Raw genomic sequence first — 56,356 nt, 5'->3', positions numbered from 1 at the left:
CGCTCGACCAGTACCTGGCCGAAGGCGGCCAGCCAGCCCGCGGCGCGCGCTATGCGGAGAACTGCCGGACCTTGATCGAATCGATGCGCGCGCTCGGCTTCACGCCGTTCCTCGACGCCAGCGTGCAGGCGCCGGTGATCGTCACGTTCCATGCGCCCGACCATCCGGCCTATGATTTCCGCCGCTTCTACGACGCGGTGCGCGACGCGGGCTTCATCCTGTATCCGGGCAAACTGACGCAACGCGAGACGTTCCGCGTCGGCTGCATCGGCGCGATCGATGCCGGCGACATCCGGCGTGCGGTCGCGGCGATCGCGCTCGCGGTCGAATCGCTCGGGATTGCCGCGCAGCGCGCGTGAGCGCTGACGCATGCCCGGGCCCGCAAGCGGGGAACGCAGAAACAAAAAAGCCCGGCGACCCACAGGTCGCCGGGCGAACGCACCGAGAGTGCGTGGAGCCGGTACTTACAGTTCGATCCGCTTGATGTCGCCGACGACGAAGATGTACGACAGCGCACCGATCAGCGCGATCACGCCGATGAACACGAGCGCGCCGACGAACGATCCGGTCGTTGCGACGATGAAGCCGACGACGAGCGGCGTGATGATGCCCGCGAGGTTCGCCGCGAAGTTGAAGATGCCGCCGGTCACGCCGAGCAGGCCGTCCGGCGCGATGTCGGACACGAGCGTCCAGCCGAGCGCGGCCATCCCCTGCGCGAAGAATGCGACCGACATGATCGCGATCACGGCTTCGTTGCTTTGCACGTAGTTCGCGAGAATGATCGTCGACGCGAGCAGCAGGCCGGCGATGATCGGCAGCTTGCGCGCGAGGTTCGCGGACTTGCCGCGGCGCAGCAGCCAGTCGGAGAAGATCCCGCCGAACATCACGCCGACCGACGCGGCGATGAACGGCATGATCGCGAAGAAGCCGATCTTCAGCCAGCCCATATGGCGCTCGGTCGCGAGATAGGTCGGGAACCAGGTCAGGAAGAACACGAGCGTCGAGTTGCCGGCGAACTGGCCGAGGCAGATACCCGCGAGCTGGCGCTTCTTCAGCAGCCGGCCGGCCATCGACCAGCTGAACTTGGCCTGCGCGGGCTTGCCGCCCTTGTCGCCGTCCTTGCGCGCGCCGTGCACGAGACCGCCGCCCGCTTCGATGTACGCGAGTTCTTCCGAATTAGCGGCCGGATGGTTGCGCGGCTCGTGATAGAACTTCCACCAGACCAGACCGAACACGATGCCGACCGCGCCGACGACCCAGAACAGCGAGCGCCAGCCGAACGCACCCATCAGCGCGAACAGCACGGGGCTGAAGAACGCGAGGCCGATGTACTCGCCGACGGTGTAGGTGCCGGTCGCCATCGCGCGCTCGTTCTGCGGGAACCACGTCGCGACGACCCGGCTGTTGGTCGGGAAACACGGCGCTTCCGTCACGCCGAGGCCGAGCCGGCATGCGAGCAGCGTCCCGACACCGGGCACGAAGCCCTGCAGCAGCGTGCACAGCGACCACAGCGTCATCGACCAGTAATAAGTGATCTTGCTGCCGAAGCGGTCGAGGAACAGACCGCCGGGCACCTGCATCGCGACGTACGTCCACGAGAACGCGGAGAACATGATGCCCATCACCGCCGCGTTGATGCCGAGCTCCTTGGTGAGCTGCGGCGCAGCCACCCCCAGCACGGTACGGTCGAGATAGTTGATCATCGTGCCGATCGCGAGCAGCGCGAGGATCTTGTAGCGCGCCGAGGTCCGCCGGACCGTGCCGGCCGCCGCGGGCGCGGCGTTCGTGTGGGTGGTGTGCTGCATGGTTGTCTCCTGGTCTATTTTTCAGCTAGTCGGTAGAAGGGTCAGCGTGCGACGAGCGACTGAAAGTGTTCGAACATCCGCTCGTCGTCCGGCGTTCGTCCGGTGAAGATCTCGAACGCATCGACGGCCTGGTACACGGCCATCCCGCCGCCCGGCAGCGTCGCGCAGCCGGCCGCGCGCGCGGCGCGGATCAGTTCGGTTTCGAGCGGGAAATACACGATGTCGGCGACCCACATTCCCGCGCGGAGCAGCTCGGCCGGCAGCGGCAGGCCCGGATGCTTGGCCATGCCGGTCGGCGTGCAATGAATCAGGCCGGTCGCGGCCTGCATCGCGGCCGCGAGATCGCTGCCCGGCGTGACCCGGGCGGCCGGGAAGCGCTGCTGCAGCTCACCCGCGAGCGCGACGGCACGCGTGCCGTCGACGTCGAAGATCGTCAGTTCGGCGGCGCCCATCTGCAGCGCGGCATGCGCGACGGCCGCACCCGCGCCGCCCGCGCCCAGCTGCACGACACGCTCGAGCGACGCGTCGGGCAACCCGCGACGGAACGACTTCGCGAAACCCGACCAGTCGGTATTGTGGCCGATCCGCTTGCCGTCCTTGAACAGCACCGTGTTCACCGCGCCGAGCGCGCGCGCGTCGTCCGACAGCACGTCGAGGTGCTCGATCACGCGCTGCTTGCACGGATGCGTGATGTTGAGCCCGTTGTAGCCCATCCGCTGCGCGGCATCGAGCAGCTCCGGCAGCGCGTCGGCGGTCACGCCGAGCACGTCGAGATCGATGCGCCGGTACACGTAGCCGAATCCCTGGCGGAAACCTTCTTCCTCATGCATCGCGGGCGACAGCGAACCGCCGATGCCCTGGCCGATCAGGCCGATCAGAAAAGACGGGCGGCTCATCGTGCGGCTCCCTGCGCAAAAAGGGTCGACAGGCGCTGCAGCGCGAATACGTAGCCTTCGGTGCCGCAGCCGCAGATCACGGCTTCGGCCACCGCCGACACATACGAGTGGTGACGGAATGCCTCGCGACGATGCACGTTCGAGATATGCACCTCGATCACGGGTTTCGCGATCGCGGACAGCGCGTCGGCCAGCGCGACCGACGTGTGCGTATACGCGGCCGGGTTGATCACGATGCCGTGCGTATCGTGACGCGCGGCGTGCAGCCAGTCGATCAGCTGGTGCTCGGCGTTCGACTGGCGGAAGTCGATCTCCAGTCCGAGCCCCTCGGCCGCCGTGCGGCAGCGCTGCTCGACGTCGGCAAGGGTTTCCGCGCCGTAGATGTGGGGCTCGCGGGTTCCCAACAGATTCAGGTTCGGGCCGTTCAGCACCAGCACCTTGTGCTTGCTCATGGTGTTTCTGCTCCTAAAACGGGGGCGCATCGCTAGCCGACTTCGCCCCTTGACGTCAAGATTTGGCGCTAGTGTGCGCTTGCGCAAGCGCAATGTCTTTTCGGGTTTTCGCTAATTTGTACCATCTAGTTAGTTTGTATAATTCGCCATACTCCCCTAGTAAATTCGGGATGTGGCGCCCGCAGGTCGTTCAACGACTGGTTCATTCCGACCCGATCCGGCCGACGCCACGCCCCGCTCACCCGCAGGATTCGCCCATGCAGCGCTCGATCGCCACCGTGTCACTGTCCGGCACGCTCGCCGAGAAGCTCACCGCCATCCAGGCCGCCGGCTTCGACGGCGTCGAAATCTTCGAGAACGACCTCGTCTACTTCGATGGATCGCCCGCCGACGTGCGGCGCATGGCCGCCGATCTCGGCCTCGACATCGTGCTGTTCCAGCCGTTTCGCGACTTCGAGGGCGTGAGCCCGGCCCAGCTCGCCCGCAATCTCGACCGCATCCGCCGCAAGTTCGACGTGATGCACGCGCTCGGCACCGACCGCATCCTGGTGTGCAGCAGCGTGGCGCCCGACACGATCGCGGACGACGCGCTGCTGGTCGACCAGCTCGGCACGCTCGCCGAAGCCGCGCGCCAGGCCGGCGTGGTCGCCGCGTACGAGGCGCTCGCGTGGGGGCGCGTCGTGAACCGGTACAGCCACGCATGGCAGCTCGTGAACGCGGTGAACAGCCCGCATCTCGGCCTCGCGCTCGACAGCTTCCATACGCTGTCGCTCGACGATTCTCCGGACGCGATCGCCGACATCCCGGGCGACCGGATCGCGTTCGTGCAGATCGCCGACGCGCCGAAGCTCGCGATGGACGTGATCGAATGGAGCCGCCACTTCCGCTCGTTTCCCGGTCAGGGCGACTTCGACCTCGCGCGCTTCACGGCCCGCGTGATCGAGTCCGGTTATACGGGGCCGCTGTCGCTCGAGATCTTCAACGACGGCTTCCGCGCCGCGCCGACCGCGATCACGGCCGCCGACGGCCACCGCTCGCTGCTCTATCTGGAAGAACTCACGCGCGCGCGGCTCGCGCAGGACGGCCGCGCGCCCGCCGCCGGCCAGCCGCTGTTCGCGCCGCCGGCGCCGCCCGCGCACGTCGGGTTCCAGTTCATCGAATTCGCGGTCGACGCGCAGGCGGCCGCCACCGTCGGCGAATGGCTCGGCCGGATGCGATTCCGGCTCGCGGGCCGTCATCGATCGAAGGACGTGACGCTGTTCCAGCACGGCGCCGCGTCGATCGTGCTGAACGCCGAGCGCGACTCGTTCGCCGACGCGTTCTTCCAGCAGCACGGGTTGTCGCTGTGCGCGTCGGCGTTCCGCGTCGACGATGCGAAAGTGGCATTCGAACGCGCGGCCGGCTTCGGCTACGCGCCGTTTTCAGGGCGCGTCGGCCCGAACGAGCGCGTGCTGCCGGGCGTGCAGGCGCCGGACGGCAGCCTCGAATACTTCGTCGACGAGACGCCGAACGCGCCAACGCTGTATGAATCGGACTTCGTGCTGACCGACATCGACGGCCCCAGCGAGGTCGGCCCGCTGACGGGCATCGATCACGTCTGCCTCGCGCTGCCGGCCGACGCGCTCGATACGTGGATCCTGTTCTTCAAGACCGCCTTCGGCTTCGAGGCCGAGCGCAGCTGGCTCGTGCCCGATCCGTACGGCCTGATGCGCAGCCGCGCGGTGCGCAGCGCCGACGGCTCGGTGCGGATCGCGCTGAATGCGTCGGTCGACCGCCATACGGCCGTCGCCGAATCGCTCGACCGCTATCACGGCACGGGGCTGAACCACGTCGCGTTCCGGACCGACGACATCGTGAAGACGGTCGCCGCGTTCGCGGCCGACGGCGTGCCGTTCCTGCGGATTCCGCCGAACTATTACGACGATCTCGCCGCGCGCTACGCGCTGCCGGACGAACTGATCGAGACTCTGAGCGCCCACCATCTGCTGTACGACCGCGACGACGACGGCGGCGAATTCCTGCATGCGTATACGGAACTGGTCGACAACCGCTTCTCGCTCGAAATCGTCGAGCGGCGCGGCGGCTACGACGGCTACGGCGCGGCCAACGCGGCCGTGCGCCTCGCCGCGCAGGCCCAGCGCAGGAAATAAGGGAGCAAGCGAATGTCGCGCAGGGGCGAATCGAATGAGAAAACTACGTCGACCCTGCGACGTGCGACGCGCGGACGCACCGTCGTGGTGAATACCGCGGCGGCGCCCCGCCCGGCAAGGCCGGCCGCTCGGCACCGGAGACCATCGCCGGGCGGAGGTTACATCCGGTAACGCACGCCGCACTGCAGCATCGGCTTGGCCACCGCGGTTTTAAGAATCGCTTAAGTCTTCGACGGCACCATCCGCAACCAGTACCCGATGGATATCTCGAAAAAGGAGGACAGCGATGAGCGCCGTAGATGCACCCGCGGGCCGCCCGGCCGCCCCCCCTGTGAAAAAGACGATGCTGCGCCGTTTGCTCAGCCATCATGAAATCGCGACGCTGCTCGTGCTGCTGCACGCACCGATCGGCGCGAACGCCAAACCCGAATTGCCCGCACTGCAGGAAGCCGGCCTCGTCGAGATGATCAAGCTCGACGCCGACACGGCACCGAGCTTCCGGCTGACCGAGGACGGTACGGCCGTCCTGAAAGGCCTCGGCTACCGCTGAGCCGCCGCTTTCCCGCTTCCTTTCCCCGCTTCGTACTCTCGCACCGCCCCGATCCTTCAGACCCGCCGGCCCGCCCGGCGCGTCACTTCACCCTGCCCGGTCCTGCAGCATCAGCCGGTATTCCGTCGGCGTCATGCCGACCGTCGCCTTGAACTGGCGCGTGAACGCGCTGTGATCCGTATAACCGCATAGCGCCGCGACGTCGGTCACCTTGTCGTGCGTGACGAGCAGCGCCGTGGCCGCGTCGAGCCGCGTTTTCAGCAGCACCTGGCGCGGCGTCAGGTGAAACACCTTGTGGAAGTAGCGTTCGAGCTGCGCGACCGACATCCCGGCCATCTGCGCAAGCTGCTTCAGGTTCAACGGCTGAACGTAGTGATCCTGGATGTGCTGCACCACGTCGGCGAGCTTGCTGTAGGCCGGATGCGATCCCTCGTGCGCCTTGAGGTCGCGCGAGATGCCCGCGAGACCGACCACCTTGCCGGCCGCGTCGCGCAGCGGCTCCTTGCAGGTCAGGCACCAGCCCGGCTGGCGGCCCGGATACAGATGCAGCTCGAGCTGGTCCATCAGCTGCTGGCCGGCGGTGATCGTCGCCATGTCCTGTTCGAAGTAGGTCCGGCCGAAGCGGCGCGGAAACACCTCGTCGGTCGTCTTGCCGAGCAGGTCGCGCTTGTCCTTGTAGCCGCAGCGCATCGCCAGCGTGCGGTTGACGAGCGCGTAGCGGCCGTTCGCGTCCTTCACGAAGAACGCGACGTCGGGCAGTGCGTCGAACACCGGCTCGAGCAGGCGGAAGTGCGCGAGCATCGCGCCGAGATCGGCGTTGTCGGGCTGGTAGCGCAGCGTATCGGACAGGCTCATGGGCGGTGCGGCAAGAAAGGTCGTCATCCCGGCATTGGCGAAGGGAGTGGCTGATGGCGTCGATTATAGGAGCGCGCTCGAGAACACGTCGTGGCGATCTCGGACAAGCGATCGGGCGGCGCGATGAACGGCGGTCCAAGCAACGCGCCGCCGATCGGCGACGATCAGCGACGATCAGCGACGATCGGGGGGCCGCATACGTCGGCGCATCGTACGCCGTGCGGTTGTGCGCGCAACCACTGCGGCGCGCTTGTCGGGCGGCGCCGATTTCGCATCGGCCCGCTGCATGGCGCCGGGCCTCGGTCGGCAACATCGGCGATATCGATGCACCCCCGCCGGCGCCGCGACAACCCGCGCCCGGACCCGCCATCCTAGAAATGCCGGCGTGTCGCGTCTTGGCGCGATTGCGCATTCCACATGACGATTTCGGCATATATCAGGGTTATCGACGATATGCCGAAATCGTCGCCGGCCGCGCATCGAACGCGCAAGACGCGTGCATTTTCGCTACCTAGACTTCGATCAACGGTTACGAGACGACATCCCGCCGACGCCGCGCACGCCGATTCCGGCACAACCCGCGCGGCGCATGGCACACACCGCAAGGCTGTCGCAACGGCCTGCGGACCGATACGTCTCGCCCGGTTTACCGCACCGGCCCGCTGGCCGGCGGCGGCCCAACCACGCCATCAAGGGGAAGTGAAAGTGAAGCTGAAGGTATCGCACGTCGCGCTGGCCGCTGCCTGCGCACTGTCGGGCGCACACGCCATCGCCGCCGACGTCGTCAAGATCGGTTTCGCCGCACCGCTGACGGGGCCGCAGTCGAACTACGGCACGGACATGCAGAAGGGCGTGCAGCTCGCGATCGCCGATTTCAACGCGACGCATCCGACGATCGGCGGTCAGCCGGTCACGTTCCAGCTCGACTCGCAGGACGACCAGGCCGACCCGCGCACCGGCACGACGGTCGCGCAGCGGCTGATCGACGACAACGTCCGCGGCGTCATCGGCCACTTCAACTCGGGCACGAGCATTCCGGCGTCCGACCTGTACGATCGCGCGGGGCTGCCGCAAATCTCGATGGCGACGTCGCCGCAATACACGGCGCGCGGCTACAAGACGACCTACCGGCTGCTGACGAGCGACGCGCAAGCGGGCCGCATCGTCGGCACGTACGCGGTGAAGACGCTGCGCTTCAAGCGCATCGCGATCATCGACGACCGCACGGCCTACGGCCAGGGCATCGCCGACGAATTCGCGAAGGCCGTGCAGGCCGCCGGCGGCACCATCGTCAAGCGTGATTTCACGAACGACAAGGCGCTCGACTTCTCTGCAATCCTGACCAACCTGAAGGGCATCAACCCCGACGCGATCTTCTACGGCGGCGGCGACGCGCAGTCTTCGCCGATGATCCGCAAGATGCGCCAGCTCGGGATGAAGGCCGCCTTCGTGACCGGCGAGATGTCGCGCTCGCCGACGTTCCTGAAGGTCGGCGGCGAAGCGGCCGAAGGCGCGATCGTCTACATGGGCGGCCTGCCGAAGGAAAAGATGCCTGGCTTCGCCGGCTACGCATCGCGCTACAAGGCACGCTTCAATGAAGACGTGATCACTTATTCACCCTACTCGTACGACGGCACGATCGCGCTGCTCACCGCGATGAAGGATGCAAACTCGACCGACCCGAAGGTTTACACGCCGTATCTCGGCAAGGTGTCGATCAAGGGCGTGTCGGCGCCGAGCATCGCGTACGACGCGAAGGGCGACCTGAAGGATGCGCCGGTGACGATCTACAAGGTCGAGCACGGCGCGTTCAAGCCGGTCGACACGATCGCCGGCAACTGATCGAGCAGCCCCTGTCACGCGCGCGGCGCGGCAAGCGGTTCACCCGCCTGCCGCGCCGCGCGCGTTTCGTCCCGACGAAGTCCGAAGCATTCCTCGGCGCGGCCCCGCGCGCACGCATTTCGCGCTCCTGTAGAATCCCCCCACCCGCTTTGTGACGCTTCGTCTGCGTCGTGCCCCATCCCGGTGCGACGGTGCGTGTCGCGTGCCCATCCGGCGCTCGGCACACGCTCGACGACGCAAGCCGCGCCTTGCCAGTCCATGCCGATAGCGGGTTCTGGAGACGCAGCACCGACAACAACATTCGAAAACCGATCGTCCTGACCATGCAAGCTTCCGAATTGAGCGGCGTGCCTCGCGCCGCCGAACGCGCGCTCACGCGCAGCGACTATAAAACTCTTGGCCTTGCCGCACTCGGCGGCGCTCTCGAGTTCTACGACTTCATCATCTTCGTGTTCTTCGCACCCGCGATCGGACAGCTGTTCTTCCCGCACGACATTCCCGACTGGCTGCGCCAGCTGCAGACGTTCGGCATCTTCGCGGCCGGCTATCTCGCGCGCCCGCTCGGCGGCGTGATCATGGCGCACTTCGGCGACCTGTTCGGCCGCAAGCGGATGTTCACGCTGAGCGTGCTGATGATGTCGGTGCCGACGCTGCTGATGGGCCTGCTGCCGACCTACGACTCGATCGGCATCCTCGCGCCGGTGTTGCTGCTGCTGTTCCGCGTGCTGCAGGGCGCGGCGGTCGGCGGCGAAGTGCCGGGCGCATGGGTGTTCGTGTCGGAGCACGTGCCGTCGCGCCACATCGGCTATGCGTGCGGCACGCTGACCGCCGGCCTCACGGCCGGCATCCTGCTCGGCTCGCTGGTCGCCGCCGGCATCAACAGCCGTTACTCGGGCGCCGAAGTCACCGCGTTCGCGTGGCGCATTCCGTTCCTGCTCGGCGGCGTGTTCGGCCTGTTCTCCGTGTACCTGCGCCGCTGGCTGCACGAGACGCCTGTGTTCGCCGAGATGAAGGCGAAGAAGGCGCTCGCGGCCGAGATTCCGCTGAAGGCCGTGCTGCGCGACCACGGCCGCGCGGTAATCGTGTCGATGCTGCTCACGTGGATGTTGTCGGCGGCGATCGTCGTCGTGATCCTGATGACGCCCGCGTTGCTGCAGAAGCAGTTTCACCTGACGCCCGCCACCACGCTGTTCGCGAACAGCATCGCGACGCTGTGCCTGACGGCCGGCTGCATCACCGCCGGCTCGCTCGCGGGCTGGATCGGCGCGAAGCGCGTGCTCGGCATCGGCGGCCTCGTGCTGGCCGCGTGCTACTACCTGCTGTTCGCGCAGGTCGCGGCCGACGCGTCGACGCTGCCGCTGTATTACGGGATCGCCGGCTTCGCGGTCGGCACGATCGGCGCGGTGCCGTTCGTGATGGTGAAAAGCTTCCCGGCCGTCGTGCGCTTTTCGGGCATCTCGTTCTCGTACAACGTCGCGTATGCGATCTTCGGCGGCCTGACGCCGGTGATCGTGTCGCTGATGATGAAGTCGAACCCGCTCGCGCCGGTCGTGTATGTCGCGACGATCTGCGTGCTCGGCGCGATCGCCGTGCAGTTCTCGAAGGATGCGAAGGACCTGAAGGACGCGCGCTGAACCCCGGCGCGCATGCGCCCGCTGGATGAACAAAGGGCCGAATCCCGCGATGTGCGGGATTCGGCCCTTTTGATTTGGTTCAGCGCGGCGCGCGACGTGCGAGCGTCGCGCCGTTCTGCCCGGTTCGACTCAGCGCAGCGCGCCGTACGACGAACTCGGCCGGCGCAGCGCGTCGATGCTCGCGCCGCCCGCGCCGGTCACGAACAGCAGCAGGAAGCCGCCGGCGATCGCGATGTTCTTCCAGAAGTGGATCACCATGTCGTGCTGGACCGCGGCGTCGGTCGCGTCCCAGAAATTGTGTCCGACCATCGCGGTCGCGACCGTATAGAACGCCATCAGCAACGCGAGCGGCTTCACCTTGTAGCCGACGATCAGCAGCAGGCCGCCGAGCGCTTCGATCGTGACGACGACCGGGCCCGTCACCTGCGGATAGGGCACGTTCAGCCCATGCAGATAGCCGATGAAATCGCTGTAGCCGAGCAGCTTCATCACACCGCCCCACAAGAACAACGCCGCCAGCGCCAGGCGTGCGAAAAAAATGACGCCGGAATCGACGGAACGCGTCATGCCACTCTCCTCGTATGCAATTCGGCCGTCCGCGCGGGGCGTGCCCGCGCGGTTCGGAGCCGCGCGGCCCTGTCGGGCCCGCGGCAAATGGGCCAGCATAGAGGGTCTTTTCGCGGTGTCCAAGAAAAAGGTTGTAGCAAATCTTTACACCGCAGCGGCGACGCAGGCATGACGGCACCACGAAGAACGACGCCCGGCCGCCGCCGCGAATAAAGGGAACGAGCCTTAACCGGCGTCGCTCAGCAGCACGCCTTTCTTGAACAGGAAGCAGCCGTAGCCGCGCAGCTCGCCGGTGACGATCACCGCATACGCCTGTTGCGCGCGTTCGTAGAACGCGAATCGATCGACGCCCACGAGCGGCACGGCGCGCCCTTCCGCGCGATCGATTTCGGCCTGCACCTCGCGCTGCACGGGCGGCACCGCGGCCGGATCGCCGACCACTTCCATCCGCCACGCCGGCGTCTCGACGAACGTGTCGAGCGGCAACACGGACAGCACCGCGCGCGCGACGCGCGCCGAGTCGGCGCCGTCGATGCGCAGCGCGCGACCGACCACCGTGTGCTCGGCGACGGATTCCGCCGGAAAATTCGCATCGCAAATCGCCACTTCATCTCCGTGGCCCATCGCGCGCAGCGTGTGCAGGATGTCGGCGTGCAGCAGAGGATCGAGATTCTTCAGCATGTGGGCAAGTCTCCGGGATCGGGAACGAATGGCATAAGTTACCCGATCCCGGCGGCCGCGGGGCAGGCATCGCTCACGTCACGACGCCGCGCCCGGCATTTCGTCGATGAAACCCGTGACCGACTTCAGGCGTCCCGACGCATCGACGATGCCGAAATCCGAACCCTTCACGATCGCCGCGCCGTCGGGCGACACGAGCGCCCACGAGAAGCGCAGATGCTGGCCGAACCCGTCGACGTCGGTCGTGCGGCGGAATCGGAACGCGGGGAAGCGCGCCTGCACCGCGGCGATCATCGTGTCGATGCCCGCGTGGCCGTCGCCGGCCATCAGCGGATCGCGATAGGCCGCGTCGCTCGCGTAGGTCGCATCGATCAGCGCGCGCCGGCGTGCGACGTCGGGCTCGTTCCACGCGTCGAAATAGCGGTCGATCAGATCGGCGTGTGCGGACTGGACGGTTTGGGCGGTGTTCATGCGAGGCTCCTGGTCTGGATAAAGGAAGGACAGCGCCGCGGACGTTTCGTGTTCGCGTGCCGCCATCGTCGCCGGCCTCGCATGGGCGGTCGATTACGTTCGAGGTAAGGAAATCGCGTCGCCGCAAGCAAAAACGGGCGCCCGAAGGCGCCCGCATCGTCTGCCGTTTCGATCGCGCGCGTCAGGTCACCGGCGCCGGATTGAACAGCGTCAGCGCATTCGCGAGCTTCCATTGCTCGGCCCACGTGCGGCGCTTGCCGCTCGCGACGTCGAGCATCAGCCGGAACAGCTCCCAGCCCACGTCCTCGATCGACGCCGCGCCGGTCGCGATCTGCCCCGCGTCGAGATCCATCAGGTCGTGCCAGCGGCGCGCGAGATCGCTGCGCGTCGCGACCTTGATCACCGGCACCTGCGCGAGGCCGTACGGCGTGCCGCGGCCGGTCGTGAAAACGTGCAGGTTCATCCCCGCCGCGAGCTGCAGCGTGCCGCAGATGAAATCGCTCGCGGGCGTCGCCGCGTACAGCAGCCCCTTCTGCCGCGCCCGATCGCCGGGACGCACGACGCCGGCGATCGGCGCGCTGCCCGACTTCACGATCGAACCCATCGCCTTCTCGACGATGTTCGACAGGCCGCCCTTCTTGTTGCCGGGCGTCGTGTTCGCGCTGCGATCGACGCGGCCGCGCTGCAGGTAGCGGTCGTACCAGTCCATCTCGCGGATGATCTCGCGGGCGACGTCCTCGTTCGCCGCGCGCGACGTGAGCTGCGCGACGCCGTCGCGCACTTCGGTCACTTCCGAGAACATGATCGTCGCGCCCGCGCGCACGAGCAGGTCGGCCGCGAAGCCGACCGCCGGGTTCGCGGTCAGCCCCGAGAACGCATCGCTGCCGCCGCACTGCACGCCGACGACGAGATCCGACGCCGGACAGGTTTCGCGACGGCGGCGGTTCAGCCGCTCGAGATGCGATTCGGCCATCGTCATGATCGAGTCGATCATCGAGTTGAAGCCGACGTGCGCGGCGTCCTGCAGGCACACGACGCCGCCGTTGTCCGTCGCGCCGTCGGCCGCCAGCGGAATCGCGCCGGGCGGCAGCAGGCGCTCCGGCTGCAGCTTCTCGCAGCCGAGGCTCACCGTCATCACCTCGCCGCCGAAGTTCGGGTTCAGGCTGATGTTGCGCAGCGTGCGGATCGGGATGTCGGCATCGGGCGCATCGATCGCGACGCCGCAGCCATACGTGTGCTCGAGCCCGACCACGTCGTCGACATTCGGGTAACGCGGCAGCAGTTCGTCCTTGATCCGCTTCACCGCATGCTCGACGACGCCCGACACGCACTGCACGGTCGTCGTGATCGCGAGGATGTTGCGCGTGCCGACCGAACCGTCGGGATTGCGAAAGCCCTCGAACGTATAGCCTTCGAGCGGCGCCAGCGGCGGCGCGGCACGCGTGGCGAGCGGCAGGTCGTCGAGCCCCGGCGGCTCGGGCATGCGCATCGTGCGCTCGTTGACCCAGCTGCCGCGGCGCAGCTCGGTGAGCGCGTAGCCGATCACGACGTTGTAGCGGACGATCGGGTCGCCGGCCGCGAGGTCGACCAGCGCGACCTTGTGCCCTTGCGGCACGCCTTCGCGCAGCGTCAGGCCGTCGGCGAACGTCGCGCCCTCGGGCAAGCCGCCGTCGTTGACGACGATCGCGACGTTGTCGTCCGGGTGCACGCGGATATAAAGGGGGGAAGCAGTCATTGGAATTCCTGGAAGGCTACCAGCCAAATCGTTAGTCATCATATGACATTCGACGTCAACCCGCGATGCTGCGTAAACCCTTATCCGGAAAGACCCTACCCTTTACCCGCCGGCAAACCGCTTGCGCTGCGCTTTCCTGCGTTGTACGATGACATACAACGACATCGCCAATATGGCTCGGATGGCGTACCCGACGAACCCAGCCCTCGCGCTAGACGGACGACCCAACCATGACCTCACCGCAAGAACTCAAACAGATCATCTCCCACGGCCTGCTGTCGTTTCCGCTGACGGACTTCGACGCGGACGGCAGCTTCCGCCCGACCACCTATGCCGAGCGTCTGGAATGGCTCGCGCCGTATGGCGCGACCGCGCTGTTCGCGGCCGGCGGCACCGGTGAATTCTTCTCGCTCACGCAGCGCGAGTATTCGGACGTGATCCGCGTCGCGACGGAAACCTGCAAGGGCAAGGTGCCGATCCTGGCCGGCGCCGGCGGCGGCACGCGCGTCGCGATCGAATATGCGCAGGAGGCCGAGCGCCTCGGCGCGAGCGGCGTGCTGCTGATGCCGCACTACCTGACCGAAGCCAGCCAGGAAGGCATCGCCGAACACGTCGAGCAGGTGTGCCGCGCGCTGAAGATCGGCGTCGTGGTGTACAACCGCGCGAATTCGAAGCTGAACGCCGACATGCTCGAGCGCCTCGCCGACCGCTGCCCGAACCTGATCGGCTTCAAGGACGGCGTCGGCGAAATCGAGAGCATGGTCACGATCCGCCGCCGCCTCGGCGACCGCTTCGCGTACCTCGGCGGCCTGCCGACGGCCGAAGTCTATGCGGCCGCGTACAAGGCGCTCGGCGTGCCGGTGTACTCGTCGGCCGTATTCAACTTCATCCCGAAGACGGCGATGGCGTTCTACGAAGCGATCGCGAAGGACGACCACGCAACGGTCGGCCGCCTGATCGACGAATTCTTCCTGCCGTACCTGAAGATCCGCAACCGTCGTGCGGGCTACGCGGTCAGCATCGTGAAGGCGGGCGCGAAGCTCGTCGGCCACGACGCGGGCCCGGTGCGCGCGCCGCTCGTCGACCTCACCGACGCCGAAATGGCCGAACTCGACGTGCTGATCAGGAAGATGGGCCCGCAGTAAGCGGATACGGCCGGCGCGGCGCCTTCGACGACACCGCGGCCGGCTCGTTGCCTGTGTTGCATCGCGGCCGGCGCCTGCCGGCCGCGGTCGTTTGCAGCGGCGGTCATGCCACGCATCCCGCCGCGATGCGCGCGGTCACATCTGCGCGATGACGCCGATGATCCGGTGACGCACGTTGCCGAGCTTGATCCGGGTCGCTTCGATCTGCCCTTGCGCACCCGCACGCACGCGTGCGTTCGACCCGTCGCCGAGAATCTGCCCCAGCACGTCGCGATCGACGACCGCGTCGAAGAACCGGCCGACCGTGATCGTCGCCGACTGCTTCGCGGTCAGAAGCGCGCTGTTGGCCTGCATCAGCGCTTCGGTGCGCAGGCTCTGGTCGCGGTCGTCGATGTTGCGGCGATGCTCGAGCGCGAACACCAGCGCTTCCATGTCCTGCCGGAAACGTCGCACGGCGAGGCCGAACATGAGCGAATGCGCATCGGAGCCCGTGACGGGCCGCCCCTGGTTGATGGTCACGTCGAATTCGCTGCCGCCCAGGTCGCGCTGGAATTCCAGCAGCGCATTCGCGAGCACGCGCCCTTCGCTGTACTGGCCGATCCGGCTGCGCACCGAATGCGCGACGTCGCCGATCGCCTTCCACAATCCGGCGGCGAACAGGTGGTCGCCGCGCTTGCTGATGTTCATCGGATGGTTCCCTCTTGGAATTTTGTGGTCTCTCAGGCTCGCCTGCGGGCCGGGCGGCCCGAGGCCCCGCTACTGTAGGAGAAATTCCGGCGACGCGGAAGCCATCGTGAAAAAAGCGGGGGCAACCCGCCGGCCGCCCCCGCTTTCAGTCGTTCAGCAAGCGGCCCGGCTTCGCGCCGCGCCGCTGCACCGTCACTCCGCCTTTCCGTCCCGCAGCCGCGGAACGCCGAGCGGATTGCTTTCCTGCAGCCCCTCGGGCAGCAGGTCGTCCGGGAAGTCCTGATAGCACACCGGCCGCAGGAAACGATCGATCGCGGTCGCGCCGACCGACGTGACCGCCGGGTTCGACGTCGCCGGGAACGGCCCGCCGTGCACCATCGCGTCGCACACTTCGACGCCGGTCGGGTAGCCGTTGACGAGCAGGCGCCCGGCCTTGCGTTCGAGGATCGGCAGCAGGCGGCGCGCGAGCAGCTTGTCGTCGGCGTCCATCTGGAGCGTGGCCGTCAGCTGGCCCTCGAGTGCCTCGAGCACGCGTGCGACTTCGTCGAGATCACGGCAACGCACGATCAGCGATGCCGGCCCGAACACTTCGTGGCCGAACGCCGGCTCGGCCAGGAACGCCGGCGCGGCGACTTCGTACAGCGCGCCGCCTGCCTGGCATTCGGTCTGCGCCGCCTCGCCCGCGCCGACTTCGCGCACGCCCGGCAGTTCGGCCAGCTTGCCGCGGCCATTGCGATACGCATTGGCAATGCCGCTCGTCAGCATCACGCCGGCCGGTTTCTTCGCGAGCGCCTGTGCCGCGACGGACTCGAAGCGGTCGAGATCGGGGCCATCGACCGCCAGCACGAGGCCCGGATTCGTGCAGAACTGGCCGGTGCCGAGCGTCAGCGAATCGACGAAGCCGGTCGCGATCGCGTCGCCGCGCGCGGCCAGCGCGGCCGGGAACAGCACGACCGGGTTGATGCTGCTCATTTCCGCATAGACGGGAATCGGCTGCGGGCGGGCGTTCGCGAGCTGCACGAGCGCCATGCCGCCCTGCCGCGAGCCGGTGAAGCCGACGGCCTGCACCGCCGGATGGCTGACGAGCGCCGCGCCGGTCACGCGGCCGGGGCCGATCAGCAGCGAGAACACGCCGGCCGGCATCCCGCATTTCGCGACCGCGGCGCGGATCGCGCGGCCGACCAGCTCGGACGTGCCGAGGTGCGCCTCATGGGCCTTCACGATCACCGGGCAGCCGGCCGCGAGTGCCGACGCGGTATCGCCGCCGGCCACCGAGAACGCGAGCGGGAAGTTGCTCGCGCCGAACACCGCGACGGGCCCGAGCCCGACCTTCTGCAGCCGCAGGTCCGAGCGCGGCAGCGGCGTGCGCGCGGGCTGCGCGGGATCGATCGACGCGGCGAGGAAGCGTCCGTCGCGCACGACGCGCGCGAACAGCCGGAGCTGGCCGACGGTGCGGCCGCGCTCGCCCTGCAGCCGCGCGACGGGCAGGCCCGTTTCGGCGTGTGCGCGCTCGATCAGCGCGTCGCCGAGCGCGACGATTTCGTCGGCAATCGTTTCGAGAAACACCGCGCGGGCCGCCAGCGGCTGCGCGCGGTACGCGTCGAACGCGTCGCGCGCGAGCTCGCACGCGCGGTCGACGTCCGCCTGCGTCGCGACGCCGAAGGCCGGCGCATCGATCGGCGCGCCCTTCGTCGGGTCGAACGCGTGCAGGGTACCGGCCGAGCCGGCCACCGCATCGGCGCCGATCAGCATCTCTCCAGTCAGTTGCATGGGGTGTGCTCCGTGTTTCGGGAATGATTGGTTCATTGTAGCTCAACAGATACGATGTCTGCCGACACGATTTCACGATTCGCGCCGATCGTCGATCCTGCCACACTCTGCGCGAAACCCTTATCCCTTCGGGCTTTGCCCAAATGTTGGCCATTTCACGCCGCTTCGCCAAGGGAAAACCCGAAGTTTCGGGTTCGGCGAGGCCTCATGAACTTCTGGCCATGTCATACGACGACGTATGTTAAAGCACCCAATCAAACCTCCCCTCGCGATCTTCCGATCGATCTTGCACGCACCGCCCGCCGCACCGCCGTGCGCTACTGGATCCTGGCGATGCTGTTCACCGTCGCGGCGTTCAGCTGGGGCATACGTGATCGCGCAATTGCCGAGCGGCTGGCAAAGACGACGGCGGCCACGCACAACCGGCCGCCGTTCTGACATCGCTCAGGCCGCCGAATGCGCGACGCGCAGCATGTCGTGCACGCCGGACGTCATCAGTGCGAGAAACGCGAGCAGGCCGACGTAGAAAAGCGCGTAAGTCGTTTTCGTCTCGACCGACGTCGTGTAGTACGCGCGGTTCTCCGGCGCGTCGGGATCGTAACGCCAGGCGCGCTTCAACTGCGGCAACGCGAGGATCGCCATCACGATCAGGAGCGGGCTCGGCCGGTACGCGAACAGCGCGATCAGCACGGGCACGCCCGCGAACCAGATGCGCGGCGACAGCACCGCCGTGATGCGCCCGCCGTCGAACGGCGACAGCGGAATCATGTTGAACAGGTTCAGGAAGAAGCCCGTATAGGCGAGCGCGAGCAGCAGGTTGCTGTCGTAGTGCCGCGCGGCCGCGTAGCAGGCCAGCGCGCCGAGCGTGCCGACGAACGGCCCGGCCAGCCCGACGTACGCTTCGGTTTCGGCGTCGTGCGGCATCTCCTTCAGCTGGATCCACGCGCCGACGAACGGAATGAACGTCGGCAGCCCGACGTCGAGCCCGCGTCGCTGCGCGGCCACGTAATGGCCGGCTTCGTGGACCAGCAGCAGCGCGACGAAACCGGCCGCGAAGCGCCACCCGTAAAACAGCGCGTAGACCGCGATCGACGCCAGCATGGTGCCCGCCGACATGAGCACCTTGCCGAGCTTCAGGCCACCGAAGATCAGCAGCAGCAGCTTCGTCATTCCTTGCGCTCCGTGCCGGACACGGCGGCTGCGTCGGTTGCATCGGCGACGACCGGCACGGCCGCCGGCTTCGGCTTGCGACCGAAGAAGCGCTTCAGCGCCGCGCCGCCTGCCAGCAACGCGACCGCGCCGATCTTGAAGAACTTCACGGCGAACGCGCCGATCAGCGCGAGCAGCCCGAGCTTCTTCGCGCCGACGCCGACGATCAGCGCCGCGAGCCCGTACTCGGCGACGTGGTCGGTCGACTTGTTGAAATCGGCATAGCGCTTGCCGTCGTTGAAGCGGATGTTCGCGAGGAGGTCGTCGGCCGAAGCCTTGTACTTCGGCAGATCGGCGAGCGTCGACGCCATCGTCAGCGACAGGTAGCCGTCACGGCCGAGCACGAGCGTCCGGTAGTTCACGCCGTCGCTCTCCGCGTTCGCGGCCGCACCCTTGTCGCGGATGATCGCCGACCACACGAGCCGGTGCGTGGCGGCGTCGTACGCGGGCGCCTGCGCCCAGCCGACCACCTCGGTCTCGGGCAGCCCGCGCTCCTTGCGCGCCGGGTTGTTTTCCTCGGTGCCGGCCTGCAGGCTCTTCAGCAATTCGCCGGGTTTCCAGTCCTTCGCGTCGTCGTCGCGAATGTAGCCGCTCGGCTCGAACGACACGACCGAGATCCAGTCGGCGTCCGGGTCCTCGGGCAGCACGAGGCCGACCAGCTTCGATTCGTCGATCGAGTTGCCCATCGAGCGCAGGTAGCGTCCGGCTTCGGCGGCCGGCACGAACGATTCGCCTTCCTTCAGCTTCAGCACGGCTTCGTGCTTGACGTCGATATCGGCCGGCCCCTTCACGACGACCTTGTTGGCGGCCGCGGCGGCGGCCCTCATTTCGACCTGCGCGGCTTCGGTCTGCGCATGGCCGCCGGTTGCGGCGAGCGCGAGCATCGCCACGCAGGCGACGCGGACGGCGAGTTTTTTCATTGTTGGATTCCCCTGGAATGCCTTGTTGTGAATGTGCGCGGCATCCGGCCCGGGTGTGGTGGTCGCGGGTCCGGTGCCGCCTCTCAGGTGGCACGAGGGCTATGGTAACGCAGCGTCGGCGCGCATCCGGGATCGAAATGCGGGGGCGGAAGGGCGCCCCGGGCGGCAGCGGGCGGAGGCGGCGATGCACACCCGATGCACATCGATCCGGAATGCTTACCTCGCAGGTAATGCCCGATGCGCGCGGGATTGCCTATCATCCTCGTCATGAACTCGACCGCCGCCCTTCAATCGCTCCCCCCGTCCGCCGGCCGCGCGTCCGGCATCGGCTCGCTGCTGCGCACCTGGCGTCAACGCCGGCGCCTGAGCCAGATGGCCCTCGCGCTGGAGGCCGAGGTGTCCGCGCGGCACCTGAGCTTCGTCGAATCGGGGCGCGCGCAGCCGAGCCGGGAGATGGTGCTGCATCTCGCGGAGCGCCTCGACGTGCCGCTGCGCGAGCGCAACGCGCTGCTCGTCGCGGCTGGCTATGCGCCGCTGTTTCGCGAGCGGCCCTTCTCCGATCCGCAGCTCGATGCAGCGCGCCACGCGGTCGAAGCCGTGCTGCGCGGCCACGAGCCCTACCCGGCACTCGCGGTGGATCGCCACTGGACGCTGCTCGCCGCGAACCGGATGCTCGGCGCGCTGGTCGCGCAGGCCGATCCGGCGCTCCTGCAGCCGCCCGTCAACGTGCTGCGCCTGAGTTTGCATCCTGACGGCCTCGCGCCGCAGATCGTCAACTGGCACGAATGGCGCGCGCATATCCTGCACCGGCTGCAACGGCAGATCGACGCGAGCGGCGACCGCACGCTGCACGCGCTGCGCGACGAACTCGCCGCGTATCCGGCACCGGCCGGCCAGCCCGACGACACGCATGCGCGCGCCGACTACGCGGACATCGCGGTGCCGCTGCGGCTGCGCACGGCCGCCGGCGAACTGACGTTCTTCAGCACGACGACGGTGTTCGGCACGCCGGTCGACGTCACGCTGTCGGAACTCGCGATCGAGGCGTTTTTCCCGGCGAATCCGGAAACGGCGGACGCGATGCGCGCGCTGGCGGATGCGCTGCCGGCTTAGTGAGCATCGTCAACGACGCTCGAACGCCAGCTTCACGCCCAGCCCGAGGAGCACCGCGCCGCTCACCCGGTGCATGCGGGTCAGGATGCGCGGATTACGCCGGATCGACGTCGACAGCAGGCCGGCGAACAGCGCGACCGGCCCCTTGACGAGAAACGTCAGGCCGGCAAACGTCGTGCCGAGCACGAACAGCGACACCATCGGATGCGCGGCGCCCGCGGGCACGAACTGCGGCAGAAACGCGAGATAGAACAGCGCGACCTTCGGATTCGACACGTTGGACAGCGCGCCCTGCGCGAACGTGCGCAACCCGGACGCCGGCGCGGCGCGACCGCTCGCGAGCGTCAGCTCGCCGGACGAACGCAGCAGCGTGATGCCGAGGTACAGCAGGTACAGCGCGCCGATCATCTTCAATGCAGTGAACAGCCATTCGGATGCCTGAAGAAGCGCGCCCAGCCCGAGCGTCGCGAGCATCGTATGCACGAGCAACCCGACGCTGACGCCCGCCGCGGTCACGAGGCCCGCCCGCGTGCCGCCGGATAGCGTGCGCGACATCACGAGCACCATGTCCTGGCCCGGCGTCAGAATGATCAGAAGGGAGGTGGCCATGAACGGCAACCAGGCTACATGCGGCATCGGAATTCTCCTGAAAGCGGCACCGGGAGCGACGGACGGGAATCGCACACGCCTCCGGGGCCGGGCAGTCATCGGATTATCGGCAAGTTGCCGTGGAGAATGGCTGCGAAATTAGCTACTTTCGATGCTTGATTTGGCGTTATTCTCCAACATCAACATTCTTGGTAGCTAAAAATGCCAATCAAGCTGGACGCCATCGACCGGCGCATTTTGCGTGCGCTGCAACGAAACTCGAACCAGACGAATGCCGAGCTCGCGCAGCAGGCCGGCCTCTCGCCCACGCCCTGCCTGCGCCGCGTTCACCTGCTCGAGGAACAGGGCGTCATCGACGCATACGTCGCCCTGCTGAACCCGGCGGCCGTCGAGCTGCGATTCACGGCATTCGTGCGCGTCACGCTGGAACGCCAGGACAAGACCACCGTCGAACGCTTCGCGCGCGAGATGGAGCAGGCGCCCGAGGTGCTCGAATGCCACTTGATGGCCGGCAGCTACGACTATCTGCTGCGCGTCATCGCGAAGGATCTGGACGATTACCAGCGCTTTCAGATGGAGACGCTCACCCGGATCGAAGGCGTACGCAACGTCGAAACCGAGATCCCGCTGAAGCGCATCAAGCAGACGGTACGTCTGCCGATCTAGGCATGCGGAAAAGCGAGGGCGTGCGCGCTGCCGTCATCGGATCGATGCGCCGGAACACTACAGTGAAGTCCGTTCGTACAAGATCCTGAAATGCCGTTCGCCGTCCGGGCCACACCGGCGGCGGCACCCGATTTTCTCCGGCACCTTCTTCATCGTTCTCGGCATTTCGTTCCTGGCGGCGATCGGGCGGCGGGCCGGGGCGAATATCAGAAAGGAAGAAACCGCGAAGCATCCGGCGCTCGAGAAAAGCGCGCGTCTGCCGTGCATCGAGATGCCGCCCGGTACGCGGCTGTCGCTCTCGCGCGCCGGCGACATGAAATCGATCGAGAAAGCCGAGTTCCCGCACGCGGACGATGTCTACGGCATTCCCGCCGTCGCAATGACGGTCGGGACGGAATTCGACGATGAAGTGCCGCACGACGAGACGCCTACCCGCACGAGCGCGCCACACCACCTGCCCACCACCGCCCCCCTCACCGACCGAGTTTCTCCCGAAACATAGCGTTCAGACGCCGCGGCAAACATAGGCTCGGCCGAGGCCAATCAAAATGCGTCGTCGCGGCTCGAGCTTCGGATCCCCGAAGTTCGGATGTGGCCGCGACCGAAGCACGTAGCTGCGATCCGTGCGCGGTTCTTGTCTCTTCAATACCGGCGAATGTCGAATTTGATTAGTAGACCTTTTGTTTGCCGGATGGACAGGCGGCACCTGTCACGAAAGAGACACGAACGATTCGATGCGAGCGTGAAATCGTGCGCGGACCGTGCAAAACACAACACGACTTTTACATTGAGCCTGGGAACACGAAATGAACAAGCATCAACGAGGGTTGGAACTTTCCGCACGACGCGCACCGAAGAAGTCGAAGGCCACGCTTGCCGTCGCGGTCAGCGCCGCCATGGTCGCATTCGCCGCCTCCGCGCCGGCGCGGGCCGACTACGTGCAGAACGGCACATCGACCGAAACGTCGGGCGGCTGCGTCGGCAACATCGCGATCTCGGGAAGCAGCACGTATCCGGCGACCGCAACGGGTTGTGACAACGTGGCAATCGGCACCGCGGCGGTGGCGAACTCCGGTTCGTCGACCGGCGCCTATAGCGAAACCGTCGCGATCGGCCGCATGGCCGGCGCGACCGGCACGCAGGCAACCGCAGTCGGCGGCAATTCCACCGCCAACGGAGACCACGCAACGGCGCTCGGCGCGCTTACCCGAGCAACCGGTATCCAGGCGACGGCAGTCGGCGACGGCGCGATCGCCAATGGAGCCACCGCGTCGGCATTCGGTCAGGGTGCCTCGGCCGTCGACCAGGCAACGGCGGTCGGACAAGGCGCGAGCGCGACCGCGACGTTCTCGACGGCGGTCGGCAAGGGCAGCGTGGCAGCCGGCGGGACGGCCCTCGGCTTCCAGGCGAACGCCGGCGCCAACGATGCGGTCGCGCTCGGCATCGACAGCTCGGCGTCCGCAACCGGCAGCGTGGCCATCGCCCGCGCGACGGCATCCGCCGTGAACGCGGTCGCCATCGGCGAAGGCGCGAACGCCGCCGACGCGAACTCCGTCGCATTGGGCTCGAATGCAGCGACGCGCGCGTTCACGACCGTGAGCAGCGTAACGCTCAACGGCGTCAGCTACAGCGGCTTCGCGGGCACGCCGGTCGGTGTGGTCAGCGTCGGCAGCGCCGGTGCCGAGCGGCAGATCGTGAACGTCGCGGCCGGTGCAATCAGCTCAACCAGCACGGACGCCGTCAACGGTTCGCAGCTGTTCTCGATCGCAAGCCAGGTTTCGACGTTGACGACGGATCTCGCGGCGCTGACCACCACCGTCGGCAAGATCTCGTCGAGCGTCCCGAGCGGCACGGTGACGGACACGACGGACACCGCGATCGGCACGAATACGTCGGTCACCGCCACGAATGGAACGGCGGTCGGCAACGGCTCGAACGTCTCGGGCGACAACGGTACGGCGGTCGGCGTGAATTCGACCGTCACCGCGACGAACGGCACGGCCATCGGCACGAATTCGAAGGTCACCGCCACGAACGGCACGGCGATCGGCACCGGCTCGAACGTGTCCGGCACGGACTCCACCGCGATCGGCACGAACAGCCGCGCGAGCGCCAACAATGCCGTGGCGTTGGGCGCGAACTCGATCGCGGATCGCGACAACACGGTTTCGATCGGCGCGCCGGGTGCCGAACGCCAGTTGACCAACGTGGCCGACGGCACAGCGCCGACGGACGGCGTCAACGTGCGCCAGTTGAACGGCGCGATCAATTCGGTGCGCGAAGAAATGTCGAAGTACCGCAAGGACGCGAACGCCGGCACGGCGAGCGCGATCGCGATGGCCAACCTGCCGCAGGCCGTGCTGCCCGGCGAGAAGGTCGTTGCGCTCGGCGGCGGCACGTACGGCGGTCAAAGCGCGATGGCGGTCGGCCTGTCGGTCGCGACGACGAAATGGCTCGTCAAAGGCTCGATCACGACGGCGGTGTCGGGCCACGGCTCGTTCGGCGCCGGCGCGGGCGTCGGCTATCGCTGGTAGGCGACACCGAGCTGCGTAGCGTCGGCGGACGGCTTGCCGACGCTACGTATACAGCGACGCCTGCGGCAATTCCCCCGTCAACGCGAACCGGCCGACGTCGCGCAGCCGGTAGTCGAGCGGATCGTGCAGCGTATGCGTGCGCGCGTTGCGCCAGAAGCGGTCGAGGCCGAGCGATGCGGCCGTCGCGCGCGCGCCGCACGCATCGAACAGCGCCTCGCCGTTGTCGAGCGCCGCGCGCTGCGCGACGATCTTCGCGTCCGACACCGCGAGCGCCACTTCGGCACGTTCGCCAGCCGTCAGCGCGTCGCGCCGCGTCCATGCCCGCTGCAACGCGACGGCCGCGCGGTCGGCCAGCGACGCCGCCGCAACCGCCTGCACGCGCATGTCGCCGAAGCGCTGCAGCGTATAGGGATCGTCGCTCGCCTGCGCGACGCCCGAGTTTATCCACGGCCGGCCGTGCACCAACACGTATTCGCGCGCCTCGGCCAGCGCGCCTTCCGCAAGCCCGACGAACAGGTTCGTCAACACGAGCTGCGACACCAGCGTGCGCAGCGTCGCGCGCGGCGTCGGCGGCGTCTCGGACCGGTGCAGCACGTCGTCCGGTGCGAGCGTCACGCCGTCGAAGCGCACGCTGCCGCTGTCGGTCTGGCGCTGGCCGACCGGATCCCAGTCTTCGTTGACCGTGATCCCGTCGCGATCGGTCGGCACGACGCCGAACACGGCGCGGCCCGTTTCCGGATCATGCGCGGACACGGTCATCCACTGCGAGCCGCGCGTGCCCGAGCAGAATCCCTTCACGCCGTCGAGCCGGTAGCCGCCGTCCGGCGTCGCGGTCGCCACCAGCCGCGTATCGAGCGGGTTTACGGCATTGCCCCACCACCAGCGATGCTCGACCGTGCCGCGCAGATAGCGTTCGCGCTGCGCCGCACTGCCCCACACGTCGACGCTCACCACCTGCAGGACCTGGAACCCGACCAGATGCGCGAGCGCGCTGTCGACGCGCGCGATCCGCCGGATCGTGTCGTAGATCGCGGGCCACTCGGCTTCCTGTCCGCCGAATTCGCGCGGCACCGCGAGCGTCAGCAGGCCCGCGTCGGCGAGCCGTTGCTTCTCGTCGGCCGCATGACCGCCCGCGCGGTCGCGCGCGGCGGCCGTCGCACGCAGCGCGTCGATCGCACGCGCCAGCGCGTCGGCGTCGATCGCGCGTGCGTCGGAGTCCGGCGCCAGCGTCGCCGGGCCGCGAGGATCGTTCATGCGACGGCTTCCTGTGCAACGGTTGCGTGCGCAACGACATCGCTCGACAGCGGCACCAGCGCGCCGAGTCGACGGCCGGTCAGCCGCGACAGGATTTCGCGCCGCCAGTCGTCGTAGATCGCGCGGTATTCGGCGATATCGGCACCGAACACGTGCGCGGTGTGCGCATATTCGTCGTGCAGATAACCGTCGAGCCGTGCCTGCGTTTCCTCGTCGGCCGCGATCACGCGATCGATCAGCGCGTCGCGCTCGGCGGCCGGCAGCGCCTTCAACGTGTCGAACCACCACTGGACGATCTGCACGCGATGCCACTCCTCGTCCGGTCGAATCCGGTTCTCGCCGTGCTCGCGCATCGCGCCGTCGGCGATGCGGCCGGTCTTGCGCTGAATCCACAGCTTCGCGAGGATGTGCAGTTCGTAATGCCATTCGAACGCGAGAAAGCCCGCGACGTCGCGCACCGCGATGTCTCCGATGCGTTCCCAGTGCGCGGCGACGAGCCGATCGACTTCCGGCAGCGGATCGCGGCCCGTCAGTTCGGTCACGCGTTCGCGACCGATCACGGCGTGCGCGCCGTCGTCGCCGAGCTGACGCGACAGGATCAGCTGGAAATGCGGGTCGTCGCGGAACAGCGTGTCGATCGCCTTCGCGACGACCTGCACGATGAACAGGTCGTGCGACGCCATCTTCGTGTAGTAGTCGGCGACGGCGGCCCGTTCGTCTTCATCGCGAGGCTCGCGCGGCGGTGTCGCCAGCTTGTCCGGGAAGTCGGGGCGATGGCGTCGCGCGACGTCCAGAAACAGCGCTTCCTCGAATTGTCCGTTCCATTCGCGCGGCGCGCCGGTAGGTAAGGTCATGGGTATGGTTCTCTCAGGGTCTTCAATGAAAAGAGCCGGCGCTCGTGGCGCCGCTCAGGTACGCCGGGTCACGCGTCGGACCAGGCGGTCGCCCGTGATTTGCACGGCCGAAACGAGTGCGATCAGGATCACGATCACGGTCACCATGACGGTGGTGTCGAAGCGCTGGTAGCCGTAGCGGATCGCGAGATCGCCGAGCCCGCCCGCGCCGACGGCGCCCGCCATCGCGGTCGAGCCGATCAGCGCGACGACGGTGATCGTGAAGCCGCCGAGCATGCCGGGCAGCGCTTCCGGCAGCAGCACGTGCCACACGATGTGGCGACGTTTCGCGCCCATCGCGAGCGCGGCCTCGATCAGCCCGCGATCGACTTCGCGCAGGCTCACCTCGGCAATCCGCGCGAAGAACGGAATCGCGGCGATCGACAGCGGCACGACGGCCGCCCACACGCCGATGGTCGTGCCGATCAGCACGCGCGTGAACGGCAGCAGCGCGACGAGCAGGATGATGAACGGCGTCGAGCGGAACACGTTGACGAGCGCGCCGAGCACCGCGTTCACGCCGCGCCGCGCGTAGATGCCGCCCGGCGCGGTCGTCACGAGGATCACCGCGAGCGGGATGCCGATCAGCGCGGCGATCGCGGCCGACGCGGCGACCATCGACAGCGTGTCGCGGATCGCGTCGAGCAGTTCGGGCCACCAGAGTTCAAACATAGCCGAGCACCTCCGCGTGGTTCGCATGGCGGCGTGCGCGTTCGAGCAGTGCCGCGACCGCGCCGCCGCGTGCCGACGGCGGCCCCGCGTCATCCGCGGGCGGCGACGCCGCGATCACGAGACGCCCCTGCGCATGGCCCTGGATCCGCTCGATCCCGCCGTGCAGAAACCGCACCGAACCGCCGAGCGCCGCCGCGAGCGCGCCGACGTCCGGCTCGCCGCCGCTCTCGCCCGTATAGCGAACGTCGAGCACCACCTGCGCGCCGTCGGGCAGCGCGGCCTGCTCGGGCAACGGCCGCACGCGCGCGGCCAGTTCGGCCGGCAGGTCGTGCACGAGCGTGCTGAGCAGCGCCCGCGTCGCGCCGTGGCGCGGATCGCCGAACACGCGCCACACCGGGCCCGTTTCGACGACCTCGCCCTGCTCGATCACCGCGACCGTGTCGCAGACCGCGCGGATCACTTCCATCTCGTGCGTGATCAGCACGATCGTCAGCCCGAGGCGGCGGTTGATGTCGGCGAGCAACGCGAGGATCGATTGCGTCGTCTCGGGATCGAGCGCCGAGGTCGCCTCGTCGCACAGCAGCACCTCCGGGTCGTGCACCAGCGCCCGCGCGATGCCGACGCGCTGCTTCTGGCCGCCCGACAGGCTCGCCGGATACGCGTCGCGCTTCGCGGCGAGCCCGACGAGGTCGAGCAACGCCTCGGCCTTGCGCGTGCGCTCGGCTTTCGGCACGCCGGCGATCTTCAGCGGCAGCGCGACGTTCTCGAACACCGTCTTCGCCGACAGCAGGTTGAAATGCTGGAACACCATGCCGGTGCGACGCCGCAGCGCGACGAGCCCGTCCTCGTCGAGCGCGCCGACGTCGACGCCCTGCACTCGCACACTGCCCGAACTCGGCCGCTCGAGGCCGTTCACGAGCCGCAGCAGCGTCGACTTGCCGGCACCGCTGCGGCCGATGATCCCGAACACCTCGCCGCGCCGCACGTCGAGCGTCACGTCGCGCAGCGCGGCGGCCTGGCCGCGCGGCGTCGAGAACACCTTGCCGACGTGCGCGAGCGACACGGCGGCGCCGTCGGCGCGTGCGGCCGCTTCGTCATGCGCCCCTTGTGCGTGCGCGCCTGCGCCGGCCCGCGCGGCCGAAGCCTCGATGAAACCCAGCGTATCGAACAATTGCGTCATCGCTTCGCTCCGTCACGTTCATGCATGCGCGGGATGCGCGGGTTCCGTCGCCGGTGCGGCGGTGGGCCGGTGCCGCGCGCCCGTGTGCCAGGCCGGCAGCCGTGCGCCGGCGCCGAACAGTTTCTCGCGCAGCGTCGGGGCGGGATCGTAGTCTTCCTTGTAGACGCCGCGGTTCTGCAGTTCCGGCACGACCCAGTCGACGAAATCCTCGAACGACTCGGGCATCACGGTGCGCGTCAGGTTGAAACCGTCGATGCCCGTCTCGTCGATCCACGACTGCAGTTCGTCCGCGACCTGCGACGGCGAACCGACGATCGGCGCATAGCGGCCGCCCAGCGACATCTGTTCGAGCATCCGGCGCACGGTCCACGTGCCGGTCGTGCTCTTGCGCGAGATCGCGTCGACGGCCGACTGGATCGAGTCGGTCTTCACGTACGAGATCGGCTCGTCGAGGCCGTACTTCGCGAAGTCGATGCCGGTCGAGCTCGCGAAATGCGCGAGGCCGGCTTCCGGGCTCGCGTAGCGCCGGTATTCGTCGAACTTCTCGCGCGCGAGACGTTCGGTCTCGGCGGTCACGACGCTCACGCCGGCGAAAATCCTGATCGATGCCGGGTCGCGCCCCTGCCGTGCGGCGGCCGCGCGAATGTCGAGCGCGGCCGCGCGCGCGGCGGCCTTGCTCTGCCCGTTCACGAACACGCATTCCGCATGCCGCCCCGCGAATTCGACGCCGCGCGCCGACGAACCGGCCTGGTACAGCACCGGCGTGCGCTGCGGCGACGGCTCGCTCAGGTGAATCGCGTCGACCGAATAGAACGGCCCGTCGTGCTTCACGCGCCGCACCTTGCCCGGCTGCGCGAACACGCGCGCGTGCGCATCGCGGATCACCGCGTCGTCGTCCCAGCTCTGTTCCCACAGCTTGTAGACGACGTCCATGTAATCGTCCGCGCGTTCGTAGCGGTCGTCGTGGCCGATCTGCTGCGCGAGGCCCATCCCGCGCGCGGCGCTGTCGAGATAGCCGGTCACGATGTTCCAGCCGACGCGCCCCTTCGTCAGGTGGTCGAGCGTCGACATGCGGCGCGCGAACAGGTAAGGCGGCTCGTAGGTCAGGTTCGCGGTCACGCCGAAGCCGAGATGTTGCGTGACCTGCGCCATCGCGGGCACGAGCAGCAGCGGATCGTTGACGGGCACCTGCACCGATTCGCGCAGCGCGGCGTCCGGGCCGCCGCCGAACACGTCGTACACGCCGACGATGTCCGCGAGGAAGATCCCGTCGAACTTGCCGCGTTCGAGCGTCCTCGCGAGATCGGCCCAGTAGTCGAGATCGGTGTAGTGCGCGGAGCGGTCGCGCGGATGCGTCCACAGCCCGTGGTTGATGTGCCCGACGCAGTTCATGTTGAACGCGTTGAGCAGGATCTTCTTGCGGTTCGCCGTCGTCATGTCGCCTCCGTCACCACGCGATCGCGTACAGCGAGCCGAACGCGTTGTCGAGCGCCCGGCGCACCGCCGGCGAGTGCTGGTAGATCGCGATGAACTTGCGGATGCGCGCATCGTTCACGCTCTCCGGCCGCACGACCCACTGGATCGCGAAGTTCTTGTTCTCGGTGCCGTCGAACAGCAGCGCGCTGTTCGGGTCGGTCGTGCCGGCGAGCTTGATGAAGCTCGGGTAGCCCTGCGCGAGATCGACGTCGTCGAGCGAGCGCGCGAGCTGCGACGCTTCCAGCGGGATGATCTTCAGGTGTTTCGGATTCGACACGATGTCGTGCGTCGTCGCGCGGTAGTCGGCGCCCGGTTTCAGCGTGATGAGACCCGCGCGCTGCAGCAGCAACAGCCCGCGCCCGCCGTTCACCGGATCGTTCGCGATCGCGACGCGCGCGCCGTCCTTCAGCTCGTCGAAGCGCTTCACCTTCTTCGAATAGAGGCCGATCTTCATGATCGTGCCGGGCGCGATCGACACGAAGTTGTAGCCGCCCTGCTTCTTCGCGTTCTCGAGAAACGGGATGTGCTGGAAGTAGTTGACGTCGATGTCCTTGTTCGCGAGCGCCGCGTTCGGCGTATTCCAGTCGGTGAACTCGACGATCCGCACGTCGAGGCCCTGCTCCTTCGCCTCCTTCGCGGCGATCTTCAGCGCATCGATCTGCGGGCTCGTCGAGATGCCGACCTTCAGCGGCGCGGTGTCGGCGCGCGCGCCGTTCAGCATCGCGACGCCGAGCAGCGCGGCGGCCAGCAGGCTGGCCACGCGGCCGGGGGAAAAGCGGGTGGAAAAGACGGCATGCAGCATGGGAACCACTCTCCTGTCCAAAGACGGTATCGACGGATGAGCGACGCCGCGGCGAACGCGCGGGCGTTCTCCGGACAGTCGTCGTCGCATCGGAAAAGGATCAGCCGATGATAGAGAGCGGCGGGAAGGCGGTCTACGAAGCGATTGTGCGAAGAAAATCGCGTGCGGCGATATGGCGCGCGATCCGCCGCGCGGGCGGCCGCCCGGGTGGCCAGTTGGCCGAAATCTCGGCCTGGCCGGCGGGCGAATTCCGAAATCTCGGCCAGCCTGCGGCTGAACCCTTTCCGCAGACGAAACAAATCCTTTATGAATCAATGCATTGAAAATATTCCGGCAGGCCGAATTTCTGGCACGGGGGTTGCGTAATAGACGGCACACGATGCCGCGAAGCCATGCAGGCATTCCAACATCAGGAGACACGTCTTGCAGACCTCAATCCCTACCCCCACCCGTGCCGAGCCGATTGCCGAAGCCGGTCCCGCCACGCGCGAGCGCTTCTGGCCGGAAGGCTGGTGGAAGCTGATGGAAATCCGCATCGGCATCATCCCGCTGCCGGTCTACGTGATCCTGTTCGGGCTGATCGTCGGCTTCGCGGTGACGGGCAAGGTGCCCGGCGAGATCTCGATGGCGATCGCCGTGCTCGCGTTCTTCGGCTTCACCTGCGCGGAACTCGGCAAGCGCCTGCCGCTCTTGCGCAACATCGGCGCGGCCGCGATCTTCGCGACCTTCGTGCCGTCGGCGCTCACCTATTACCACGTGCTGCCGAAGCCGGTGCTGAACCTGACCGTCGAGTTCACGAAGTCGACGAACTTCCTGTACCTGTTCATCGCGTCGATCATCGTCGGCAGCATCCTGAGCATGGACCGGCGCGTGCTGATCCAGGGCTTCGTGAAGATCTTCATTCCGCTCGCCGCCGGCTCGGTCGCGGCCGCGATCGTCGGCACGGCGGTCGGCACCGCGCTCGGCCTCGGCGCGCGCCACACGCTGCTGTACATCGTCGTGCCGATCATGGCGGGCGGCGTCGGCGAAGGTGCGATTCCGCTGTCGATCGGCTATTCGGAACTGATGCACCTGCCGCAAGGCGAGATGTTCGCGATGGTGCTGCCGCCGGTGATGCTCGGCAGCCTGACCGCGATCATCCTGTCGGGCGCGCTCGACATGCTCGGCAAGCGCCTGCCGCACCTGACCGGCAACGGCCGCCTGCAGGTGGGCGAAAGCGGCGACATGACGCCGGAAAGCGAAGAAATCCGCGGCCACGTCGACGTCACGCACATCGCGGGCGCCGGCATCACGGCGATCACGCTGTACCTCGTCGGCCTGATGGCGCACAAGCTGTTCGGCCTGCCCGCGCCGGTCGCGATGCTGTTCCTCGCGGTGCTGGTGAAGCTCGCGCGCGCGGTGTCGCCGCCGCTGCAGGAAGGCGCGTTCGTCGTCTACAAGTTCTTCTCGACCGCCGTCACGTATCCGCTGCTGTTCGCGATCGGCGTCGCGATGACGCCGTGGGACAAGCTGACCGCCGCCTTCACGATCGTCAACGTCGTCACGATCGTGTCGACCGTCGCGACGCTGATGGGCACGGGTTTCGTGGTCGGCCGCCTGCTGAAGATGTACCCTATCGACACCGCAATCGTGAACGCCTGCCACAGCGGGCAAGGCGGCACCGGCGACGTCGCGATCCTGACCGCCGCGAACCGGATGCAGCTGATGCCGTTCGCGCAGATCGCGACGCGCATCGGCGGCGCGATCGTCGTCACGGTGACGCTGATCCTGGTCGCGCACTTCGGATGACGCGCCGCTGCGCGCACCGTCGCGCAGGCTGCTTCGCACGCGCCGCCGCCGGCCCTGCCGGCGCGCGGCGCGCGTCGTTCGGGGCGTCGCTCCGGGGGCCGGTTGCGGACGACCGGTTGCGGGCTTCGATGAGGGCGAACGTGCAGAAGAGCTTCAAGGGAATCCCGTGGTGGGGGTGGGCGTCGGCCGCCGTGCTGTATGTCGGCGTGGCGGGCGCGGCCGTCGATTTCGCATGGGAACGCGCGATCGACGCGCTCGAGGAAACCGGCGCGCATCGGCTCGACCTGTACGCATCGAGCCTGAAGAGCGAACTCGGCCGCTTCGAGATCCTGCCCGGCCTGGTCGCCCGCCAGGACGGCGTGCGCACGCTGCTGCGCGCCGCGCCGCAAGACCGGCCCGCGCTCACGCACACCGTGAACACGTATCTCGAAGCCGTGAACCGCGACGCGGGCAGCGGTGCCGTCGACGTGATCGACCTGCAGGGCGAAGTGATCGCCGCCAGCAACTGGAACGAGACGATCAGCTTCGTCGGCACCAACGTGTCGTACCGGCCGTACTTCAAGGATGCCCTGGCGCACGGCAGCGGCCGCTTCTTCGGGATCGGCACCAACACCGGCGTGCCGGGCGTCTACTTCGCGAGCGCGGTGCGCGACGACGGCGTGCCGATCGGCGCGACCGCCGTGAAGATCAGCGTCGACCCGCTCGAATCCGCGTGGCGCGCGCCGGGGGTCGCCGCGATGGTGGTCGACGGCAACGGCGTGGTCGTGATCTCGACCGAGCCGGCGTGGAAATTCACCGCGCTGCGCCCAATCACCGCGCAGCAGCAGCGCGACATCCAGGCGTCGCGGCAATACGCGGGCCGCACGGTCGACGTGCTGCCGTACCGCCACATCGGCGACCGCAGCGCCGCCGCATGGTTCGGCACGTTCCCGGATCCGCGTCACGCCGGTCGCAGCACACGCTATCTCGTGATGTCGCGGCCCGCGCCGCAGGCCGGCGACTCGCTGATGGTGCTGCTCGACATCGCCGGCGCGCGGCGCCAGCAGCAAACCGCGTTCGTGTTCGTCACCGGCGCGTTCCTGATCGCCGCGCTGCTGGTCGGCTACGCGATCCAGCGCCGCCGGGCGATCGTCGCGCGGCTGAACGCGCAGGACGCGCTGCGCCGCGCGAACGACCGGCTCGAGTTGACCGTCGCGCAGCGCACGGCCGCGCTGACGGCCGCGAACGAGCGGATGCAGCGCGAGATCGTCGAACGCGAACGCACCGAGCAGCGGCTGCGCGATTCGCAGCAGGAAGTCGTGCACGCGGGCAAGCTCGCGGTGCTCGGGCAGATGGCCGCGGGCCTCACGCACGAGCTGAACCAGCCGCTCGTCGCGATCCGCACGCTGTGCGACAACGCACGCACGTTCTTCGAGCGCGGCCAGCCGGCGCCGGCATACGCCAATCTCGAACGGATCGGCAAGCTGGTCGACGGCATGGCCGTGCTCACCGGCGAGCTGAAGACCTTCGCGCGCAAGCCCGACGTCGAACGCGTCGCCGTGTCGCTGAACGAGGCCGTCGCGCACGCACGGCTCATCTACGATGCGCGGATCCGCGACGAAGGCGTGCAGCTCGACGTGAACATCGCGCCCGGCACGACGGTATCCGCGGAATCGAGCCAGTTGCAGCAGGTGATCGTGAACCTGCTCGGCAACGCGCTCGACGCGGTGCATGACGCGCCGGTGCGGCGCATCGTCATCGAAGCCGACGATGCGGACGCAGCCGGCCGCGTGCGCCTCACCGTCGCCGACAGCGGCGCCGGCATCGCGCCCGAGGTGCTGCCGCACCTGTTCGAGCCGTTCGTCACCACCAAGCCGCGCGGCCAGGGCCTCGGGCTCGGCCTCGCGATCACGTCGCGCATCGTCGAGGCGTTCGGCGCGAAGATCGCCGCGACGAACCGCGACGCCGGCGGCGCGCAGTTCACCATCGAATTCGCGGCGGTCACGCCGCAACAAAGGACAGAGCATGGAAGATGAGATTCGCGTGCTGGTCGTCGAGGACGATGAAAACGTCCGGATCGGCGTCGAGCAGGCCGTCGCGCTCGCGGGGTTCCCGGTCGACGCGTTCGCGTCGGCCGCCGACGCGCTCGCGCACGTCGCGCCCGGCGCGCCCGTCGTGATCGTGTCGGACGTGCGGATGCCGGGCATCGACGGGCTGCAGCTGCTCGAACGCGTGATGGCCGTCGATACGCAGATTCCGGTCGTGCTGATCAGCGGCCACGCCGACATTTCGACGGCCGTCGGCGCGATGCAGGACGGCGCATACGACTTCATCGAGAAGCCATTTTCGTCGGACGTGATCGCCGGCCGCGTCGCGCGCGCGGTCGAGAAGCGCAGGCTCACGCTCGAGGTGCAGGGGCTGCGCGCGGCGCTCAACAACTGGCAAGGCATCGAGGCGTTCGTGCTCGGCAAGTCGCCCTCGATGGCCGACGTGCGCAAGAAGATCCTGCGCCTCGCCGATACGTCGGTGTCGGTGCTCATCACCGGCGAGACGGGCACCGGCAAGGAACTGATCGCGCGCAGCCTGCACGACTTCGGCGGCCGGCGCGATGCGCATTTCGTCGCGCTGAATTGCGGCGGCCTGCCCGAGCAGGTGTTCGAGAGCGAGCTGTTCGGCCACGAGGCCGGCGCGTTCACCGGCGCGATCAAGAAGCGCATCGGCAAGATCGAATGGGCGCACGGCGGCACGCTGTTTCTCGACGAGATCGAGACGATGCCGATTCCGCTGCAAATCAAGATGCTGCGCGTGCTGCAGGAACGCGTGGTGGAGCGGCTCGGCGCGAACGAGCTGATTCCGGTCGATTGCCGCGTCGTCGCCGCGTCGAAGGCCGATCTCGCCGAACTCGCGGCCGACGGGCGCTTCCGCGCGGACTTGCTGTATCGGCTCAACGTCGCGCAGATCGAGCTGCCGCCGCTGCGCGAGCGGCGCGAGGACGTGCCGCTGCTGTTCGAGCATTTCGTGCTCGCGGCCGCGCGGCGCTTCGGGCAGCCGGCGCCGGTCGTCACCGCTGCGCAGGTGTCCGAACTGATGACGCATGCATGGCCCGGCAACGTGCGCGAACTGCAGAACGTGGCCGATCGCTTCGTGCTCGGGCTGACCGGCGACAGCCTGCTGTCGTCCGGCGGCGAACCGGCGGCGGGCGGCACGCTTGCCGAGCAGATGGCGTATTTCGAGCGGATGCTGATCGAGGACATGCTGCGGCGTCACAACGGCAACGTGGCGGATGCGAGCGTTGCGCTCGGCATGCCGAAGAAGACGCTTTATCACAAGCTGCGCAACCTGCGGATTCCCGCGCGCGGCGACGCGGCGGCCGACGGCGGCGAATGACGCGAAAGGATACGCACGGCATGGATCGCATCGACATCACCGCACGCGGCCGCATCGACGGCCACCTGATCCGCGGTGTCACCCGCGCGCACAGGACGTTCCGCCCGAGCGACTGGCCCGAACGGCTCGCGGGCGTCATCACGCTGTTCGTCGGCGAGCGGCGGCCCGGCTATCCGTGCGCGCTGTCGCGGCTCGCGATGCCGGTCGTCGACGGCGGCGTCAAATGCCTGTTCGTGTCCGACGAATTGCGCGACGTATGCACCGACGCGTTCGACTTCGCGATGCAGTTCGCCGCCGACAACGATCTTCCCGTCGAGCTTCAGACCGCGCCGGCGTTGGTGGTGCGGTAATGCGCGGGCCGCGTTCGGCGGCCTTCGCCGCGCTTTCATCCGCGCAGCCAATCATCAGATGATTGAAAGCTTCGCCACATCCCCACGCTGCGACAAGGGTTTTCAGCCGAGCCATCAATAAAATTGATCGTGACGATGAAAATTATGCGTTTTCCTTGCAGCTTGCCGTGAGGCATAGTTGCGACGTGATGACGCACCCATTGAGTTTTCAGTCATGAACATGCGAATCGAGCCGTCGGTGCTCGCGAACCCGGACCTGCAATTTGCGACGCTTTCGTCGGGCATCAGCCTGCCGTATGTCGAGCGGGGGAGCGGCGCGCCGATGGTGTTCGTGCACGGATCGTTGTGCGACTACCGTTACTGGGAGCCGCAACTCGCGTCGCTGTCGGCCCATTACCGCTGCATCGCGCCGAGCCTGAGCCACTACTGGCCGGCCGTCGAAGCGGGCATCCAGGACGAGTTCAGCTGGCAGAACCACGTCGACGAGCTCGCCGAATTCATCGACGCACTCGATCTCGGCCCCGTGCATCTCGTCGGCCACTCGCGAGGCGGTAGCGTCGCGTTCAACGTCGCCCGCCAGCATCCTCAACTCGTCGACACGCTGACGCTCGCCGATCCGGGCGGCCCGCTGCAGCAGCCGGGCGTGCGCGAAGCCGCGCTGCCGGCCGCCGCGATCGCACTGCGCACGAAGGCCGTGAACCTGATCGGGGAAGGCGAAGTGGAAGCCGGCCTCGAGATGTTCGTCGATTCGGTGAGCCTGCCCGGCGCATGGAAGAAGAGCACGTCGCGCTTTCGCACGATGGCGATCGACAACGCGAGCACGCTGCCGAAGCAGCTTCAGGATCCGCTGCCCGCGTATTCGCAGCACACGGCGTCGGATATCGCGTGCCGTACGCTGCTGATCGACGGCCAGCGCAGCCCGAAGATGTTCCGCAACAACGTCGACACGCTGTCGCAATGGATCGGCGATGCGCAACGGCAGACCGTCACCGGTGCGTCGCACGGGATGAACGCGGCGAGCCCCGCGGTGTTCAACCGTTACGTGCACGAGTTCGTCGCCGCGTAACGCTCGCGGGCGGCATTCGCGCCGCCCGTTGCTTACTCCCCTTTCTCATTCGAAGCGCTGCGATGCGGACTGCCTGCATCGCATCGCTTCGTCCGCGTTCGCCTCCGCGTCACATGATCGGTTCGGGCTTGCGCGTCACCGCATCCGGCAACCCGAACACGCTGTCGAACGACCAGTTGTACGCGAACGTGAAGATCGGGAAGAAGACGATCAGCACCGCGTCGTACAGGAACGCCTGCACCAGCGACACGTCGAGCCACCACGCGATCAGCGGGATCAGGAACGTCACGAGCGCGACCTGAAAACCGATCGCATGCACGACGCGCCGCGCGACGGTGCGCGTCGTTTCCGTGCGGCGCCGCTCCCACGCCTCGAACCCGAGGTTGTACAGAAAATTGACGATGACGCCCGTCGTCGAGATCATCACGCCGAGCAGGCCGCTCGTCGTCGCGCTCGCGCCGCTCAGCATGCCGAGCACCGACGATGCGACGAGGATGCCGAGTACCTCGAACATCACGACGTAGACTATGCGTCTCTTCCATCCTTGCATGACCCACCACCTTCATATCGAACGAGGTGGCGAGACTACAGCGGGCACTTCGCCCGCAAAAGTCAGGTCCTTTCAATTTTTCTGACAGGAGGCCGCCGATGCTGACCAGCGACCACATCGACATGCTGCTGACCGTCATCGACAAAGGCTCGTTCTCGGCGGCCGCGCGCGCGCTCGGCCGCACGCCGTCGGCGGTCAGCATGGCGATCGCGAACCTCGAGGCCGAGCTGGACCTCGTGCTGTTCGATCGCGGCACGCGCGAGCCCACGCCGACCGCCGCGATGGCCGCGCTACTGCCCGATGCGCGGTCGATCGCCGAGCGGTTGCAGGCGTTGCGCGCGCATGCGCAGCACTTGTCGGAAGGCGTCGAGGACACGCTGCGGCTCGGCCTCGCGGCGGAGCTCGACGGCGCGCCCGTTGCACGCGCACTGACCGCCGTCGCCGCGAAATATCCGGCGCTCGCGATCAGCATCGTCACCGCGCCGCAGGACGCGATCGTCGACGCATTGCATCGCGGCGCGGTCGATCTCTGCGTCGCGTACGGCGGGCTCGATCTTCATCCGCAGGAACAGATCCACGCGCTGTGGACCGAAACGCTGATCGCCGTCGCCGCGCCCGGCCATCCGTCGATCGCCGAAGCCGCGCATCCCGAGGCGATCGAACGGCTGTCGGGGTTTCGGCAGATCGTCATCGCGGACCCGGAACGGCCGCTCACCGACGTGCGTCCCGTGATCGGCAACCGCACGTGGAAGGTGACCGACATGGCCACCGCGATCGCGCTCGTGAAGGCCGGACACGGCTGGGCGAACCTGCCCGAATCGCTGATCGGCCGGTATGTCGAAGACGGCGAACTGGCGCCGCTCGTGTTCGCGAACATCCGCAACGGGCTGCCGCTGCCCGTGTACCTGCGCCGGCCGAAGTACACGGGGCTCGGCAAGGCGGCCAGCGAACTGGTGCGGGCGCTGCGGGCGGAAAGCGACAGCAGGTAAGCGCTGCGGCGGCGAACGCCGCCGCGGCGTTGGTCAATGCCCGACGACTTGACCGTTAGTTGCAGTTGCTTCGCGTCTTCCGGCAGTCCCCCGATTCGCCCTGGGACCTGCAACCGGAGCGACGCACATGGCGGCCGCGCGATAAAAGGCCAATAAAAAAACCCGATCCGCGTCACCACGGATCGGGTTCTTCGATCGACCGCCCGTTACGGCAGCCCGTCGCGGGCCGGCATATCAACGCACGGCGACTTCCTGCTTGCCCTTCCCCGCATCGCCGACCGCCGTCGGCGCCGCGCCCCACCCGCCGCCCAGCGCGCGGATCAGGTTGACGGTCGACACGGCCTGCGCGCCGGTCAGCTGGTTCGCCTGCAATTGCGACTGCAGCACCGACCGCTCGCTGTCGATCACGTCGAGATAGGCCACCTCACCTTCCTGATACTGCGTACGCGACAGCGTCGCCGCACGGCGCGACGCATTGACGGCCGCATCCTGCGCGCGAATCTGGTCGTCGAGCAGACGCAGATCGGCGAGATTGTCCTCGACCTCGCGGAATGCGACGAGCACCTGCTGCCGGTAGTTCGCGACCTGCTCGTCGTACTGCGCGCGCGCCTGCTGCACGCCGGCCGCACGGCGCCCGCCGTCGAACAGCGGCAGCGTCAGCGCGGTGCCGGCGAACGGCCCGAGCAGGAACGTGCGGCTCGACCACAGGAACAGGTTGCCGAGTGTCGACGCTTCATAACCGAACGCACCCGTGATATCGAGCTTCGGGAAATACGCCGATTTCGCGAGACCGATCCGCGCGTTCGCGGCCGCCATCGCGCGCTCGGCCGCCGACACGTCCGGGCGGCGTTCGAGCAGCGCGGACGGCAGGCCGGCGGGCACCTTCACCGCGACCGGCACGATCGGCGTCTCCTTGAACGCGAAGTCCGCGGGCGCCTTGCCGAGCAGGATCGCGAGCGCATGCTCGGACGCCGCGCGCCGACGCGCGACGCCGACCGCATCGGCCTGCGCGGTCGCCAGTTCGTTCTTCGCGCGCGACACGTCGAGCTCGCTGATGTCGCCTTCGTTGAAGCGGCGCTGCACGAGCTTGAGCGCCTGGTCGCGCAGTTCGACCGTGCGACGGTACAGGTCCTGATCCGAGTCGAGCTGGCGCAGTTCGAAGTAGTTCTGCGCGACGTCCGCCTGCAGCGCGAGCTGCACCGAACGGAACAGCGCTTCGCTCTGCGCCTGGTCGGCGCGCGACGCCTCGACGTTGCGGCTCACGCGGCCGAACAGGTCGGCCTCGTACGACACCGTGCCCTGCGCGCGCCACAGCGTCGCGGTGGTCGGGCCCGTGCCCTGCGGCTGGAATTGCGACGCCGACGACAGCCCTTCGCGCGTCGGCCCGAACCCGGCGCCGACCTGCGGGAACCACTGCGAGCGCGCGGTGCGGGTCGCCGCACGCGCTTCCTCGACGCGCGCCGCCGCGGCCTTCAGGTTCTGGTTCGCGGCGAGCGCCTGCGACTCGAGCGAGTCGAGCACCGGATCGCCGAACACCTTCCACCATTCGCCGCGATGCTCGCCGTCCGCCGGTTCGGCGGTCTTCCACGTGCCGGCCTGTTCGCCGGCCACGAGCGTCGGCGCTTCCTTGAACGCCGCGGGCGTCGACACGTCCGGGCGCTTGTAGTCGGGCCCCACCGCGCACGCGGCAAGCAGCGTCGCGAGCAGGGTGCTCGCGGCCGCCACCTTCGCGAAGCGCATCAGGCCATTCGAGTTGTGCATGTTGTCCATCTTTTTATCCTCAAGCATCCGAAGCCGGTACGCCCTGGCCCGGCACGCCATAGCCGGCGGAGTCCTTGCCGGCGACGTGGATCTTGCCGCCCGCCAGCGTGCGCAGCACGACGTAGAACACCGGCGTCAGCATCAGCCCGAACAGCGTCACGCCGAGCATCCCGAAGAACACCGCGATACCCATCGCATGTCGCATCTCGGAGCCCGCGCCCGTCGACATGACGAGCGGCACGACGCCCATGATGAATGCGATCGACGTCATCAGGATCGGGCGCAGCCGCAGCCGGCTCGCCTCGATCGCGGCCTCGAGCGGCGTCCTGCCGTCATGCTCCAGTTCGCGTGCGAATTCGACGATCAGGATCGCGTTCTTCGCCGACAACCCCACCAGCACCATCAAGCCGATCTGCGTGAAGATGTTGTTGTCGCCCTGCGTGAGCCACACGCCCGTCAGCGCCGACAGAATGCTCATCGGCACGATCAGGATCACCGCGAGCGGCAGCGTCAGGCTTTCATACAACGCGGCGAGCACGAGGAACACGAGCAGCACGCTGATCGGGAACACCCACATCGCCGAATCGCCCGCGAGGATCTGCTGGTACGTGAGGTCGGTCCATTCGAACCGGACGCCGCGCGGCAGCGTTTCATGCGCGATGCGCTCGATCGCGGCCTGCGCCTGGCCCGACGAGAAGCCCGGCGCCGGGCCGCCGTTGATGTCGGCCGCCGTATAGCCGTTGTAGCGCACGACCATTTCCGGGCCGAACGTCGGCGTCACCGTGACGAGCGACGACAGCGGCACCATCTCGCCACGGTCGTTGCGCGTCTTCAGTTGCAGGATGTCGTCCGCGCGCTGACGGAACGGCGCATCGGCCTGCACGCGCACCTGGTACACGCGTCCGAAGCGGTTGAAGTCGTTCACGTACAGCGAGCCGAGATACACCTGCATCGTGTTGAACACGTCGGTGACCGGCACGCCGAGCTGCTTCGCCTTCACGCGATCGAGATCGACGTTGAGCTGCGGCACGTTGATCTGGTAGCTCGTGAACAACGGGCCGAGTTCCGGCGCCTGCTGCGCGCGCTTGATGAAGTCGTTGGTCGCATCCGACAGCTTCGCGTAGCCGACCGCGCCGCGATCCTCGATCTGCATCTTGAACCCGCCGAGCGTGCCGAGACCGAGCACCGGCGGCGGCGGGAACACCGCGACGAACGAGTCCTTGATCGCGCCGTACTGCTGGTTCAGCGCACCGGCGATCGCGCCCGCCGACAACGCCTTGCCGTGCCGCTCCGAGAACGGCTTCAGCGTGACGAACACGATGCCCGCGCTCGAGCTGTTGGTGAAGCCGTTCACCGACAGCCCCGGGAACGCGACCGCGCTTTCGACGCCCGGCTGCTTCAGCGCGATCGAGCCCATGTCGCGGATCACCTTCTCGGTGCGATCGAGCGACGCGCCGTTCGGCAGCTGCGCGAACGCGATCAGGTATTCCTTGTCCTGCGCGGGCACGAAGCCGCCCGGCACGATCTTCGACACGAGCACGGTCGCGCCGACCAGCACGAGGTACACGCCGAGCATCAGCGTCTTGCGCGACAGCACGCCGCGCACGCCGCGGCCGTAGTTCTCCGCGCCGCGATGGAACACCTTGTTGAAGCGCCTGAAGAAGCCGCCGAGCACGCGGTTCATCGCGCGCGTGAGCCAGTCCTCCTTGTCGCCATGGCCCTTCAGCAGGATCGCGGACAGCGCCGGCGACAGCGTCAGCGAGTTGAACGCCGAGATCACCGTCGAGATCGCGATCGTCATCGCGAACTGCTTGTAGAACTGGCCGGTCAGGCCCGACATGAACGCGAGCGGCACGAACACGGCGACGAGCGTCAGCGCGATCGCGATGATCGGCCCGCTCACTTCCTGCATCGCCTTGTAGGTCGCCTGCCGCGCGTTCATCCCGCTTTCGATGTTGCGCTCGACGTTCTCGACGACCACGATCGCATCGTCGACCACGATACCGATCGCGAGCACCATCCCGAACAGCGACAGCGCGTTGATCGAATAACCGAAGCCGAGCAGCAGCGAGAACGTGCCGATGATCGACACCGGCACCGCGATCAGCGGAATCAGCGATGCGCGCCAGGTCTGCAGGAACACGATCACGACGATCACGACCAGCGCGATCGCTTCGAGCAGCGTGTGCACCACGGCCTTGATCGACGAGCGCACGAACTGCGTCGGGTCATAGACGATCTTGTAGTCGACGCCGGCCGGCATGTCCTGCTTCAGCTCGGCCATCGTCTTGCGCACTTCGTCGGAGATCTGCAGCGAGTTCGCGCCCGGCGACTGGTTGATCGCCATCGCGACGGCCGGCTTGTTGTCGAGCAGCGAGCGCAGCCCGTATTCGGACGCATCCAGTTCGATGCGCGCGATGTCGCGCAGGTGCGTGACGCCGCCGTCCGGCGTCGTCTTCACGACGATGTCGCCGAACTCGTCTTCCGTCTGCAGACGGCCGCGCGCGTTCACCGACAGCTGCAGCGGCGTGCCGGGCAGCGACGGCGACGCGCCGATCACGCCGGCCGCGACCTGCACGTTCTGCTCGCGGATCGCCTGCACGACGTCCTCGGCGGACAGCCCGCGCTGCGCGACCTTCTGCGGATCGAGCCACACGCGCATCGCGTAGTCGCCCGAGCCCCACAGCTGCACCTGACCGACGCCCTGGATCCGCGACAGGCGATCCTTCACGTTGATCAGCGCGTAGTTGCGCAGGTAGGTCATGTCGTAGCGGTTGTCCGGCGAGATCAGGTGGACCACCATCGTCAGCGTCGGCGAGCTCTTCACCGTGGTGATGCCGAGCCGCTGCACGTCTTCCGGCAGACGCGGCAGCGCCTGGTTCACGCGGTTCTGCACGAGCTGCGTGGCCTTGTCCGGATCGGTGCCCAGCTTGAACGTGACGGTGATCGTCATGTTGCCGTCGCTGTTCGCCTGCGACTGCATGTAGAGCATGTCCTCGACGCCGTTGATCTGCTCCTCGAGCGGCGACGCGACCGTCTCGGCGATCACTTTCGGGTTGGCGCCGGGGTACTGCGCCTTCACGATCACCGAAGGCGGCACGACTTCCGGATACTCCGAAATCGGCAGCAGGAACATCGCGATCACCCCGCCGAGCAGGATGATCACCGATAGGACTCCTGCAAAGATCGGCCGGTCGATAAAGAATTTTGAAATGTTCATGTGTGGCTCTGTCTGGTTGAACGCGGAAATCGTAGCGGCGGGCCGCTTACGATTCCGCCTTCGCCGGTGCGGCCGGCTTCGCGTTATCCGCGAGCGGCGCGGACGGCGCATCGCCGCCCGTCATCGGGACCATGTGCGGCTTCACCTGTTCGCCCGGGCGCACGCGCTGCGTGCCGTTCACGATCACGCGATCGCCGGCGGACAGGCCGCTCACGATCACGCGCCGGTTGCCGTGCTGCAGGCCCTGCTGCACTTCGCGATACGACACGCGGCCCTGCTGGTCGACGACGAACACGAACTTCTTGTCCTGGTCGGTGTTGATCGCCGCGTCGTCGACGAGCAGCGCCTGGTGCGGCGCGCTGCCGCCCACCTTCACGCGGGCGTAGAGACCCGGGACGAGCGCGCCGTCCGCGTTGTCGAAACGCGCGCGCACGCGGATCGTGCCGGACGACGTGTCGAGCCGGTTGTCGACCGAGTCGATCTCGCCGCTGCGCGAGTAGCCCGTTTCATTCGCGAGGCCGAGCTCGACCGGCACCTTGCGGCCGTTGCGCGCGCCGTTGATGTATTGCAGGTAGGTCTGCTCGTCCGCGTCGAACGATGCGTAGATCGGCGACACCGATACCAGCGTCGTCAGCGGCGCGGCGGACGCACCGGCCGACACGACGTTGCCGAGCGTGATTTCCGCGCGCGACACGCGGCCCGACACGGGGGCGGTGATGCGCGTGTAGCCGAGGTTGATGCGCGCCGTTTCCAGCGCGGCTTCGGCGGCCTTCAGGTTCGCGCTCGCCTCGCGCGCGGCGTTCTGCTTCTCGTCGTAGTCGCGCTTCGCGATCGCGTTGTCGCCGATCAGCCGCTGCGCGCGCTGCCAGTCGCTCTGCGCGTAGCCGTTGCGGGCCTGCGCGGCGGCGAGCTGCGCGGCCGCGCGGTCGGTTTCGGCCTGATACGGGCGCGGGTCGATCACGAACAGCACGTCGCCCTTCTTCACGAGCGCGCCGTCCTTGAAGTTCACCGCGACGATCGTGCCCGACACCTGCGGGCGCACGTCGACTTTCTCGACCGCCTCGAGGCGGCCCGAATAGCTTTGCCAATCGGTGACGGTCTGCGGCACGACGGTCGCGACGTCGACTTCCGGCAGCGGCGCCGCCGCTTTCTCGGGTGCGTTCGCGTTCACGCGCATCGCGCCGAACGTGCCGAGGCCGACGACGGCGAGCGTCACGATCGCCGCGGTCGCGATTCGGGAGCGGGAGGTGCGTAGGATGGCCATGTGGATCTCCAATAAGCGTGGATTGGTCTGGTTATTCGGAACGGTTCGGCTGGCGCGCCTGGAAGCGGCACTGGAAGAAGCGCACGGCTTCCTCGAGCGCGGCTTCGTGCGTCGCGAGCGACGCGTGCGTGACGTCCGGGTAGCGGATCACCTGCGTGAGCACGCCCGATGAAATCAGGCAGCCCGCATACTTCTCCGCTTCGACGTGCAGCACGTCGTTCTGCGCGGTGACGACGAGCGTCGGCGGCAGGCCCGCGAGGCGCACCGATTCGAGCGGCGCCGCATACGGGTGCATGCGCTGCGCCGCCTGCGGCAGATAGGCGCGATAACAGGCCGCGCATTCGCGCGCGGTGATGTCCGATGCAAGGCGTTCGGCGTCGCCGATGCGCGTCATGCTCGGGTCGAGCATCGGCCCGAACAGCGCCTGCGCGGCGATCGACACTTCACCGCGATCGCGCGCGATGAACGCGAGACAGTTCGCGAGCTGGCCGCCCGCGTCGTGCCCCGCGACGCCGATCTTCTTCGGATTGCCGCCGAACGCGCGGGCGCGCGTCGCGGCCCATACGGCGGCGCGATACGCATCCTCCGGCGCGGCCGGAAAAGGAAAGGCCGGCGCGAGCGAATAATCGACCGACACTACGAGAGCTGGTAAGCGTTCTGCTAAAAAGCGCGCGGCGAAGTCGGCGTCGTCGAGCGTGCCGCGCACGAAACCGCCGCCGTGGAAGTAAAGCACTACCGGCAGTCCGGTCTTGTCCGCACGCCGATAGAGGCGCAGCACGATGTCCTGCGCGTAGCCGGGGATTTCCACCTCCGCGACCGTCAATGCCGCGCCGGCTCTGGCTTCGGCGGGCAATGCGGCTTTCAGGAATTTGCTGAATTCAGAAGCGTCCATGACGATGCGGCATCCATTTCGAGATGGAACGAATTCTGGGTCCGGCAGACATTGGGATAAATGCCTATAATCCGGCAACACAATTCAACACCCCCGAACAATCCCAGGCTGCGCCGCCTACAAAGCGGCGCAGCCTTCTTGTTCCGGCGGCAAATTAGATTGCGGAGGTTGTGATGGACCGGCTTCAGGCCATGCAGGTGTTTACTCGCGTCGTCGATACAAGCAGCTTCACCAAGGCAGCAGAAACGCTCAGCCTGCCGCGGGCATCCGTCACGACGATCATCCAGAATCTCGAAGCATTCCTCGGCGTGCGCCTGATGCACCGGACCACGCGCCGCTTGTCGCTGACGCCTGACGGCGCCGCGTATTACGAACGCTGCGTGCGGATCCTCGCCGATGTCGAGGAAACCGAAGCAAGCTTCCAGAACAACAACCGGAAGCCGCACGGAAAGTTGCGTATCGACATGCCGGGCTCGATCGGGCGGCTGCTCGTGATTCCGTCGCTGTGCGAATTCCACACGCGCTATCCGGACATCGACCTGCAGCTCGGCCTGTCCGACCGACCGGTCGACCTGCTGCAGGAAGGCGTCGACTGCGTGATCCGCGTCGGTGCGCTGCAGGACTCGTCGCTCGTCGCGCGCCGCGTCGGCCTGTTCGAATGCGTGTCGGTGGCGTCGCCCGCGTATCTCGAGAAGCACGGCGAGCCGCACGCGATCGAGGACCTGGGCGACCACCGGGCCGTCAACTACTTCTCGAGCCGCACGGGCCGCACGATCGACTGGACCTTCCTCACGGACGGCAAGGAAGTCGAGGTCAAGATGAACGCGATCGTGTCGGTCAACGACGCCGATGCGTACGTGACCTGCGGGCTCGAAGGCTTCGGCCTGATCCAGCCGCCGTTGTTCATGGTGCTGCCGCACCTGCGCGACGGCCGGCTCAAGGAAGTGCTGCCCGGCCTGAAACCGCTGCCGATGCCGATCTCGGTCGTGTATCCACACAGCCGGCATCTGTCGCCGAAGGTGCGCGTGTTCGTCGACTGGATCGCCGAAGTGTTCGACCGCTGCCCGCTGCTGAGCGGCAAGGGCAGCCTCGACGCGACGTGCAGCAAGCGCACGTTCGAGGAAGCCGAGCGCGCGCCGGCGCTCGATACGCCCGTCATCAACGAGTGGGTCGCGTAATCGTCTGAACCGCGGCGCGCGGGCAGTCCGGCCCGCGCGCCGTCCTGCCTTCGTGCCGCGTCGGTGTCGCCTTCGCGCCACCTTCCTCGCCGCGCACTTCGTCTTTTCCGAATCCGCATCACACCTTTTCGCCGCGTGCGGCAATGGTCCGCGCACGTCATTGCGCGAGCGGCGGTATACCGCCGCGAGGCCCGCTGCAGGCGGCTGCGGGCGATTTCGACATCCCCCTGACGACGTTGCGAATCGCGATTGTTCCTCGATCACGACAAATCAATTCGCGTCTGCCGCATTTATCGCGTCGGGACAGATACCTAGAGTAAACCCTGTCGCGCACCTCGTTGCGCATCGAACAGCCCCGTTTGACGGGACCGGAGCGAGCGCTCAGGCGCCAACTCCGACCAACACAGGAGTTACGTCATGAACCGCCGCCATCTTCTCTCCGCCGTCGCCCTCGCACTCGCCGTGTCCGCACCGGCCTTCGCCGATACGACCACCGCGCACGCCGGCGACTACGGCAACACGTCGTGGTACACGCAGCACAACGGCCCGCGCACGCGCGCCGAAGTCAGCGCCGAAGTCGAGCAGGCACGCCGCGACGGCACGCTGGCCTGGCTGCGCAAGGCGAATTCGTATCCGCAAGGGCTCGAACTCGCGCAAGGCCCGTATCGCTCGATGCCGGAAAGCAACCAGCTCGCAGGCGGGGCCCGCTGAACGTCGGTAAACGCGCAACGCCGCGCAGCGGATGATCCGCCGCGCGGCGTCGCGATACCGCCGTCCAACATTCGATTAGTCAGTTAGTTGCAGGAGTCTGTGATGAACGACCACCTTCCTTCGCCGCTCGATCATTGGGACGACACCACGCCGGTGTGGACGCCGTTCCGTTCCGCGCCGCAATCGCATTGACCTTCGCGCCGACGTCTCGTCGACGGCGTGCGCCCGTCAACGGCGCGGCACGCCGTCACGCCATTCGCCCCAGTGCGTGACGATGTCCTGCACGAGCGGGTTGCCGGCGCGATACAGGTTTTCGGTCGCCGGCGCGAAACCGCCCTGATCCGCGTAGTTCAGCAGGTTGTCCGCGCTCGTCTGCCCCGCATACGGGCGGTCGAAATCGGAGCCCGTGCGCAGCACCGCGACGCGCGACAGGTCGACCCGCTTCACGCTCGCCGCGCGCTTGAGCGCTTCGTACGTCGCGTTGTCTTCCTGCGCGGTCATGCAGTAGGTGCCCTTGCCGTCGGTGAGGATCTTCGTCCACTGACGCGCGCGCTCGCCGATCAGCGTGCCCGAGAACCACGTATTGCCCGATGACGTGTCGCACTGGATCACCGTCGGCGGCCGGTTCGCCGGCGCATACGTGAACTTCGCGCGCGCGGCCTGGGCCTGCGCGCTGTCGGCGAGCACGACGTTGCGCGAGAGCGCATACGCGGCGTCCGTCAGCTGCGGGTTGAGCTGGAATACTTCGGTGCGGTAGTCGAGCGGCGGCTTGTCGTTCGGGCTCTTCGTATTGATGCCAAGGAAGCCGGTGTTCCAGCCGGCCGGAATCTCGCGTGCATCGAGCTCCCACTGCAGGCTGAAGTCGACCAGATATTTCGACCATGCGGCGGAACCGACCGTGCCTTGCGCGGGGTCGACGCCCGCGATGCCCGACACGAGGAAATACGTGCGGCGCAGGTCGAAGCGCTGCGAGAACGTGAGCGCCATGATCGTCGCGGAGGCGTTCGCGTAGCCCATGCCGGTCGTCACCACGCACACGTCCTGCTTGTTGCAGTGAACGGCCGGATAGTCGGGCGACAGACCGGGCACGGTGATGTCGCGCCACGGGCCGAGCCGGTCGAGCCATGCCTGGCCCTCCGGACCGAACATCGTGATGATCATGACCTTGACCGGGCGGCCCTGTGCACCGGTCTCGGCGAATGCGGCATTGCCCGCGTCGTTGCCCTGGTGATCCTGCGCGATCGACGGCGCGGTCGCACAGGCGGCAAGCGAGAATGCAGCGGCGGAAAGGATGGAGCGAGTCAGCATCGGCGTTCCTTGTTTCGGTGATGTTGGGTGAGAACGGCTCTCGGAGACTGCGCGAGGGAGTATAGAACGCGCGTGCGCGATGCGGAACCCGGCTACGAAACGGCTCGCGGCGTTCGATCACGCGGTTCGTGTGCGCGTGGTTCGAACGATATCCGACAAAAAAATCAGGAATGCCATTCGATTGGGCGACGCGACAGCGCCGCTGTCGATCGTGACCGGCGACGGCATCCGATTCGCTAGACGCGCAGCATCCCCGCGACGCCATAACCGAGCACGACGAGCGCCGCCAGCACATGGCTCGCCACGAGCCATCGCGGCGACTTCACGATGCGCCCGATCGCGCTGCCGCCAAACGCGAACACGAGTTGTCCGGCGAGACTGCCGGCAAACACGCACGCGGTGCCCGCGCGCATCCCGTGGTTCGCGATCATCAGCGCGACGGGCCCGACCGACAGCGCGATCGTCAGCCCGAACAGGAAATCGTTCATCGGTCGTCGATGCCGTCGAGGGAAGGCATCGATTCCAGCGACCGACGGCGATCCACGGTAAGGAAACGCGTCAGGCGACGTCGACGCGCGCGGGGCCGTCCACCATCTCGCCGATCACGGCCGCGCGATCGAAACCGTCGGCGCGGAAGCATGCGAGCACGTCGTCGACTGCGTCCGGCGCGCATGCCACCAGCAGGCCGCCGGATGTCTGCGGATCGGTCAGCAGCGCCTGCGCGACCGGCGGCAGCCCGTCGGCGAGCCGCACGTCGGCGCCATACGCCGCCCAGTTGCGGCCCGATGCGCCGGTGAACACGCCGTCGGCGACGAACGCCTCGACGCCCGCCAGCCACGGCAGCGACGCGTAATGCACGCGTGCGGTGAGATTCGCGCCGCGCGCGAGTTCGAGCGTGTGGCCGAGCAGCCCGAAGCCCGTGACGTCGGTCAACGCATGCACGCCCGGCAGCGCGGCGAGTTCGGCACCCGGCCGGTTCAGCTTGGTGGTGGTCGCGACCATCTGCGCGTAACCCGCGTCGTCGAGCTGATTCTTCTTCAGTGCGGCCGACAGCACGCCGACGCCGAGCGGCTTGCCGAGCACGAGCACGTCGCCCGCGCGCGCGGCCGCGTTGCGCTTCACGCGCGACGGATGCACGACGCCGATCGCCGCGAGCCCGTAGATCGGCTCGACCGAATCGATCGAGTGGCCGCCCGCGACCGGAATGCCGGCATCCGCGCACACCGATTCGCCGCCGCGCAGCACGGCCGCGATCGTCTCGTGCGGCAGCACGTTGATCGGCATCCCGACCAGCGCGAGCGCGAGAATCGGCTTGCCGCCCATCGCGTAGACGTCGGACAGCGCGTTGGTTGCCGCGATGCGGCCGAAGTCGAACGGATCGTCGACGATCGGCATGAAGAAATCCGTGGTCGCGACGATCGCCTGCTCGTCGTTCAGCCGGTAGACGGCCGCGTCGTCGGAGGTCTCGGTGCCGACCAGCAGGTCCGGGAACAGCGCCGGCGGCGTGGCCCGCTTCAGCAGCTCGGACAGCACGCCCGGCGCGATCTTGCAGCCGCAGCCGCCGCCGTGGGACAGGCTCGTGAGGCGCGGAACGGCGGGCGGGGTGAGGGGGGCTTCGGTCATCGTCGGCATCCGGTGAATAACAACGCTCCATTATCGACAATTCCGCGCCCGCGCGCCGGATACCCACATAATTGACGGCGCTCGCCGCTCCCCTTCCCGTCCGCGCCTTCGTTCATGGATCACCTGTTCATCGGTCTCGTGCTGTGCTCCGCGTTGCTGCACGCGATCTGGAATGCCTTCCTCCATGTCAGCGAAGACCGGCTCGTCCAGCTCGGCACGATGTCGCTGCCGTATCTCGCGTTCGGCATCGCAGGCGCCGTGCTGCTGCCCGCGCCGGCGCCCGCCGCCTGGCCGTATGTCGCGGCGTCGGCGGTGCTCGAGGTCGCGTACTGCTTCACGCTGGCGCGCGCGTATCGCAACGGCGAATTCGGGCAGATCTATCCGATCGCGCGCGGGATCTCGCCGCTGCTCGTGTCGGTGCTGGCGCTCGCGATGCTGCACGAGCGGCCGACGCCGTTCGGCTTCGCGGGCATCGCGCTCGTGTCGTTCGGCATCATGTCGCTCGCGCTGCGGCGCGGCCTCCGGTTCTCCGGCGAAGGCGTGCCGTATGCGCTGCTCACGGGCGTGTTCATCGCCGCGTATTCGATCTGCGACGGGATCGGCTCGCGCGTGTCCGGCAGCGTGCTCGGCTACATCGCATGGGTGTATCTGCTGTGGAGCGTGCCGCAGCTCGTGCTCGTCTGCGTGCTGCGCGGCGGCCCGCGCGCGGTGCTCGCGTCGCGCACCGCGCTCGCGCAGGGCGCGATCGCCGGCACGATCTCGCTCGCCGCATACGGGATCGTGATCCTCGCGTACCGGCACCTGCCGGTCGCGACGGTGTCGGCGCTGCGCGAGACGAGCTCGATCTTCGCGGTCGCGATCGGCTGGTTCGTGATGCGCGAGCGGCCCAGCGCGCAGCGGCTCGCCGCGTGTGTGCTGGTGGTCGCGGGCGCGGTGTTGATTCGGCTGTAGCGCATGCCGACGATCGGTCCGCACCGCGGAGGCGATCGTTGGCTCACCCATCGACGGCCCGCCCCGCGGCGCGCGCGTGCCGCCGTGCCGTTCCCGTCAGACCGTCGCGACGACCTGGTCGAACGCCCGCTCGTCGATCGCCTCGGCGAGCGTCGCGAACGCCGTCGCGATCTCGTCCTCCGGCACGCACGCATAACCGAGCAGCAGGCCCGATGCCGCACGTTCGCGCTGCGCGTAATAGCCGGACAACGGCCGCACGACGATGTTGCGTTCGAGCGCGGCCTGCGCGACCGCGCGATCGTCGACACCGTCCGGCAGCCGCGTGACGAGATGCAGCCCCGCATCGCTGCCGAGCGCCTGCAGCGTGTCGCCGTAGCGGCGCGCGACCGCATCGAGCAGCACCTCGCGGCGCTGCCCGTACAGCGTGCGCATCTTGCGGATATGCGACACGAAGTGCCCTTCCGCGATGAACTCCGCGAGCACCGCCTGCTGCAGCAGCTGACCTTCGCGATACAGCTCGGCGCTCGCGGTCGCGAAGCTCTCCGCGAGCGGCTCCGGCGCGACGAGATACCCGACCCGCAGCCCCGGGAACAGCGTCTTGCCGAAGCTGCCGACGTAGATCACCTGCCCGGCCGTATCGAGCCCCTGCAGCGACGCGAGCGGCCGGCTGCCGTAACGGAATTCGCTGTCGTAGTCGTCCTCGATGATCCAGCAGCCGTGCTGGCGCGCGTATTCGAGCAGCATCCGCCGCCGCGCGAGGCTCATCACCATCCCGAGCGGATACTGATGCGACGGCGTGACGAGCATCAGCTTCGGCGGCTCGGCGAGATCGGCGGCCGACGGCGCGATCCCTTCTTCGTCGACCGGAATCGGCCGCGTGGTGAGCCCCGACACGTTCAGCACGCTGCGCACGCCCCAGTAGCACGGATCCTCGGTCCAGATCGCGTCGCCCGGATCGGTCAGCAGCCGCACCGCGAGGTCGATCGACTGGTGGATCCCGGTCGTGATCACGATCTGCTCGGGCGTGCAGCGCACCGAGCGCGACGTGCGCAGATAGTCGGCCAGCGCCTCGCGCAACAGCGCGAGCCCGCCGCCCGGCGCGTAGGTCAGCAGGTCCGGGCGCAGGCGCCGCCAATACTTGTTGTGCAGCCGCGTCCACACGCGCGCCGGAAATCGCGACACATCGGGCACGCCCGGCATGAACGCGCCGCCCTGGCGCTTCGACACGCCCGCGCCTTCGACGAGCCGCGTGCCGCGCGAGGACAGCCGCCGCGCGGAAGCAGGCACCACCGCCGGCCCGGCGCCCGCGTCGGCCGGCGCGCCGACGATCTCGTCCGGCGCGCTGTCGGCGACGAACGTGCCGCGCCCCGTCGCCGAGTTCACGTAGCCTTCGAGCGCAAGCTGTTCGTAAACCTGCGTGACCGTGTTGCGGGCGATTCCGAGCTCCGCCGCCAGCAGCCGCGACGACGGCACGCGCGTGCCGGCCGGCAGTTCGCGCGACAGGATCGCCTGCTGCAGCAGGCGGTGCAGCTGCCGGTAGATCGGCTGTTCGCCGCCGCGCACGAGGCGCTGCGCCAGCCAGTCCGACAACACGCTTGCGCGCATGATTGGCTCCTGAATATTTATTGAAATGGCTCTGATTGCCAGAGCCAAATGTGATTATAGTCGCCTCCATGGGCTGCCAACGCGGCCGATTTTTATCCCACCGGGCAAAACATCAAGGAGATGACCGTGAAGAATGCCGACCTGCAGGCCCGCAAGAACGCCGCCACCCCGCGCGGCGTCGGCGTGATGTGTGATTTCTACGCAGCCCGCGCCGAGAACGCGGAGCTGTGGGATGTCGAAGGCCGCCGCTTCATCGATTTCGCCGCCGGCATCGCGGTGCTGAACACGGGCCACCGCCACCCGAAGATCGTCAAGGCGATCGCGGATCAGCTGAACAGCTTCACGCACACCGCTTACCAGATCGTCCCGTACGCGTCGTACGTCGAGCTGGCCGAAAAGATCAACGAACGCGCGCCGGGCGACTTCCCGAAGAAGACCGCGTTCTTCACGACCGGTGCCGAAGCCGTCGAAAACGCGATCAAGATCGCGCGCGCGGCAACCGGCCGTCCGGGCGTCATCGCGTTCTCGGGCGGCTTCCACGGCCGCACGATGATGGGCATGGCGCTGACCGGCAAGGTCGCCCCGTACAAGCTGAACTTCGGCCCGTTCCCGGGCGACGTGTTCCACGCACCGTACCCGAACGCGCTGCACGGCGTGACGACGGCCGACTCGATCAAGGCGATCGAGATGCTGTTCAAGGCCGACATCGATCCGAAGCGCGTCGCCGCGATCATCTTCGAACCGGTCCAGGGCGAAGGCGGCTTCAACCCGGCGCCGGCCGAGTTCGTGCGCGCGCTGCGCAAGATCTGTAACGAGCACGGCATCCTGCTGATCGCCGACGAGGTGCAGACGGGCTTCGCGCGGACCGGCAAGCTGTTCGCGATGCAGCACTACGACGTGCTGGCCGACCTGATCACGATGGCGAAGAGCCTCGCGGGCGGCATGCCGCTGTCGGGCGTCGTCGGCCGTGCCGACGTGATGGACGCGGCTGCCCCCGGCGGCCTCGGCGGCACCTACGCGGGCAACCCGCTGGCCGTGGCGTCGGCGCACGCGGTGCTCGACATCATCGACGAAGAGAAGCTGTGCGAACGCGCGACGCAGCTCGGCGACGTGCTGAAGGCGAAGCTGAATTCGCTGCAGGCCGACGTGCCGCAGATCGCCGACGTGCGCGGCCCGGGCGCGATGATCGCGGTCGAGTTCCTGAAACCGGGTTCGGGCGAGCCGGACGCGGAATTCACGAAGCGCGTGCAGGCGCGTGCGCTCGAGCGCGGGCTGCTGCTGCTCGTGTGCGGCGTGTACTCGAACGTCGTGCGCTTCCTGTTCCCGCTGACGATCCCGCAGGCCGTGTTCGACGAAGCGCTCGTGATCCTCGAGGAAGTGCTGAAGGAAACGGTCGGCGTGCCGGCCTGAGTTCCCGTCTACTTCGACTGAATGCGCCGCCGCCATCGCGAAGACGGCGGCGGCCGTTTCATCCGTCATTTTCAACGCAGGCGATGCATATGAGCACTGTTCAGGAAACCCTGGCACTGAAAGACCCGTCGCTGTTCCGCCAGCAGGCGTACGTCAACGGCGAATGGCAAGGCGCGGCGAACGGCGAGTCGTTCGAAGTCCGCAACCCGGCAACCGGCGGCCTGCTCGGCACCGTGCCGGCGATGGGCACGGCCGAGACGCGTCACGCGATCGAAGCCGCGAACGCCGCATGGCCGGCGTGGCGCAAGAAGACCGCGAAGGAACGCGCGGCGATCCTGCGCAAGTGGCACGACCTGATGATGGAAAACGCCGACGACCTCGCGCTGATCCTGACCACCGAGCAGGGCAAGTCGCTGGCCGAGGCGAAGGGCGAGATCGGCTACGCGGCGTCGTTCCTCGAGTGGTTCGCGGAGGAAGGCAAGCGCGTGTACGGCGACACGATCCCGACGCCGGCGAGCGACAAGCGCATCGTCGTGACGAAGGAAGCGATCGGCGTGTGCGCGGCGATCACGCCGTGGAACTTCCCGGCGGCGATGATCACCCGCAAGGTCGGCCCGGCGCTCGCGGCAGGCTGCCCGATCGTCGTGAAGCCGGCTGAAGCGACGCCGTTCTCGGCCCTCGCGATGGCCGTGCTGGCCGAGCGCGCGGGCGTGCCGGCCGGCGTGTTCAGCGTCGTCACGGGCGACCCGAAGGCGATCGGCGGCGAACTGACGTCGAACCCGATCGTGCGCAAGCTGTCGTTTACCGGCTCGACGCCGGTCGGCCGCCTGCTGATGTCGCAATGCGCGGCAACCGTCAAGAAGGTGTCGCTGGAGCTCGGCGGCAACGCGCCGTTCATCGTGTTCGACGACGCCGATCTCGATGCGGCCGTGCAGGGCGCGATCGCGTCGAAGTACCGCAACAGCGGCCAGACGTGCGTGTGCACCAACCGCTTCTACGTGCACGAAGCCGTGTACGACCAGTTCGCGCAGAAGCTCGCGGCGGCGGTCGGCCAGCTGAAGGTCGGTCGCGGCACGGAGCCGGGCGTCACGCAAGGCCCGCTGATCAACGAAGCGGCCGTGCTGAAGGTCGAGGCGCACATCGAGGACGCGCTCGCGAAGGGCGCGACCGTCGTGACGGGCGGCAAGCGCCACGCGCTCGGCCACGGCTTCTTCGAGCCGACCGTGCTGACCGGCGTCACGCCGGCGATGAAGGTCGCGAAGGAGGAGACGTTCGGGCCGCTCGCGCCGCTGTTCAAGTTCGGCAGCGACGACGAGGTGATCCGCCTCGCGAACGACACCGAGTTCGGTCTCGCCGCGTATTTCTACAGCCGCGACATCGGCCGCGTGTGGAAGGTCGCCGAGGCGCTCGAATACGGGATGGTCGGCGTCAACACGGGCCTGATCTCGAACGAAGTCGCGCCGTTCGGCGGCGTCAAGCAGTCGGGCCTCGGCCGCGAAGGCTCGCACTACGGCATCGACGATTACGTCGTGATCAAGTACCTCTGTCTCGCCGTCTGACGGTTCGGGGCCTGTCGCATCCGTGACAGGCCCTGACCGCCCCGCCGGAACCGGGCGGTCCCGACGCGGGCCGGCGCCCCTCTCCGCCGCGCCCGCGTCACCTCCCTCCGCCGCCTTCAACGAAACACGTTCACCGCATCGACGAGCCGCGTCGCCTGCTGCTTCAGGCTTTCCGACGCCGCCGCGCTCTGCTCGAC

At 67.8% G+C, this 56,356-nt stretch carries 50 protein-coding genes and 1 pseudogene (1 of these 51 cut by a window edge); 22 read left to right on the top strand and 29 right to left on the bottom strand.

The features are described from left to right. A protein-coding gene (locus WS46_RS26730; protein ID WP_059692299.1) for a 2-aminoethylphosphonate--pyruvate transaminase crosses the window boundary here: on the top strand, positions 1–359 show its end. 751 nt of this gene lie to the left of the window's left edge; the window shows 359 of its 1,110 coding nt (coding positions 752–1,110); its start codon lies beyond the left edge, outside the window; it ends in the stop codon at positions 357–359. A 105-nt stretch (positions 360–464) separates the two neighbouring features. Here WS46_RS26730 and WS46_RS26725 read toward each other — a convergent pair whose 3' ends face one another. The 3 genes from WS46_RS26725 to aroQ are packed head-to-tail and all read right to left on the bottom strand — an operon-like array spanning position 465 to position 3,153. After that, entirely contained in the window at positions 465–1,805 is a 1,341-nt protein-coding gene (locus WS46_RS26725; protein WP_059692298.1) for an MFS transporter, read from the bottom strand. A 41-nt stretch (positions 1,806–1,846) separates the two neighbouring features. Next, the gene (locus tag WS46_RS26720; protein ID WP_059692297.1) at positions 1,847–2,701 is read right to left on the bottom strand and encodes a shikimate dehydrogenase; all 855 of its coding nucleotides are present in this window, start codon (positions 2,699–2,701) and stop codon (positions 1,847–1,849) included. Beyond that, a complete protein-coding gene (aroQ, locus tag WS46_RS26715) occupies positions 2,698–3,153 on the bottom strand; it encodes a type II 3-dehydroquinate dehydratase (RefSeq protein ID WP_059528374.1) in 456 nt (151 codons plus the stop codon). The genes WS46_RS26720 and aroQ overlap by 4 nt, the downstream gene beginning before the upstream one ends. 257 nt (positions 3,154–3,410) lie before the next feature. Between aroQ and WS46_RS26710 the strand changes: the two genes are divergently transcribed. Both WS46_RS26710 and WS46_RS26705 read left to right on the top strand, forming a co-directional pair. Next, a complete protein-coding gene (locus WS46_RS26710; RefSeq protein WP_059692296.1) occupies positions 3,411–5,303 on the top strand; it encodes a bifunctional sugar phosphate isomerase/epimerase/4-hydroxyphenylpyruvate dioxygenase family protein in 1,893 nt (630 codons plus the stop codon). A gap of 286 nt (positions 5,304–5,589) precedes the next feature. Continuing rightward, positions 5,590–5,853 (top strand): hypothetical protein, encoded by a 264-nt coding sequence (locus WS46_RS26705; protein ID WP_059528378.1) that lies wholly within the window; start codon positions 5,590–5,592, stop codon positions 5,851–5,853. Positions 5,854–5,940: 87 nt separating this feature from the next. Here the strand turns inward: WS46_RS26705 and WS46_RS26700 are convergent, their stop codons facing one another. Continuing rightward, positions 5,941–6,735, bottom strand: coding sequence for an AraC family transcriptional regulator (locus WS46_RS26700; RefSeq protein WP_059528381.1), 795 nt, complete (start codon positions 6,733–6,735; stop codon positions 5,941–5,943). A gap of 678 nt (positions 6,736–7,413) precedes the next feature. Here WS46_RS26700 and WS46_RS26695 point away from each other — a divergent pair. Together WS46_RS26695 and WS46_RS26690 are read left to right on the top strand one after the other, a co-directional pair. Then, positions 7,414–8,550, top strand: coding sequence for a branched-chain amino acid ABC transporter substrate-binding protein (locus WS46_RS26695; RefSeq protein ID WP_059529087.1), 1,137 nt, complete (start codon positions 7,414–7,416; stop codon positions 8,548–8,550). 323 nt (positions 8,551–8,873) lie between these two features. Then, positions 8,874–10,184, top strand: coding sequence for an MFS transporter (locus WS46_RS26690; RefSeq protein ID WP_059528387.1), 1,311 nt, complete (start codon positions 8,874–8,876; stop codon positions 10,182–10,184). 129 nt (positions 10,185–10,313) lie between these two features. Here WS46_RS26690 and WS46_RS26685 read toward each other — a convergent pair whose 3' ends face one another. The 4 genes from WS46_RS26685 to garD form a co-directional block, all read right to left on the bottom strand. Then, a complete protein-coding gene (locus WS46_RS26685; RefSeq protein ID WP_059528390.1) occupies positions 10,314–10,751 on the bottom strand; it encodes a DoxX family protein in 438 nt (145 codons plus the stop codon). Positions 10,752–10,976: 225 nt separating this feature from the next. After that, positions 10,977–11,432 carry an RbsD/FucU family protein gene (locus tag WS46_RS26680; protein WP_059528393.1) on the bottom strand — a complete coding sequence of 152 codons (456 nt, stop codon included), beginning with the start codon at positions 11,430–11,432 and terminating at the stop codon, positions 10,977–10,979. A 78-nt stretch (positions 11,433–11,510) separates the two neighbouring features. Then, entirely contained in the window at positions 11,511–11,903 is a 393-nt protein-coding gene (locus WS46_RS26675; protein ID WP_059692309.1) for a nuclear transport factor 2 family protein, read from the bottom strand. A 181-nt stretch (positions 11,904–12,084) separates the two neighbouring features. Next, entirely contained in the window at positions 12,085–13,638 is a 1,554-nt protein-coding gene (gene garD / locus WS46_RS26670; RefSeq protein WP_059692295.1) for a galactarate dehydratase, read from the bottom strand. Positions 13,639–13,868: 230 nt separating this feature from the next. Between garD and kdgD the strand changes: the two genes are divergently transcribed. Next, entirely contained in the window at positions 13,869–14,783 is a 915-nt protein-coding gene (gene kdgD / locus WS46_RS26665) for a 5-dehydro-4-deoxyglucarate dehydratase (RefSeq protein ID WP_059528402.1), read from the top strand. 135 nt (positions 14,784–14,918) lie between these two features. On the opposite strand, the gene WS46_RS26660 is transcribed toward kdgD, so the two are convergent. Together WS46_RS26660 and WS46_RS26655 are read right to left on the bottom strand one after the other, a co-directional pair. Beyond that, complete coding sequence (locus WS46_RS26660; RefSeq protein WP_059692294.1) at positions 14,919–15,470, bottom strand: hypothetical protein; 552 nt, start codon at positions 15,468–15,470, stop codon at positions 14,919–14,921. A gap of 192 nt (positions 15,471–15,662) precedes the next feature. Continuing rightward, entirely contained in the window at positions 15,663–17,240 is a 1,578-nt protein-coding gene (locus WS46_RS26655) for an aldehyde dehydrogenase (NADP(+)) (protein WP_059692293.1), read from the bottom strand. A gap of 207 nt (positions 17,241–17,447) precedes the next feature. Between WS46_RS26655 and WS46_RS34550 the strand changes: the two are divergent. Further along, positions 17,448–17,637 (top strand): annotated as a pseudogene (locus tag WS46_RS34550) (MFS transporter); the annotation flags it as partial. A gap of 47 nt (positions 17,638–17,684) precedes the next feature. On the opposite strand, the gene WS46_RS26650 reads toward WS46_RS34550, so the two are convergent. Both WS46_RS26650 and WS46_RS26645 read right to left on the bottom strand, forming a co-directional pair. Next, positions 17,685–18,410, bottom strand: coding sequence for a site-2 protease family protein (locus tag WS46_RS26650; protein ID WP_059508586.1), 726 nt, complete (start codon positions 18,408–18,410; stop codon positions 17,685–17,687). Beyond that, positions 18,407–19,369, bottom strand: coding sequence for a DUF2167 domain-containing protein (locus WS46_RS26645; protein ID WP_059692292.1), 963 nt, complete (start codon positions 19,367–19,369; stop codon positions 18,407–18,409). Before WS46_RS26645 ends, WS46_RS26650 begins: the two co-directional genes overlap by 4 nt. A 267-nt stretch (positions 19,370–19,636) precedes the next feature. Here WS46_RS26645 and WS46_RS26640 point away from each other — a divergent pair, with 267 nt between their 5' ends. Next, the gene (locus tag WS46_RS26640) at positions 19,637–20,482 is read left to right on the top strand and encodes a helix-turn-helix domain-containing protein (RefSeq protein WP_059692291.1); all 846 of its coding nucleotides are present in this window, start codon (positions 19,637–19,639) and stop codon (positions 20,480–20,482) included. Positions 20,483–20,491: 9 nt separating this feature from the next. Here the strand turns inward: WS46_RS26640 and WS46_RS26635 are convergent, their stop codons facing one another. Next, positions 20,492–21,118, bottom strand: a complete 627-nt coding sequence (locus tag WS46_RS26635; protein WP_059692290.1) for a LysE family translocator — start codon at positions 21,116–21,118, stop codon at positions 20,492–20,494. Between the two features lie 174 nt (positions 21,119–21,292). On the opposite strand from WS46_RS26635, the gene WS46_RS26630 reads away from it, so the two are divergent. Continuing rightward, positions 21,293–21,757 (top strand): Lrp/AsnC family transcriptional regulator, encoded by a 465-nt coding sequence (locus WS46_RS26630; protein WP_082721818.1) that lies wholly within the window; start codon positions 21,293–21,295, stop codon positions 21,755–21,757. On the opposite strand, the gene WS46_RS35645 is transcribed toward WS46_RS26630, so the two are convergent. Beyond that, positions 21,729–22,175 carry a hypothetical protein gene (locus WS46_RS35645; protein WP_156443191.1) on the bottom strand — a complete coding sequence of 149 codons (447 nt, stop codon included), beginning with the start codon at positions 22,173–22,175 and terminating at the stop codon, positions 21,729–21,731. The two genes, WS46_RS26630 and WS46_RS35645, sit on opposite strands and share 29 nt — an antisense overlap. 388 nt (positions 22,176–22,563) lie before the next feature. On the opposite strand from WS46_RS35645, the gene WS46_RS26620 reads away from it, so the two are divergent. Beyond that, a complete protein-coding gene (locus tag WS46_RS26620) occupies positions 22,564–24,291 on the top strand; it encodes a YadA family autotransporter adhesin (protein ID WP_059692288.1) in 1,728 nt (575 codons plus the stop codon). A 42-nt stretch (positions 24,292–24,333) separates the two neighbouring features. Here the strand turns inward: WS46_RS26620 and WS46_RS26615 are convergent, their stop codons facing one another. The 6 genes from WS46_RS26615 to WS46_RS26590 are packed head-to-tail and all read right to left on the bottom strand — an operon-like array spanning position 24,334 to position 30,568. After that, entirely contained in the window at positions 24,334–25,545 is a 1,212-nt protein-coding gene (locus WS46_RS26615; protein WP_059692287.1) for an acyl-CoA dehydrogenase family protein, read from the bottom strand. After that, positions 25,542–26,399 (bottom strand): hypothetical protein, encoded by an 858-nt coding sequence (locus WS46_RS26610; protein ID WP_059528427.1) that lies wholly within the window; start codon positions 26,397–26,399, stop codon positions 25,542–25,544. Before WS46_RS26610 ends, WS46_RS26615 begins: the two co-directional genes overlap by 4 nt. Before the next feature lie 54 nt (positions 26,400–26,453). Further along, complete coding sequence (locus WS46_RS26605) at positions 26,454–27,110, bottom strand: methionine ABC transporter permease (RefSeq protein WP_047902352.1); 657 nt, start codon at positions 27,108–27,110, stop codon at positions 26,454–26,456. Beyond that, a complete protein-coding gene (locus tag WS46_RS26600; RefSeq protein ID WP_059692286.1) occupies positions 27,103–28,290 on the bottom strand; it encodes a methionine ABC transporter ATP-binding protein in 1,188 nt (395 codons plus the stop codon). Before WS46_RS26600 ends, WS46_RS26605 begins: the two co-directional genes overlap by 8 nt. Before the next feature lie 18 nt (positions 28,291–28,308). After that, a complete protein-coding gene (locus WS46_RS26595; RefSeq protein ID WP_059692285.1) occupies positions 28,309–29,727 on the bottom strand; it encodes an LLM class flavin-dependent oxidoreductase in 1,419 nt (472 codons plus the stop codon). A gap of 10 nt (positions 29,728–29,737) precedes the next feature. After that, a complete protein-coding gene (locus WS46_RS26590; protein ID WP_059692284.1) occupies positions 29,738–30,568 on the bottom strand; it encodes a MetQ/NlpA family ABC transporter substrate-binding protein in 831 nt (276 codons plus the stop codon). 107 nt (positions 30,569–30,675) lie between these two features. Here WS46_RS26590 and WS46_RS35640 point away from each other — a divergent pair, with 107 nt between their 5' ends. From WS46_RS35640 to WS46_RS26565, 6 genes are all read left to right on the top strand, one after another. Then, a complete protein-coding gene (locus WS46_RS35640; RefSeq protein ID WP_156443190.1) occupies positions 30,676–30,891 on the top strand; it encodes a hypothetical protein in 216 nt (71 codons plus the stop codon). Between the two features lie 100 nt (positions 30,892–30,991). Beyond that, on the top strand, positions 30,992–32,356 hold the full coding sequence (locus tag WS46_RS26585) for a 2-hydroxycarboxylate transporter family protein (RefSeq protein ID WP_059692283.1): 1,365 nt from the start codon (positions 30,992–30,994) through the stop codon (positions 32,354–32,356). A gap of 128 nt (positions 32,357–32,484) precedes the next feature. Then, positions 32,485–34,371, top strand: coding sequence for an ATP-binding protein (locus WS46_RS26580; RefSeq protein WP_059692307.1), 1,887 nt, complete (start codon positions 32,485–32,487; stop codon positions 34,369–34,371). Next, positions 34,361–35,722, top strand: coding sequence for a sigma-54 dependent transcriptional regulator (locus WS46_RS26575; RefSeq protein WP_059692282.1), 1,362 nt, complete (start codon positions 34,361–34,363; stop codon positions 35,720–35,722). The genes WS46_RS26580 and WS46_RS26575 overlap by 11 nt, the downstream gene beginning before the upstream one ends. A gap of 20 nt (positions 35,723–35,742) precedes the next feature. Then, positions 35,743–36,072: a DUF3579 domain-containing protein gene (locus WS46_RS26570; RefSeq protein WP_059692308.1), complete on the top strand. Its 330-nt coding sequence runs from the start codon at positions 35,743–35,745 to the stop codon at positions 36,070–36,072. A gap of 214 nt (positions 36,073–36,286) precedes the next feature. Beyond that, positions 36,287–37,138: an alpha/beta fold hydrolase gene (locus tag WS46_RS26565; protein ID WP_059692281.1), complete on the top strand. Its 852-nt coding sequence runs from the start codon at positions 36,287–36,289 to the stop codon at positions 37,136–37,138. Between the two features lie 109 nt (positions 37,139–37,247). Here WS46_RS26565 and WS46_RS26560 read toward each other — a convergent pair whose 3' ends face one another. Next, the gene (locus tag WS46_RS26560) at positions 37,248–37,688 is read right to left on the bottom strand and encodes a PACE efflux transporter (protein ID WP_059692280.1); all 441 of its coding nucleotides are present in this window, start codon (positions 37,686–37,688) and stop codon (positions 37,248–37,250) included. A gap of 98 nt (positions 37,689–37,786) precedes the next feature. Here WS46_RS26560 and WS46_RS26555 point away from each other — a divergent pair, with 98 nt between their 5' ends. Then, a complete protein-coding gene (locus tag WS46_RS26555) occupies positions 37,787–38,677 on the top strand; it encodes a LysR family transcriptional regulator (RefSeq protein ID WP_059528474.1) in 891 nt (296 codons plus the stop codon). A gap of 234 nt (positions 38,678–38,911) precedes the next feature. Here the strand turns inward: WS46_RS26555 and opcM are convergent, their stop codons facing one another. From opcM to WS46_RS26535, 4 genes are read right to left on the bottom strand one after another with little or no spacing between them, the layout of a single operon-like run. Next, on the bottom strand, positions 38,912–40,447 hold the full coding sequence (gene opcM, locus WS46_RS26550; RefSeq protein ID WP_059692279.1) for a multidrug efflux transporter outer membrane subunit OpcM: 1,536 nt from the start codon (positions 40,445–40,447) through the stop codon (positions 38,912–38,914). 10 nt (positions 40,448–40,457) lie between these two features. Further along, positions 40,458–43,658, bottom strand: coding sequence for a multidrug efflux RND transporter permease subunit CeoB (gene ceoB / locus WS46_RS26545; RefSeq protein ID WP_059528481.1), 3,201 nt, complete (start codon positions 43,656–43,658; stop codon positions 40,458–40,460). 46 nt (positions 43,659–43,704) lie between these two features. Beyond that, a complete protein-coding gene (gene ceoA / locus WS46_RS26540) occupies positions 43,705–44,922 on the bottom strand; it encodes a multidrug efflux RND transporter periplasmic adaptor subunit CeoA (protein ID WP_059528484.1) in 1,218 nt (405 codons plus the stop codon). Between the two features lie 31 nt (positions 44,923–44,953). Next, positions 44,954–45,814 (bottom strand): alpha/beta hydrolase, encoded by an 861-nt coding sequence (locus WS46_RS26535; RefSeq protein ID WP_059528487.1) that lies wholly within the window; start codon positions 45,812–45,814, stop codon positions 44,954–44,956. 173 nt (positions 45,815–45,987) lie between these two features. Between WS46_RS26535 and ceoR the strand changes: the two genes are divergently transcribed. Then, complete coding sequence (gene ceoR, locus WS46_RS26530; RefSeq protein WP_059692278.1) at positions 45,988–46,992, top strand: putative multidrug efflux transcriptional regulator CeoR; 1,005 nt, start codon at positions 45,988–45,990, stop codon at positions 46,990–46,992. Between the two features lie 417 nt (positions 46,993–47,409). Then, entirely contained in the window at positions 47,410–47,703 is a 294-nt protein-coding gene (locus tag WS46_RS26525) for a DUF4148 domain-containing protein (RefSeq protein WP_059528494.1), read from the top strand. A gap of 228 nt (positions 47,704–47,931) precedes the next feature. Here WS46_RS26525 and WS46_RS26520 read toward each other — a convergent pair whose 3' ends face one another. From WS46_RS26520 to selD, 3 genes are all read right to left on the bottom strand, one after another. Then, the gene (locus WS46_RS26520; RefSeq protein WP_059528497.1) at positions 47,932–49,011 is read right to left on the bottom strand and encodes a purine nucleoside permease; all 1,080 of its coding nucleotides are present in this window, start codon (positions 49,009–49,011) and stop codon (positions 47,932–47,934) included. A 236-nt stretch (positions 49,012–49,247) separates the two neighbouring features. Then, positions 49,248–49,499, bottom strand: coding sequence for a hypothetical protein (locus WS46_RS26515; protein WP_059692277.1), 252 nt, complete (start codon positions 49,497–49,499; stop codon positions 49,248–49,250). Between the two features lie 70 nt (positions 49,500–49,569). Continuing rightward, the gene (selD, locus tag WS46_RS26510) at positions 49,570–50,634 is read right to left on the bottom strand and encodes a selenide, water dikinase SelD (RefSeq protein WP_063888591.1); all 1,065 of its coding nucleotides are present in this window, start codon (positions 50,632–50,634) and stop codon (positions 49,570–49,572) included. Between the two features lie 114 nt (positions 50,635–50,748). Between selD and WS46_RS26505 the strand changes: the two genes are divergently transcribed. Next, on the top strand, positions 50,749–51,585 hold the full coding sequence (locus tag WS46_RS26505) for a DMT family transporter (RefSeq protein WP_059692276.1): 837 nt from the start codon (positions 50,749–50,751) through the stop codon (positions 51,583–51,585). Between the two features lie 96 nt (positions 51,586–51,681). Here the strand turns inward: WS46_RS26505 and WS46_RS26500 are convergent, their stop codons facing one another. Further along, on the bottom strand, positions 51,682–53,190 hold the full coding sequence (locus WS46_RS26500; protein ID WP_059692275.1) for a PLP-dependent aminotransferase family protein: 1,509 nt from the start codon (positions 53,188–53,190) through the stop codon (positions 51,682–51,684). 120 nt (positions 53,191–53,310) lie between these two features. Between WS46_RS26500 and WS46_RS26495 the strand changes: the two genes are divergently transcribed. Together WS46_RS26495 and gabD are read left to right on the top strand one after the other, a co-directional pair. Further along, positions 53,311–54,600: a 4-aminobutyrate--2-oxoglutarate transaminase gene (locus WS46_RS26495; RefSeq protein WP_059528511.1), complete on the top strand. Its 1,290-nt coding sequence runs from the start codon at positions 53,311–53,313 to the stop codon at positions 54,598–54,600. Positions 54,601–54,689: 89 nt separating this feature from the next. Next, complete coding sequence (gene gabD / locus WS46_RS26490) at positions 54,690–56,159, top strand: NADP-dependent succinate-semialdehyde dehydrogenase (protein ID WP_044845770.1); 1,470 nt, start codon at positions 54,690–54,692, stop codon at positions 56,157–56,159. Positions 56,160–56,356: the final 197 nt, after the last annotated feature.

This window comes from Burkholderia sp. RF4-BP95 (assembly GCF_001521985.1).
Classification (GTDB): Bacteria; Pseudomonadota; Gammaproteobacteria; order Burkholderiales; family Burkholderiaceae; genus Burkholderia; species Burkholderia diffusa.
This window is presented reverse-complemented; position numbering and strand designations above follow the sequence as displayed.

Coding starts and splice junctions, on each gene's coding strand:
- WS46_RS26725 (WP_059692298.1), bottom strand. CDS start 1,805: ATGCAGCACACCACCCACACGAACGCCGCGCCCGCGGCGGCCGGCACG.
- WS46_RS26720 (WP_059692297.1), bottom strand. CDS start 2,701: ATGAGCCGCCCGTCTTTTCTGATCGGCCTGATCGGCCAGGGCATCGGC.
- aroQ (WP_059528374.1), bottom strand. CDS start 3,153: ATGAGCAAGCACAAGGTGCTGGTGCTGAACGGCCCGAACCTGAATCTG.
- WS46_RS26710 (WP_059692296.1), top strand. CDS start 3,411: ATGCAGCGCTCGATCGCCACCGTGTCACTGTCCGGCACGCTCGCCGAG.
- WS46_RS26705 (WP_059528378.1), top strand. CDS start 5,590: ATGAGCGCCGTAGATGCACCCGCGGGCCGCCCGGCCGCCCCCCCTGTG.
- WS46_RS26700 (WP_059528381.1), bottom strand. CDS start 6,735: ATGACGACCTTTCTTGCCGCACCGCCCATGAGCCTGTCCGATACGCTG.
- WS46_RS26690 (WP_059528387.1), top strand. CDS start 8,874: ATGCAAGCTTCCGAATTGAGCGGCGTGCCTCGCGCCGCCGAACGCGCG.
- WS46_RS26685 (WP_059528390.1), bottom strand. CDS start 10,751: ATGACGCGTTCCGTCGATTCCGGCGTCATTTTTTTCGCACGCCTGGCG.
- WS46_RS26680 (WP_059528393.1), bottom strand. CDS start 11,432: ATGCTGAAGAATCTCGATCCTCTGCTGCACGCCGACATCCTGCACACG.
- WS46_RS26675 (WP_059692309.1), bottom strand. CDS start 11,903: ATGAACACCGCCCAAACCGTCCAGTCCGCACACGCCGATCTGATCGAC.
- garD (WP_059692295.1), bottom strand. CDS start 13,638: ATGACTGCTTCCCCCCTTTATATCCGCGTGCACCCGGACGACAACGTC.
- kdgD (WP_059528402.1), top strand. CDS start 13,869: ATGACCTCACCGCAAGAACTCAAACAGATCATCTCCCACGGCCTGCTG.
- WS46_RS26660 (WP_059692294.1), bottom strand. CDS start 15,470: ATGAACATCAGCAAGCGCGGCGACCACCTGTTCGCCGCCGGATTGTGG.
- WS46_RS26655 (WP_059692293.1), bottom strand. CDS start 17,240: ATGCAACTGACTGGAGAGATGCTGATCGGCGCCGATGCGGTGGCCGGC.
- WS46_RS26650 (WP_059508586.1), bottom strand. CDS start 18,410: ATGACGAAGCTGCTGCTGCTGATCTTCGGTGGCCTGAAGCTCGGCAAG.
- WS46_RS26645 (WP_059692292.1), bottom strand. CDS start 19,369: ATGAAAAAACTCGCCGTCCGCGTCGCCTGCGTGGCGATGCTCGCGCTC.
- WS46_RS26640 (WP_059692291.1), top strand. CDS start 19,637: ATGAACTCGACCGCCGCCCTTCAATCGCTCCCCCCGTCCGCCGGCCGC.
- WS46_RS26635 (WP_059692290.1), bottom strand. CDS start 21,118: ATGCCGCATGTAGCCTGGTTGCCGTTCATGGCCACCTCCCTTCTGATC.
- WS46_RS26630 (WP_082721818.1), top strand. CDS start 21,293: ATGCCAATCAAGCTGGACGCCATCGACCGGCGCATTTTGCGTGCGCTG.
- WS46_RS26620 (WP_059692288.1), top strand. CDS start 22,564: ATGAACAAGCATCAACGAGGGTTGGAACTTTCCGCACGACGCGCACCG.
- WS46_RS26615 (WP_059692287.1), bottom strand. CDS start 25,545: ATGAACGATCCTCGCGGCCCGGCGACGCTGGCGCCGGACTCCGACGCA.
- WS46_RS26610 (WP_059528427.1), bottom strand. CDS start 26,399: ATGACCTTACCTACCGGCGCGCCGCGCGAATGGAACGGACAATTCGAG.
- WS46_RS26605 (WP_047902352.1), bottom strand. CDS start 27,110: ATGTTTGAACTCTGGTGGCCCGAACTGCTCGACGCGATCCGCGACACG.
- WS46_RS26600 (WP_059692286.1), bottom strand. CDS start 28,290: ATGACGCAATTGTTCGATACGCTGGGTTTCATCGAGGCTTCGGCCGCG.
- WS46_RS26595 (WP_059692285.1), bottom strand. CDS start 29,727: ATGACGACGGCGAACCGCAAGAAGATCCTGCTCAACGCGTTCAACATG.
- WS46_RS26590 (WP_059692284.1), bottom strand. CDS start 30,568: ATGCTGCATGCCGTCTTTTCCACCCGCTTTTCCCCCGGCCGCGTGGCC.
- WS46_RS35640 (WP_156443190.1), top strand. CDS start 30,676: ATGATAGAGAGCGGCGGGAAGGCGGTCTACGAAGCGATTGTGCGAAGA.
- WS46_RS26580 (WP_059692307.1), top strand. CDS start 32,485: ATGAGGGCGAACGTGCAGAAGAGCTTCAAGGGAATCCCGTGGTGGGGG.
- WS46_RS26575 (WP_059692282.1), top strand. CDS start 34,361: ATGGAAGATGAGATTCGCGTGCTGGTCGTCGAGGACGATGAAAACGTC.
- WS46_RS26570 (WP_059692308.1), top strand. CDS start 35,743: ATGGATCGCATCGACATCACCGCACGCGGCCGCATCGACGGCCACCTG.
- WS46_RS26565 (WP_059692281.1), top strand. CDS start 36,287: ATGAACATGCGAATCGAGCCGTCGGTGCTCGCGAACCCGGACCTGCAA.
- WS46_RS26560 (WP_059692280.1), bottom strand. CDS start 37,688: ATGCAAGGATGGAAGAGACGCATAGTCTACGTCGTGATGTTCGAGGTA.
- WS46_RS26555 (WP_059528474.1), top strand. CDS start 37,787: ATGCTGACCAGCGACCACATCGACATGCTGCTGACCGTCATCGACAAA.
- opcM (WP_059692279.1), bottom strand. CDS start 40,447: ATGGACAACATGCACAACTCGAATGGCCTGATGCGCTTCGCGAAGGTG.
- ceoB (WP_059528481.1), bottom strand. CDS start 43,658: ATGAACATTTCAAAATTCTTTATCGACCGGCCGATCTTTGCAGGAGTC.
- ceoA (WP_059528484.1), bottom strand. CDS start 44,922: ATGGCCATCCTACGCACCTCCCGCTCCCGAATCGCGACCGCGGCGATC.
- WS46_RS26535 (WP_059528487.1), bottom strand. CDS start 45,814: ATGGACGCTTCTGAATTCAGCAAATTCCTGAAAGCCGCATTGCCCGCC.
- ceoR (WP_059692278.1), top strand. CDS start 45,988: ATGGACCGGCTTCAGGCCATGCAGGTGTTTACTCGCGTCGTCGATACA.
- WS46_RS26525 (WP_059528494.1), top strand. CDS start 47,410: ATGAACCGCCGCCATCTTCTCTCCGCCGTCGCCCTCGCACTCGCCGTG.
- WS46_RS26520 (WP_059528497.1), bottom strand. CDS start 49,011: ATGCTGACTCGCTCCATCCTTTCCGCCGCTGCATTCTCGCTTGCCGCC.
- WS46_RS26515 (WP_059692277.1), bottom strand. CDS start 49,499: ATGAACGATTTCCTGTTCGGGCTGACGATCGCGCTGTCGGTCGGGCCC.
- selD (WP_063888591.1), bottom strand. CDS start 50,634: ATGACCGAAGCCCCCCTCACCCCGCCCGCCGTTCCGCGCCTCACGAGC.
- WS46_RS26505 (WP_059692276.1), top strand. CDS start 50,749: ATGGATCACCTGTTCATCGGTCTCGTGCTGTGCTCCGCGTTGCTGCAC.
- WS46_RS26500 (WP_059692275.1), bottom strand. CDS start 53,190: ATGCGCGCAAGCGTGTTGTCGGACTGGCTGGCGCAGCGCCTCGTGCGC.
- WS46_RS26495 (WP_059528511.1), top strand. CDS start 53,311: ATGACCGTGAAGAATGCCGACCTGCAGGCCCGCAAGAACGCCGCCACC.
- gabD (WP_044845770.1), top strand. CDS start 54,690: ATGAGCACTGTTCAGGAAACCCTGGCACTGAAAGACCCGTCGCTGTTC.